This window comes from Prevotella corporis DSM 18810 = JCM 8529, assembly GCF_000430525.1.
GTDB lineage: Bacteria > Bacteroidota > Bacteroidia > Bacteroidales > Bacteroidaceae > Prevotella > Prevotella corporis.
The window spans coordinates 1-57,671 of sequence record NZ_AUME01000014.1 but is presented as its reverse complement, the minus strand read 5'-3'; the positions used below and the strand labels follow the sequence as shown (position 1 = coordinate 57,671).

Genomic DNA, 57,671 nt, shown 5'->3' with positions numbered 1-57,671 from the left:
AAGTAGCCCGCTCGCTGAAGGCTCGCCAGATTGTCGTCGTCGAGTCCGAGTTGGTCGGCCATTTGCTCGACGATGTCCTTGGTGAGCCGCTCCTTGTAGTCAGCCCCGAACTCGTCGGAGAGACGTGTCTGCCTGCCCGTCTCTGGGTCGAAGTTGTGCGCCAGCTGGTATCTGGAGGCCGCGTCTCCAGTCTTTATGTAGATGTCTGACAAGTAAACGAGCCGCTTTCCCCTACCGGGAATGATGCGGGTCTTGATGTTCAGCTCCCAATCAAGCTGACTTCTGGCCTTCTCACGGTCGTGAAGCCACTGCGCAAGCTCCGAGTACTCACGGGCATAGCGCTCCATTATCGTCCTGACGGCTGACTGCGGAACGAGTCGTTCGTAGCTGATGGCGAGGTAATTGGGCTGCAGCGTGCCCATTCGGAGCAGCGAATCGTTGACCGCAGCGTACTTCTTGCCCTTCAAATAGGCAAAATCGATGTGGATACGGCACTGTGCGTCGCGGCGGAAGCTCACGACCGAGTCAGCCACCACATGACCGACAGGCACCGACAGGACCTTGGTCTTGCCGTGTCTGCTCCCGCATCCCACCACGATGAGCGACAGGAGGGCAAGCGACAAACCAGTGAAAAATTTCTTAAGCATATTATATTGGTGGCAAAGTTACGAAAAACTTTCGTAACTTTGCACGCTAATGAACAACAATTAGTAAAATGACAAGAGCTTGTTTATTTGATCTCGACGGCGTAATATTCGACACCGAACCGCAATACACGGTGTTCTGGCGACAGGTGGGTAGGAAATACCACCCTGAGATACCCGATTTCGAGTACCGAATCAAGGGGCAAACGCTGGCGCAAATCTACGAACGCTACTTCCACGGGCAACCGGAGAGGCAGGCGGAGATTACGAAAATGCTCGACGACTATGAGATGTCGATGGACTACCGCTATGTTCCCGGAGCACGGGAATACATCGAGCGGCTACAGAAAAGGGGCATCAAGACCGCCGTTGTCACCAGTTCGAACCTCCCGAAGATGAACAACGTCTATCGGCACCACCCCGATTTCACGCAGTTGTTCGACAAAGTGTTCACGTCAGAGGACCTCACAGAAAGCAAACCGTCGCCCCACTGCTACCTGAAGGCCGCCGCCTACTTCAATCTCGACCCGAAAGAGTGTGTCGTCTTTGAGGATAGCTACAACGGTCTCAAAGCGGGCACGGCTGCAGGGGCACGGGTCATAGCTCTGGCAACCACCAATCCTCTGGAGAAACTGAAGGAATACACATCGGAAATAATAAACGATTTCACTGAAATGATATAGAACAATGGGATATCTAACAACCGACAAGAAGAAAATCACTGCCAAAACGTTCATCGAAATGAAAGCCGCCGGGCAGAAAATAGCGCAGATGACAGCCTACGACTACACCACAGCGGCCATCCTCGACGCAGCAGGCATCGACAGCATACTCATCGGCGACTCCGCCTCGAACATCGTATGCGGAAACGACGACACACTGCCCATCACCCTTGAACAGATGATTTACCACGCAAGGGCCGTGGCAAAGGCATGCCAACACTGCCTGACCGTCTGCGACATGCCATTCGGGAGCTACCAAGTGAGCAGCGAGGAAGGCATACGCAACGCCATAAGAATAGCCAAAGAGAGCGGAGTAGATGCCGTGAAGCTGGAGGGAGGCGAGGAGATTGCCGACACAGTGCGAGGCATCGTCAACGCAGGAATACCCGTAGTCGGACATCTCGGACTCACACCGCAGAGCATCCACAAGCTCGGAGGCTACGGACTGCAGGCCAAGGAGGAAACAGAGGCACTGAAACTCATGGCCGACGCAAGGGCACTCGACAAGGCTGGCGCATTCTGCATCGTGCTTGAGAAAGTGCCGGCAGAGCTGGCGGCACAGGTTACCAAAGTGGTCAAGGCGGCAACAATAGGCATCGGAGCAGGAAACGGCACCGACGGACAAGTGCTCGTCTATGCCGACGCACTCGGAATGAGCCACCGTTTCAGACCGAAGTTCCTACGCTATTTCGCCGACATGGAGAAATGTATGACCGAAGGCGTACAGGCCTACGTAGGAAGCGTCAGGGAAGGAACTTTCCCCAGTGACGAAGAATCATACTGAATCACAGCAAACCCAACACGGAAATGAGGAGAATCATCATCGTCCTGATGCTCGTCGCAAGCCTAACGGCCAGCGCTCAGCACAACGAACTGCGCGACTCGCTCAACCACACCACAGCTGAGCTCGACCAACACCCCGATAGCATAGGTCTGTTGCTCAAGTGCGCTGGATGGAAAGTCATGCTTGAGCAATGGCAGAGTGCCAAAAACGACTACGACCGTGTGCTGCGGCTCGAACCCGACAACCCATCGGCACTCTATTACAGGGCATACGTCAACGAAAGGCTCGGCAGATACAACTTTGCACGGCTCGACTACAACAATCTGCTCCGCATCGTGCCGGGAAACTTTGAGGCACAACTCGGCCTTGCACTACTCAACGAGAAGGACAAGCACTACACCGAGGCACTCGACGGCATCAACAGACTCATCGAACAATATCCCGACAACCCCATCGGCTATGCCGCACGAGGGGGAATAGAGGCCGAACGCAAGATGTTCATGCTCGCAGAGTACGACTTTACCGAAGCCATCGTGCGCAGTCCGGACAACCAAGACTACATACTGCAAAGAATCGAAGTGTACATACAGCAGCGAAAATTCAGCCAAGCCAAACGCGACCTCGACCTACTCGTCAAGCGGGGTGTCAGCAGACCCGCCCTAAAGGATTTCTATGACCGACTGAAATGAGCCGCACCGCTCACCCCTCCCCACCCCAAAACCGCACCACGACAAGGGCGGCAAGCAGCAGAAAAGGAAAGGAGGACGAGGCATAGCGAGACAAAAGGAAAGCAAACGAAGGGCAGTTTGCAACCCACTGACAATCAGCACAAAAGAAAACAGAAAACGAAAGGTCAGCTATGACGTGCCAATAGCTGACCTTTTGCATGGCAAAAGCTCACCTTTCGCAACGTCATAGCTCAACCAACGGAGGACACGACGGCAGAAGCACAACACGAAAACTGAACCACCACCACCCGATAGGCCTAAACAAAATAGATGATGCATTACCCGACAGCGTCCGATGACATCCCCATTATTAGGTATTTTTTCAACAAGTTCGCACCAAAATCCACCATCTGCGCCTTTTTCTTCGTATCTTTGCAGAAAAAGAACAGCGTATGAGATTGTCTGAACTGAAAACAGGTGAGGCTGGTGTCATAACCAAGATTTCAGGACACGGAGGATTTAGAAAACGAATCATCGAGATGGGATTCATCAACGGCAAGGAGGTGAAGGTGCTACTCAATGCCCCCTTGCAAGACCCCGTGAAGTATCAGATCATGGGCTACGAGGTGAGTTTGCGCCGAAGCGAGGCCGACCTCATCGAAGTCATCGCCCTCAATGACAAGTCGCTGACCGAACGAAAACCAACGGAGCACAATCCCGCCATCGAACCCGACGCATCCGACCCCTACGAGCAACCGTTCTTGCCCAGTGAGCTCACCGACGCCGTCAACAGGCAACGCCATATCATCAACGTCGCTCTGGTGGGGAATCCCAACTGTGGCAAAACATCGCTCTTCAACTTCGCATCGGGCGCCCATGAGCGAGTGGGCAACTACTCAGGCGTGACCGTCGATGCCAAATACGGCCATACCGAGTTCGAGGGATATCACATAGAACTGGTCGATCTGCCAGGCACCTACAGCCTGTCGGCCTACAGTCCCGAAGAACTCTACGTCAGAAGGCAGCTCGTAGAAAAGACACCAGACATCGTCATCAACGTCATCGACACGTCGAACTTGGAGCGCAACCTCTATCTGACTACCCAACTCATCGACATGCACATACCCATGGTCTGCGCCTTCAACATGTACGACGAGACGGAGAAGCGCGGCGACCACATCGACTATAAGAAAATAGGACAATTACTCGGAGTGCCCATCATACCAACCGTATTCAGAGACGGAAGAGGACTTGACGATCTCCTCCGCGCCGTCATACAAAACTACGAGGGAAAAGAGGGCGACTACCCGAAATACAGACACATACACATCAACCACGGACACGAAATAGAGAACGGAATAGCCAGCATTCAGGAACACTTGAAGAAGGAACTCGACATCCGACAGAAATACTCCACACGATACCTCGCCATCAAACTGCTTGAAAACGACCATCAGGTAGAGCAGCTTGTGGCACAATTCCCCGACGCAAAAGAAATCATGCGACACCGCGACGATGCTGCACGGCGCGTAAAAGAAGAAACAGGACAGGACAGCGAGACTGCCATCATGGACGCCAAGTACGGATTCATCAACGGAGCACTGGCCGAAGCCGGATACACAACGGGCAAAAAGAAGGACACTTACCAGACAACGCACAAGATTGACAGCCTACTGACGAACAGGTACTTGGGTTTCCCCATCTTCTTCCTCATCCTCTACATCATGTTCACCACCACCTTCACGCTCGGAGAGTACCCAAAGAGCTGGATTGAAACAGGAGTGGCGTGGCTTGGCACAGCCGTGACGACCTATATCCCCGAAGGGCCGGTGAAATCGATGCTCAACGAGGGCGTCATCGGTGGCGTAGGAGCCGTCATTGTCTTCCTTCCGCAAATACTGATACTCTACTTCTTCATATCGTTCATGGAGGACAGTGGCTACATGGCACGCGCAGCGTTCATCATGGACAAACTGATGCACAAGATAGGGCTCCACGGCAAGTCGTTCATACCACTCATCATGGGCTTCGGATGCAACGTCCCGGCCGTCATGTCCACACGGACCATCGAGAGTAAGCGCAGCCGAATCATCACCATGCTCATCCTTCCGATGATGAGTTGCTCGGCAAGACTGCCCATCTACATCATGATCATCGGCTCGTTCTTCGCCGCCCAGTACCGCACCCCTGTCATGCTGTCGCTCTATGTCATAGGCATCATGACGGGAATGGCCATCAGCTGGGTGTTCTCACGGTTCGTCATCAAGGGCGAAGACACACCCTTCGTCATGGAACTGCCACCCTACCGGTTCCCCACGGCAAAGGCCATCGCACGCCATACGTGGGAGAAGGGAAAGCAATACCTGCGCAAAATGGGAGGCATCATCCTCGTGGCATCGATCATTGTCTGGGCACTGGGCTACTTTCCGCTTCCCGACGATCCACAGGCAACCACCTGCGAGCGACAGGAACAAAGCTACATCGGACGCATAGGCAAGGCCATGGAACCCGTCTTTGAGCCACAGGGATTCAATTGGAAACTCGACGTGGGACTGCTGGCTGGCATCGGGGCGAAGGAAATTGTGGCATCGACGCTGGGAGTGCTCTACTCAAACGACGAAACGGTAGCCGAAGTGACGGAAGACGAAAACTACGACAACGCAAAATACGAACTGTTGAGACGGCAGATGACACTCGACGTGGCTCGGCAGCACAACATCAGCATGGCCGAAGCAAGACCCGTGGCCACGCTCACGGCCTACGCATTCCTCATTTTCGTGCTCTTCTACTTCCCATGCGTGGCGGTAATAGCGGCCATCAAGGGCGAGACGGGAAGCTGGAAGTGGGCCATCTTCGCCGCCTGCTACACAACGGCACTGGCATGGCTGGCAAGTGCGGTCATCTTCCAAGTGGGAATGCTCCTCATAGGCTGACCGACTGACGGAAACCGGCAAACGGAGACACACTGAAGAATCGCTCACCGACAACAATATGACCATCTTCACAACCATCAGACGACTGCTCAAACGACACCGCCGACCGACATCGAGGAACGTGGCGCTCGTGCTTTCGGGCGGCGGAGCGAGGGGATATGCCCACATCGGCGCCATAGAGGTGCTGCAAGAGCGGGGCTACAACATCACGTCGGTGGCCGGAACATCGATGGGAGCGCTGGTGGGAGGCGCCTTCGCAAACGGAAAGCTCGGCGAGTTCAAAGTTATGGCGCTCGGACTGAACCGCAAGAAAATCATCAACATGATGGACATATCGATGGGACTCGACCATGTGGCCAACGGCGAGAAACTGCTGGCGGTCATGGGGCAGATGATTGGCAACGTCAGGATTGAGCAACTGCCCATCCCTTTCGCCTGCTGCGCCTCCGACATCGTCAGCGGACGCGAGCGGGTGTTCACCAGCGGACCGCTGCAAACGGCCATACGGGCCTCCATCTCTATCCCCTGCTTCTTCAAGCCAGTGCGTGAGAACGGGCATATCGATGTCGATGGGAGCGTACACAACACCCTCCCACTCGACCGGGTTCACCGACGGCCGGGCGACTTGCTCGTGGCCGTGAACGTCAACGGGCCCGACAGCTGCCCTTACGATGCCTACCAGAAGAAAAAGCAAAGCAGCGACGGCGTGTTCGGCACCATCCGCGCCAAGTTGCCTTTCCACAAGGTACAGTTCTCCGAGAACTACATGAGCATGGCGCTGCGGGTGACCAACCTTACCATACAGGCCAACACGCAACTGGCCATCCGACTGACGCCGCCTGACATCTGCGCCGAGATTCCGATGGACCTTTACGGTCTGTTCGACTTCGAGAAGGCACAAGAGCTCATTGAGGTCGGACGACAGGAAATGACCCGTCAACTCGACTTATACGAGGCAAGCGAAAAATAATCTGCCGACTTCCGAGACACATTTGTAACCATCTGCTGTTCAGCATGATAGCCATCTACTGGCAATAGGTAAGCTTTTATCGTGCAATAGGTGAGCTTTTATCGTGCGAAAGATGAGCTTTCAGCCAACCATCGGTGAGCTTCTGCCGACGGAGGATGGCATTCGCACCCATCATGCCACAGACAACAGAGGCACCCACTCGATGAACGGAAAACAAAAACGCACCAAAGCCATCAGCTTGGGTGCGTTTTTTGTATGTTGTATCATTTCGTCCGCCTCGCCGTGCTTGCGCCACGGGAGGGCGAACGGCGAGCATCAGCCGTTCATTGAGAGCAGGAACTCGTCGTTGTCCTTGGTGTGCAGCATGCGGTCGTGGATGGAATTCATGGCCTCCATTGAGTTCATGTCGGCAATGTACTTGCGCAGTATCCACATGCGGTCGAGCGTTGTCTTGTCTTGCAACAAGTCGTCGCGTCGCGTGCTCGAAGCCACGAGGTTGACAGACGGGAAGATGCGCTTGTTGCTCAGTGAGCGGTCGAGCTGCAGTTCCATGTTTCCCGTACCCTTGAACTCCTCGAAGATGACCTCGTCCATCTTCGACCCGGTGTCGATGAGTGCGGTGGCGATGATGGTGAGCGAGCCTCCGCCCTCGATGTTGCGTGCCGCTCCGAAGAAACGCTTGGGCTTCTGCAGTGCGTTGGCATCGACACCACCCGTCAACACCTTTCCCGATGCTGGCGCTACCGTATTGTAGGCGCGTGCCAGACGGGTTATCGAGTCGAGGAAGATGACTACATCGTGGCCGCATTCCACCATTCGCTTTGCCTTCTCAAGCACAATGCCCGCAATTTTGACATGTCGCTCAGCGGGTTCGTCGAAGGTCGATGCGATGACCTCTGCGTTGACGGTGCGTGCCATGTCGGTGACTTCCTCCGGTCGCTCGTCGATGAGCAGCATCATGAGGTATGCTTCCGGGTTGTTGGCTGCTATGGCGTTGGCAATATCCTTCATCAAAATGGTCTTACCGGTCTTTGGCTGTGCCACGATGAGTGCTCGCTGTCCCTTTCCTATCGGCGAGAAGAGATCGACGATGCGTGTCGATAGGTTGGTCGTCTTTGGATCGCCGCAGAGTGTGAACTTCTCTTCGGGGAAGAGAGGGGTGAGGTGTTCAAACGCCACTCTGTCGCGCACTTCGGCCGGCATGCGACCGTTGATTTTGTCGATGCTGGTCAGTGGGAAGTATTTCTCTCCCTCGTGTGGCGGTCTGACGTGGCATTCCACCACGTCGCCAGTCTTGAGTCCGAAGAGCTTCACTTGGCTGGCGGCCACATAGACGTCGTCGGGCGATGACAGATAGTTGTAGTCGCTGGAGCGGAGGAATCCGTATCCGTCGGGCATTACCTCCAGTACGCCGTTGGCTGTGACGATGTCCGCGAAGTCGAACTTGGCGGTCTCTGGCTGCGTTCCCTGATAGAACGTCGGCTGGTTCTGAGCTGCGGGCCCTGTTGGGCGGTCGAACATATCGTAGCTGGGCACTGCTCCTTGGTCCTCGATGGGGATATCGACGACGGTAATGAAGTCAGTGCCGTCGCCTGGGTCACCTTCCCACACGCCATCGATGGCTGGAACGTTGGCCTCTTCTTTGTTCTGCTCGTTGTGAGCACTGACTTTGGCTTGCAACTGTGCAATGAGTTCGCTGTTTTCGGTCTGCTCCACTGGTGCGTTGGACTGTGCAAACTCTGCCTCTGGTATGATGTCGTCTTTCTTTGTCTCCTTTTTCTTCTCCTCTTCGCTGGGTGTTTCGGGCTTCTTTGCCACCTTCTCAGCCTTCTTTGCCGCCGTTTCAGTCTTCTTTGCCGCCGTTTCAGCCTTCTTTGGCTCATCGGTGGTTTCTTTAGCGGGCTGTTTTTCAGGCATATCTTTGAACAATGCCGGCTGGGTGGTTCCTGTTGGCTTGTTCTTCTGTACGTCGAAGTTCTCGCCTTCCTTACCGCGCACGGAATAGACTCTGTCGGTTTCCTTGCGTGCGATACGCGTTCTCTTGCGTTTGGTTGTTCCAAGTGGGTGTGATGCACCGGCATCTACGGCCTGTCTGTCCAATATCGCATAGATGATAGACTCCTTGTCATCGCTTTTTTTGTATTCAGCGCCAAGTTCATTTGCGATATTCTCCAACTCGGAAATATCCTTGTTTAATAGTTCTTCTTTACTTAACATAAACTAATATGTATGCGAAATTTTTAATTGTGAGAGATAAAGTTTCCAGAACAGAAACCTTACGTGTTTTTAAATCTTGTGCAAAGGTAACTGTTTTTTTTGTTTCTGCAAATCTTTCTTGTTCTTTTTTTAAGCGAGTTCTGCCAATTCGAGCCACCGCATTTCCTTTTCGTCGAGTTCTTGCTTGATTTTCGGCAGTAGTTTGCTCATCTCCGTCAGCTCGTCGATGGCGAGTTGTCCTGAGCATAGTGCCTCCTCGATGGCCTTCACCTTAGCCTCTGTCTGCTGTATGTCGGCTGTGAGCTGCTCATACTCTCGTTTTTCCTTGTAGCTCATGCGCCTTCGGGTGTCGTTGTGGTAGTCCTTGTTGGCGGCTGGTTTCTTCTCCTTCGGCTTTGGGGCAGCTTCCTCGTCCTTGCTCCTGAGCGTCTGGTAGTCGCGGAACTGCGTATAGTTGCCGGGGAAGTCCTTTATCTGTCCGTCGCCTTTGAAAACGAGCAGGTGATCGACCACTTTGTCCATGAAATAGCGGTCGTGCGATACGACGATGACGCAGCCGGGGAAGTCTTGCAGGTATTCTTCGAGAATCTGCAGCGTCTGAATGTCGAGGTCGTTGGTGGGCTCGTCGAGTATGAGGAAGTTGGGATTTCTCATGAGCACTGTGCACAGGTAGAGCTTGCGCTTTTCTCCGCCTGAGAGTTTGCTGACGTAATTGTGCTGTTCGCTGGGCGAGAAGAGGAAGTGGTTGAGGAATTGCGACGCGCTCATGTGCCTGCCGCCTCCGAGGTCGATATAGTCGGCGATGTCGGTGATGATGTCTATCACCTTCTGGTCGTCGCGGAAGCGGAGTCCTTCCTGTGAGAAGTAGCCGAAGTTGACGGTCTCTCCGATGTCGAATTTTCCGCTGTCGGGTGGCACGAGCCCAAGGAGCATCTTGACGAAGGTTGACTTTCCTGTGCCGTTGTTGCCCACAATGCCCATCTTCTCGAAGCGCGCGAAGTTATAGTAGAAGTCTTTGAGGATGACTTTGTCGTCGAATGCCTTTGACACATACTGGCACTCGAATATCTTACTTCCGATATAGACGTTCGATGCCTTGAGTCTGATTTGGCGGTCCTCGATGCGCTGGTGTGCCTTTGCCTGCAACTCGTAGAAGGCTTCCTCACGGTAGCGTGCCTTGTGGCTTCGTGCCTGCGGCATTCTCCTCATCCACTCCAGTTCGGTACGGTAGAGATTGTTGGCCCTTGCTATCTCTGCCCTTGTGTTGTTGATGCGCTCCTGCCGTTTCTCAAGGTAGTAGGCGTAGTTGCCCCGGTAGGTATAGATGGTGTGGTCGTCGAGTTCGAGGATGAGATTGCACACGTTGTCGAGGAAATAGCGGTCGTGTGTCACCATGAGCAGTGTCTTGTTGCCGCGCGAGAGGAATCCCTCCAGCCATTCTATCATCTCCAAATCGAGGTGGTTGGTGGGCTCGTCGAGTATGAGCAGGTCGGGTTCGAGGATGAGCACGTTAGCCAGTGCCACCCGTTTCTGCTGTCCTCCGCTGAGCTGGCTCATGGGTTGTTCGAGATCGGCTATCTTGAGGGTGGTCAGTATCTGCTTGGCCTTCAGCACTCGCTCAGGGTCGCCCTCATGATTGAAGCACGCATCGAGCACGGAGTCTTCAGGATTGAACTTCGGACTCTGCTCAAGGCATGCCACCCGCAGGTCGTTGCGGTAGATAATGGTGCCCGACTCGTAGCCTTCCTTTCCTGTCAGGATGGACAGAAGGGTCGATTTTCCGGTTCCGTTCTGTGCGATGAGCCCCACGCGCTGGCCTTCGGCTATGGAGAACGATATATCTTCGAAGAGCACTTGTGAGCCGAAGCGTTTGGAAAGTTTCTGAACGTCTAAATAAGGTATCTGGGCCATGTGATTAATCAGGGTGATTCCGCCCTCCTGTGACGGGTCGGCGGAATGTTGTTGGGTTGACTTGATGTGTGGTTTGCCGTGCGGCGCTATTATATAAGGTGACGAAGGGGGTTACTCGGCCTCTTGATTCTCGATGCCTTGGATGATTTCTTCGATGTAGTCGAGCACCTCCTCGCGGCCTGTCTTGTCCTCCGACGACGTGATGAAGTAAGGAGGCAGCTCCGCCCACCTGTCCTCCAGCTTCTTCATCCACTGCAGGGCATTGCTCTTGGCACGACCTCCCGACAGCTTGTCGGCCTTGGTGAAGATGATGGAGAAAGGCACGTTGCTCTCGCCCAGCCAGTCGATGAACTCGCGATCGATGAGCTGCTGATCGTGACGGATGTCGATAAGCACAAAGAGGTTGGCCAGCTGCCGGCGCTGCAACACGTATTGCGCTATCATCTGCTCAAGTTTGTTGCGCATGGTCTTGGAAGTCGTCGCATAGCCGTAGCCGGGAAGGTCAACCAGATACCACTCGTTGTTGATGATGAAGTGGTTGATGAGCAACGTCTTGCCGGGCTTGGCCGACGTCTTGGCCAGTCCCTTGTGGTTGCAGAGCATATTGATGAGACTCGACTTGCCAACGTTGGAGCGACCGATGAAGGCAAACTCTAACTTATTGTCCTCTGGACAACGGACCACGCTCGGCGACGAGATACTGAACTCTGATTTCTTGATGATCATATTTCGGAATTTTGGAGTGTCTGACGGCGACGGCCACATTATATTAATGTATTGCAAAACGGACGGCCGCTTGCAAATCAGCTGCAAACTTACACAAAATAATCGACTTTCGGCCACGTTGCAGAAAGTTTTTTCAGATGGGTCCGATAAATTTCCCTCCCGAATTTCGTGCTTCCGACAGAGCTGAAAGCGCATGGAAAGCAAGACACGGGCTACTTCGCCAAAGTCACCCGCTGCCCGTAGCTCACCTTTCACTCAACAATAGGTGAGGTTTCACCTGCCAATAGGTGAGCTTTCGCACGGCGAAAGATGACCTTTCGGAACTGGGCCTCAGAGGAACGATGGGAAAAGCACGACAACAACCCTACTCCATCGCAAATCCGACAGCAGCTGCGGATGGCGAAAAACCGTTCGGAAACAAATCGGAAGGAAATCGGAAGGAAATCGACAAAAAAAATCGGCATTTACTTGCACGTATAAAAAATTATCATTACTTTTGCACCCGCTTACGAAAAAAGTAAGGGCGTTTAGCTCAGCTGGTTTAGAGCATCTGCCTTACAAGCAGAGGGTCGGCGGTTCGAATCCGTCAACGCCCACCAAAGGGTAGTTTCCAGAGTGGCCAAATGGGGCAGACTGTAAATCTGCTGCTTCTAGCTTCGGTGGTTCGAATCCATCACTACCCACTCTCCCAAAGCCGAATCACAACCGTGGTGCGGCTTTTTTTTGTCCCCCATCAGCCATCAGCTCATTCCCCATGCCGGAAACGGCTGACACCACACCGCCACAACTCAAAAAATCGGGCAAAAACAAACGCAAACAGAAAACTTATCCTTATCTTTGCACGTGATATGAAAGTCGTCATCACACTCGGTTCAAACACCTGTCAGCAGGCCAACATCAACAAAGCCAAGGATTTGCTGCGCCAACGGTTCGACGGAATCCGCTTCTCCGACGAGGAATGGACCGACCCCGTGGGCATCGTCTCCGACCGATATCTCAACTGCATCGGACACCTCGACACACAACTCTCACTCGACGCACTGAAAACCACGCTCAAAGAAGTGGAGAGACTCATGGGCGACTCACACGAGAACCACCAAAGGGGAACCGTCATCATCGACATCGACATCATCCGATACGGCGAACGCAAAATAAAGGACATCATCTGGCGCACCATCGCCACGCTCCTCATCGCCACGGCATCGCTCCTGCCGGCACAGGCACAGCCGTCGGACCCCGACCCCGTACAGCTCGACAAGGCAATAGCGTACTTCACATCGGCCAAATACCACGAGGCACTGCTCATCTTCCAACGGCTCGACAAGCGATACAAGCTCAACGACCGCTTCAGGGCCTACATCGGACTGTGCTACTACTACGAATGGGACTTCAAAAGCGCCGCACAATACCTCGATGAAGTCATCCCGCGACTCGGAATGCTCGCCCCCCACGAACGCTCGGTCTATTACTTCGCCGCCGCCGAGAGCCATTTCAACCTGAAACGCTATCCTGCCGCCATCACCCACTACGAGAAGGCACTCGAAGTGTGCTACGACAACGAGAAAGGCGACATCTACTACCGACTCGGACTCTGCCACATGTTCGCCGAAAACTGGCAGAAGGCCATCGACAACTACGCTCTCGCCGAACAATTCTACCGCCGTCACCGCAACACCGACGACCTCAAGGCGAGGCTCGCTCAGCTACAGCGCATGAAAGCTGGCTGCCAGGCCCGAATCGACGAGCAGACACGCGCCGACAGCAGCACGACGGCCAAGGCAAAGACCGACAGCACCGTCACCGTGGCAAGTCCGACAACACCCCAAAACACCCCCAAACAGGTGCTACCCGTCGATGACAACCCACAGAAAGAGAAGCAAAAACAGAAAGACGCAGCACCCATCAACCTTGAAGATCTCTACCGCAACAAGATTGATGTGGAACAATAGTCCGTCCACAGCACAACGACGCCAAAGCCACGGCAAGGGAAAGAAAACCCGACAATCAGGAACGAATGTGAAAAAAGTTGACAATAAATTTCAATATATGAGAGAAATTAAGTAATTTTGCCACGCTGAAGCAACTGTCAACAAAGCCACGGCAAGACCGGCACAAAGCCATCGGCCCGCAAATCCCCACACGACGCTACCAGACAGCAGACGGGAAACGGCGCAGAAAGACAGACACGTTCAACCGCAAATAATAAAACAAAAGACATAAAAATGGCAAAGAAAAAAGCAGAGGGCACTTACGAAGAGACCCTTAACAGTTCAGAGGCCTTCTTCATGAAGTACAAGAAGCCCATTCTCATCGCACTCGCAGCGATTATCCTCATCATCGCAGGCATCATCATCTACAAAAACTTCATCTCAGGCCCACGGGAGGAAAAAGCAAGCACAGAACTGGCAAAGAGCCAGACACTCTTCAACACACAGAAGTACAGCGAGGCACTCAAGGGATTCCAGAAAATACAAGCCGACTACAGCGGAACCGATGCGGGAAACCTCGCCAATCTCTACGTGGGACTTTGCTATGCACACCAGCAAAAGCCAGACTGGGCAAAGGCGTTGGAGAACATACAGAAATACAGCACGTCGGACGACCAGATCATCAGCCCGGCATCGCAGATGGCTCTCGGAGACATCTACGCCAACAACAACCAGTATGACAAGGCGGTAGAATCGTTCAAGAAAGCCGCTGAGATGGCAAACGCACAGGCATTCGACAAGACCAGCATGAGCATTGCCCCACTCGCACTCAAGAAAGCAGGCATATTGCTCGAAAGCCAAGGCAAGAAGGAAGAGGCACTCGCCATCTACAAGGACATCAAGAAAACCTATGTCAACTCCCCTGCTTATCAGGAAATGGACAAGTACATAGAAAGGGCGAGCAACTAAGCACAATGGCAACAGCACTTCACAACCTATCAGAATACGACTCGAACAGCATTCCCGACGCAAGCAACATGTGTTTCGGGATTGTTGTTTCGGAATGGAACCCCGAAGTAACGGGAGCGCTGCTCGACGGGGCAGTAAAAACACTCGAAAAGCACGGCGCAATTCCTGAAAACATCCACGTCAAGACAGTGCCGGGGAGCTTTGAGCTCGTCTATGGCGCCCATCAGATGACCCTCAACGGAGGCTACGACGCCATTATCATACTCGGAAGCGTCATCAGAGGAGAGACCCCACACTTCGACTACATCTGTCAGGGAGTCACCTACGGCATCTCACGCATCAACGCAACGAGCGAAATTCCAATCATCTACGGCCTGCTGACCACCAACGACCTGCAACAGGCCAAGGACAGAAGCGGAGGCAGACTCGGAAACAAAGGCGACGAATGCGCCATCGTAGCCATAAAAATGGCCAAATTCTAAACCAAAGGACAGGCTGGCAAAAGCCAAGAGCCTGACAACCAAGGACTACCGCACAAAACAAGGACGGCTATCGCCACCCCGACCGACCGCCAACCGACTGGCGACCACAAGCCACGAACTGACGGAACTGGCACGACGAAAGGGCGGCAAACAGCAAAACAGACAGCAAGACGAGATTTATGAAACTGCAACAATACTTCCAGGCATACGACTTCGAGGAGATTTACCCACACATCGGACTGATGTTCCCGAAGGCACGCCACTTGCGCGCCCAATTCCAACATGCTTACGAGCTCCTGCTCGACATCAAACCCACCCCATCGAAGAAGTATATACTGTACCAACTCATGGAAGATCCCGACACAAACGAGATGTTCTACGGATCAGACGACAGCAATTTCAAGGGCCCTTGGGACGTACTACTGGGCAAAGAACTGCGAAAAGGCCCATCGGTCGATCTCACCGATGCGGAGATGGTGGCAAACTGCCTGCTCAACACCGTGCTCATAGGCCGGCATCCCAAAGACTTCAACAAGGACTTCGAAGACATCACAAGGTAGAACATCCCCCCACACACCTCTCATCACAACCCTCATTCTCACCACTCATCAGGCACAAGGACATGCCTGACCACCGTCGTTCTGCCAACGCACGAGCAACCGCATCGGCATAGCTGACCTTTCACCTTCCGAAACCTCACCTTTCACCTTCTGAAACCTCACCTTTCATCTTCAGAAAGGTAACATGCTTGTACACAATTAATTACAACGCAACATAAAATTCGTCAGATTGTAAGGATTTTTCTTGGAATATAGCGGATGGCGAAGGCCAGATAAGCCTCCCCTGATGGCGAGGGAGAACAAGGGCGCATTGGCGGCATTGGACTGTCGTTCTAAAAATCAGCGGAATTTTTCGACGAAAGAGAATATGCGCAACCGCCTGCACAGGGACATTCGCCTTGCACAGCTCAAGGGGGCTACACCCTACTGATATTGACGGAGTGAAGAGGAAACTCGCAAAGAGAGGATAATTTATAGAGGGTATCGTTTATAAAATATCAAACCGACGGGGATCATACCACATGTGCTCCTTCGGTTGTTTTACAACGGTTACGGCCTGTTCGGGACGGGAGAAGAAGTCCACAGGCATCGTGACCGGCGGGAAGGATGGTCGTGCACGTTCCGACTGAGACGGCAAACGAAACAAAAATGATTGGGGCTTGCCATGTTTTGGGTGAGGATGGGCAAGCATCCAAATAACAAAAAGCCTACCTTTCCATTGGCAACCACCATGGTCGCTGTCTGGAAAGGCAGGCGTTGTGTTTCTTTGTCTGATGCGCAGTTAACGTTCTGGCATCAGACTTCAGCCGTCAGGCTTTTGATTTAGTGAATATCCTTGAAGGCAGGGAAAACTTCATTCGGTTCTTTTTTGCTCGTTGGATCCCATACTGGGCGGATCGCCTGAGCTTGGAATGTCCTGCTCGCGCCTGGGTAGTTCCACTCAGTTGGGCCAAAGTGGAAAGCATGAACTGTTGTGCTCACTGTTGTTTCCGATGTCATGTACTGTCCATATGCCCCACCAAAGTAGGTCATGTCCCTCATAAGCATTAGATTACCACCACTTTTCCGCATTCCTGTGATAGGTAAGAACAACCCCTTGTTGGCACGTACCAATGCCGTCACATTAGTATATTTGTGCAAGGCATTGACGCGCGTGGGGAATGTCTTCTTGCGTTGCCCGCCAGTGTTGGTGTAGAAGAAAGCACCATATATCCGCTGACCGTAGTTAGAGTAGCAGTAGGCAGGTATCACGTTGGCATCGTTGTAGAGCGAGCTCATGTCGGCATCAGTCGGCATGCGATACTTTTGGTTGTTATTCCGGGTATAATACCATACAATATCACCCCAAGCTGCAAGTTCAGGATGGTTTTTAAATTCATCTTCCGTCATCTCTACCTGTTTATTGCCTAAAAGTCCATCACGCTTATAAAACTTTTTAAGAATATTCTGCGCTCCTACTTTATTATTATCAACTCCCAGATCGAGAGCTTTGTCTATATCTCCGTACCTAAATAGGTCAAGGTCGTCTGCTGTGGCTTCAGGGTTAGATTCAAACTGTGAGGTTATCCAGTTATTAGTATTTATGTCCTGAATATGGTATTGCGATATCCACCATTGTGTGGGTGCGACGCCCCAATATTCGTCACCAGTACTGCTCTGAACATAGTGGATAAAGTTACCCGTGGCCCATTTCACACCTTGCACGTCAACGTATGGATTAGCCACGACCTGTGGCAGGTTGATTACATCGGTGCGGTACACCTTGTCGGCCTCTAATTTGATGTTGTTATATTCGCGCGCATAACATTTGTCGCCTACAAAGACTGTAATCAGCACTCTTGGGTAAGTGCCTGGCAGTATGGCAGCGTAGGTATATTTACCATTAGCAGAGGTGAACTTACCTTTATTGGCTGGTGTAAGTACAATGTTGTCGCTCTCGTCGTTAACATTGTCTTCTATGAACTTGCCTGTACCAAGGTCGAACACGTCGAGCGACTTCACACCTGAGATATAAATCGAGTCGATGTCGGTCAATATCTTACCTTTATCGTTTGCAAATCGAAGTCCCCAAATAGCAATCTGCCGTTGCATTTTGACTGCTTTAACCTTGATATCATTACCGTTGACTTCGGAAGGTTTAGCTTTCGCCCATTGATAGTCGAACTTCTCACCAATGGTTTTGGCCGTACCGTCCTGTTCTGTGAGGTCCAACTCTACCGTTTGCTTAATCGTTGGTTGTTGTTCGTAGTAAACCAAAGGAGCTTTCTTTCCATCGCCAGTCAACCTCATAGTCGAGTTAATAGTGGCGTCTTTGCCTTGCGATGCAGCTCCAGGATAGAATAAACATATCTCATCACTGGTGGTGATAGTGTTCACGGATTTGAACGTACCATCGAACTTGCTTCCTTGTCCTGCAGTAGCGTTGGTCAGCAAGTTGTACTGTTTTTCTTTGCTTTGGTCTTTGTCATTGAGACAATAGGCTATCATTTTGTCGCTCTGCTCCCAAGCCGAGTGAAGGACGTTGGATGCATCTTCCGTCAATGCACGTGTGCCTTTAGGTGCGGCATTAGGGGTGCCTTCTCCATTAGGTGCGGCATCCACATCAGCCACGAGGCGATAAGTGTGCATGCCAGTGGCAAGGTCTGTTGATTGTTGGTTCATGTCCTCATCTTGACATGCTGTACATAGAACCAGCGCTGCGACTGCGCAACTGGCTGCCGTAAGCCATATAAATTTTCTATTCATTTTTATTAGTTTTTACGGGTTCATTACTTGGTGTGGTCATCCCACACATTAAAATCTTTTTGGTCTAGCTGCACAGCCTTGGCGCCAAATGGATTAGGAGCAGATCCATTACCACCTGTTGGGTCGCCACCATCTTTTGGGTCCGTGGTCGTTACATTACTAACTCCGAGCAGTTGGCTCTCCAACCTAAAGGAGAACATGTCTGTACTTGGACTTTGATAAGTTTTTTTCATACGTACTCTCTTTTTAATGTTCTTTTATTTTTTATATAACTCTATGTATTTAAGACCTACTGAGGTTTGAATTGTAAGGCATACGTGTTAAAAAACAGGCATGCGAAAGCAGAAAGGGTAATGTGTGGCAATCCCTCTCTGAATAGATGTGTGGCAACGCATCACGCATGCGCACAATAAAGGAAAATTAAGTTTAAGTGACAGACGGCTGTTGCGTCTATTGTGTGTGTGTAAGCAAATTGTTTGAATACACCAAATCGTCCACGTTAGAGAGGTCGGAGAAAGATGAATCTCTTCGGGCAGCCCAACAACCTGAAAATTCATTACCAAGCTGTTGTGAGTGGGCTATGGTTTCAAATTTGCTCATTTCCTGATAGTTATATCGTATTGCAAAGTTAAATGATTTTTTGATATCCTACAAGAAAAAATAAGAAAATTTTTGGATCATCGAGTAGAAAACGAGGAAACAAGCGAATTTCTTTCCCCGTTCGTTATTCTGCATTGCTTCAAAGAACACTTGATGCGATGCTACAAAGTTACGCTTCTCTTAGCGTAAAACGATGGCAACAGACGCTCACTCCGTAATCTGCAGACAGTAAGGCAAAGGCTGCTGCAACTCCATGAAAGTGAGGGTCGGCTGTTTGTCTTTCGTGCAGATGAGCGTACCCGCCGACGACTTCAGCGCCTTTCCCATGTCGTAGCCCATCGCCCTGACCTGGCTCTGAAGCCCGTTGTAAGCGCTTCGGTTGAACACATATATATATAAGGTGGCGCCATTCTGAGCCAGCATCAGCATGCTCGAATTGCCCTTTTTGAAGGCTGTCGGCAGAAATTCCTTGCTCAAGTCCATGTTTTTCACCCAGTTATAGTCCCTGCCATAACTGTCGGACGAGATGCCTTTATAGATGTAGCCTTGTTTCTCAAGCACTTTCTTCCCATGCTCCAGTGTCTTTTTCTGAAAAATCGAAATGGCATCCTTCACCGAAACGATATCGCTCTGCGCCTGAACGCCTACGGCAGCAAGGAGGACAACCATAAGCAGTAAAATCTTCTTCATCGTCAGCTAATTTGAATGAGTATTACAAAGATATGAAATATATTTAAAATTCATGTTCTGGCAATGCCATATTTTAGAAATTTTAGGAAGTTGTCGGACCTTCGGGCGCACAAAGTGCCACCACAAAACAGTAGAACGAGAGCGTAAAACAAGGGGAAAGGAGACAAAAACAAGAAGAACAAGAGGAGAAGAACAAGAGGAAAAGCCAACAAAAACAAGATGAATAGGACGAGAAGAATTTGCATTTGAACCGAAATTGTTCATCTGCGCAGTCCTATTCATTCATCCATCATCAACCGATTAGAAAAAGACGATATTGTGATGCGGTTAAATTTCTGTAATTATATAATGTGGCATAACCATAATCACAGAAAATAATGTAAATTTGTAAGCAAGAAGGATATAAGAACAAGACCCGATAGCTTGACGAATCAGAGGCTACCGGGAATCAACGTTACAAAGATAGTGCTTTTTCTTGTTGCAATCAAGTAAATGAACGATTTTTTATGGAATATTTAGAATTTGAAAGAATCTTGTCTGCCAAACGAATGCGGAGATATAAAGAAGCAGCGAATGGCGATACTCGCAAGGCTATGGCTTTGTATCGCTACAACTTGCGCTTGTCACAGGAGATGTTCACAATCGTGAGTTGCTTTGAGGTGGCATTGCGTAATGCTATAGATGGTCTTTTGGTAACAACCTTGGGAAACGACTGGTTGAGAGATTCCGTTCAAGACGGTGGTATATTCTCCAACGGTCGCATGAACGAGACAAGAAAAATCATAGAAAAGGCATACAACCGTTTGAATAGACAAGGCATATTTTCTCACTCAAAGCTGATTGCCGAAATGGAATTTGGTGTTTGGAAATATATGTACTCTTCTCTACAGTATCGTGCAACAGGACAATGTTTGTTAAGAGCTTTTCCTAACAAGCCTCGCTCATCTGCTGCTATTCAATACAACAACACATACATTTTCAATGAACTTGATAAGGTAAATAGTTTGAGAAATAGGATTGCCCATCATGAACCAATCTGTTTTAGACTTCATGCATCGAAAATAGACACTAGCTACATTGTCAATGAATATCAGAAAATACAAACTTTATTCTCTTGGATGGGAATCGATTCTCGTTCGATGTTGTATGGACTTGACCATGTACAAAGTGTCTGCACTAAAATAAATGCTTTAAAGTAAGGAGTTTTACGTTCTTTTTTACAAGAAGATTGCCCCACCCATGAGTTATTAGCATACATTTTTTGATTAACTTTTTAAGATTTTTGATAATTACAAGTAAACATTTTCTCAATCAACAGTAAGCTAAACTCAAAAGTGCACGAAGACGTGAGTCCACCAGTGCACTTTTTTCATTTTCATTTGCCACATCCAGCTTTATCCCTACACTTGCTTTCCGAAACCATTTCGGCAACATTTCCACCCACCGCACCACACTGAAGGCGCACCCCACAGACCACAACCTCTACGGGGGAAGAGCCGAAAGGCATCGGCACGTTCGAGGAAATTAAGTGGAGTTAGTACAGCTTGTTTTTCAATTTATCGAGATTACTCTTTACGAAGTCGAGTATTTTTTCCCCAAGAAGATGCACCTCCGTTGAGAATAAGGCGGGCTTTCCATCGTCCAAACTAAAGTTTTTGTTTGAATTGTCGATGGCTCTTTCCAGGTGGACGGTGTCCCTATTCAAATCAAATCCGCCAGAAATCCGCTCATTCAGATAGTCTTTGAATCGCTTATATCTCGTGATGTCATAGTCTGAAGGTTTTGATTCGTAGATATGATAATACAGCCAGATTTCAAAACACGGATTACTCTGTGCCACATTCCACGCCGAATAAGGCTTCAGCTCACTAAATTCAGCTTTCACTTTCTCATTCTTTTTCTGACAGAAACTGCGCAAGGGATCTATTTTTCCCTCATCGTCCCAAGTGTCCGTGTCGATAACAAACCACACCATATCACCTTTTTGATAATCGAGGATGTATTTGGGGCTATCACCCTCGAATATCTCAATAGCACGTTCTTTTAGTTTCAGCGGATCGGTTCCAGCGGTTGGCAATATGGGGATAATCTCCAAATTGGAAGTCATTCCTTTGAAGAACGAAAAATAGGCTGGTTCTGTCCCCACTCCCTCACAGACGACATACACCTTACGGGCGTCACGTGAAGGCGCATGCTTAAAATAATTCTTGGATCGTTTGAGCATGGCTACCAGTGAAGTGCTTCGAGATTCGACATAAACGGTATTCCGCCGTATCTTCCATTGAGGTAACCATTTTCAATATTTGCCGTTCGGTGGATATTGAAATCGCTCAGCGAATAAAGCTGCGTTGCCTGCTCCACGTCTTTCTGCGCAAACCATATCTCATCGGGCCTGAATATATCTTGGTCAAGCAATCCCGATTCGTGTGTCGTAAAAATCAGCTGCCCCTTTGCCTTGTCGCTCGCAGAGAGGTCTTTCATCAACTGTTTTATCATAACAGGGTGCATGCTCCGCTCTATCTCATCGACGATATACACGCTGTTTTCGTAAGTCGTAGAATAGAGTAACGGCATATACTCGATGAGCCTTTTGGTACCGTCAGACTCCAAAACAAGCGGCAGTTCCATCTCTTTTCCCGTACTGCATTTGTGTATCGGGATTAACGTCTTCTTAACGGCAACGTCGTTCTCAAAAACAACATTGGCGACTTCACCTAACACAGACCTTATCGGGAATGGCATGCCTGGAAATTCCTTTGCTTTTAATATCAATCGCGAAAGCTCAGAATCAGGCTTGACACCGTCCTCCTGAATCGTCTCCTTTTTAACTTCCAAGCGGGTGATACCAGTATTCATCTTAGGCAATAACTGGCTCGCCATGTGCTGAAAATCAGGCTTTGTGTCCAAGAGATGGGGAATATACTTTGCAAATGCGTTGGGCAAAAGTATCTGAAGCTCATTGACAAACCAATTATAAGCTGAAGTTATTTTCGCAAATTCTTCTGGATAGCTTTCGCCAAAAAATGAAAGAAGCGACATTTCAGGACGAACAAGACGGCTGAGGGCATCAATAAATTCGGGTGTGACCTTCTTGCCGACCTCAGCTTCGTTGATTTCTATCTTGTTGTCAATGCGCTTGAAAATCCATATATCCGTTGTTTTCTTACTCAATAGCAACTCCTCAAAAAGAATCTTAGCGGACTCGAACTCAATATGATAGTAATAGACGACGCCGTCTTTATAAAACTCAACAGCAATTGCAGTTGGCTGAGCCTGGCAATCAACGTCAAATTGAAATTTCAGACCGTCTCTCGGCAGACCGTTCAGGTTGCCGTCCTTCACTAAAGTTTTCAAAAAATGAATACTTTCTATCAGTGCACTTTTGCCGGCGCCATTAGCCCCATAGATCGCACTCAGACGCAAGGCGGTTGCAAACCCACAGGCTACCTTGTGGCTCTCATGATTATGGCTCTTGCTTGACGGGAAGGTGTTAAATTCAACCTCTTCCTTAAACGAATGAAAATTCTGAACCGAAAGTCTTAATAGCATCGCAATTCCGTTAAAAGTTCACTGCAAATATACGTAAACAAACGTAAAATGTCAAAAAATCAACACTATTTCGATAATTTCTAACATTATTAAATAACTGTTCACAATTAATTTTTCACCCACTCGATGGTCAGATAGCAGAAGTTTAGCCTTCTGTGCCTTTGAAAGAAAGACAGATCACGTATCAGACTATCAAACTAAATCAGTACTGCCGAAATAATCGGCGACGCATCATGCAGGACAATGAAAGACTGAAACAGATCATTCTTTTCAACTTAATCATGATAATATAATTACTTATCTATTTATATAAAAATATAAACTGCGACAAAAAAGTGTAAAGTTTAATTATTTTTCAATAAACTACTTTTCTGTCGCAGTTGGAAGGAAAATTAGCGCAAGACAAAACTACAAATTTGTCGCAACTAATATAATGCACTGACATATAGCTATTTGAAGGTTTAAATAAATATGACTGACCAACGGAATCTGTAGGAAAGCGGAAAGCGAAACAGAAGAAAAACAACGAGGAATCGCTTGTTTTGTAAAGAAAAATGACAATCAAAGCTATCATTTTCCCTTTCCGTCGCTATCTTTTTCCCTTTCTGTCGCCTCGGTCGGAAAAAACTTACTAATTTGTCGCCGAGAGCTTACCTTTCAGTCGGCAGCATCTTCCCCTACAGTCGGGAACAAACTACCTTCGTGTCGCCATACATCAGCACAACACAATCATTATCAACACCTTACAACTCCCTACTAAATCTATAACCAATGAATGGTAACGATATCAAAGTTCATAGAAAAGTCTCTGTCGGACTGTAGGGCCTTCACTGATTTCAGTTTTTGGTCGAACGGCCGACGGGGGCAAAGGTCGGAGCGTCAACAAACGATGCCTACATGCACGAAGTCACGCCCAAGGTAGTGCCGATGGCCGTCAGAATGGTCACCAGCATTTGAATCAACATTTTCCACGTATCTCTTTTCATCTTCATTTAAATTATTTATCGGGTGAAACACATCGCCTACCGCTAAGGTTTAAGGATTGGCAGGGTCGTTGCTGCCTGTGCCACCGGTTTTGCCATCGTCGCCAGCGCCGGCATACTTGTCGTCCTCTTCCATCTTCACACCTTCGAGGAAAGTCTTGATGTAGTGCTTGTCGGCACCCTTATGACTGTCGGGGCGGAAGATGATGTGTGGGTCGTAGATGTTCTTCGCCACGCTGAAATCCTTGCTGTTGCTGACACCACGCGAACGGATGCCCACCTTGAAGCTGCCTAAGCCGTCGAGTTTCACACGATGTCCGTTCTTCAGATCGTAGGCCATCTCCTTCACCAGTGCGCACAGCACGGCCACGATGTCCGACTCGGTCACGGTGCAACGCTCGCTGATGCGCTCCGAAAGTTCCTTCACTCCTACAGTTCCTTTCATCACCGCACGCGCATACCAGTTTCCCTTGGTTTTACTTTTCTTACGCTTGTCCTGATACATTCTGTACTTAATTGCCATAATGCTATAAAAATTTTAAGTTGTCCTCCCTCCATTGCCGTCATCCTGAACAGTGTTTCTCATGCGGAGGGAAAACGGGTTAATAAATAAGCCACCGTCATGGCGGCCGTTGTCTATATTATTAAGGTACCTTCAGTTATGGTGGACTCCGCCAATCGGCCCTTCCTGATAGTGGCGTGCCTTGCGAATGGGCAGCATACACTTCGTTTTCGGGCCGCTGACACCAACCGAGCCCCTACCCTTTGGGCGGTAGCTGACATGAATCCATCGCTTCTGCGGCAAGCCTGCTGACTCAAGGATGAGCTGGTCGAAAGGCGTCAGTTGCCTGATGATGCGCGCATACTTGCGACACATCTCATTGCCCGTCACATGAATGTCGGCCGCCTGACCGCAAAGGTGCTGCGATGTCGCCACTCCGCCCACCGCACGGTTGAGAACCCGGCAACGGTAGCCACTCGTCACAATCACCCGTCCGACCCTCTGGCGCAACGGTTCGAGCACCTTCACCGCCAGTTGTCTGAGATTTTCGACCACCTCCTCGTTCGTCAGTCCGTCTTCCGGATGCTCCTCCGGCACATTCTTGATGCCCAGTCTGATGGCCGTTCCCGACCTGAGCATCTCGCCCACGGTGAAATGGGGCGACAGTTTCTCGTCAAAATCTATTTTCATGGTATCACATTATTATATAGTAGCACGACGCTCTTCGTCGTTATCCTCTTGCGATTGCAAAGGTACGACATCAGCAGCCCCATATCAAGAAAACGTGGACTACTAAAGTGTATAGTCTTTCAGATACCATAGCCAACCCATTCATTATCAGGAGCATAGGAAACATTGCACTCTTCCGCCACCACCGCCCCGCAACTATCCTCCCCCACCCTCGCCCTGTCAAGGCTTCTCTGCCTGCGGTCTCCAAGCCCACCCAGCGATAGAAAAGCAACGAGCAAGCGAAAAGTAAGCTTTTGTCCGACAAAAGGTCATCTTTTACTCGATGATACCTGATGTTTGAAAAATTATGAGTAACTTTATCGCGCAATCGGACGACTTTCACGCCAAACGCATGGAAAAGGACCGGCACGCAAGCAGAGACAGTCTTTTCTGTGTATGCTCCGAAAAACGATCGTCCGTAGCAACTTATTAAAATAAAAACATTTAAAAAGGAGAAAAATATGAGAATTTTCGGCAATATCATCTGGCTCATCTTTGGTGGCATAGAATCGGCCTTGGCCTATTTCACTTCAGGTCTTGCTATGATGCTCACCATCATCGGCATTCCCTTCGGCCTGCAGTCGTTCAAAATCGGAATCTACGTGCTGTGGCCATTCGGGCAGAAAGTGGTGCTCGACAAAGAGCAACACGGTTGTCTCCACACGGCGATGAACATCCTGTGGTTCTTCCTCGGAGGCTTCTGGATATGTTGCATCCACATCCTTTTCGGTGCGTTGCTCTACATCACCATCATCGGAATCCCATTCGGAAACAAGCAATTCGAACTGGCGGGTCTGGCTCTGCACCCCTTCGGACGAAAGGTGGTGCCGACAGACCTAAGCCTGTGAGCCGCCCAACACCGCCTCGGCAACAGATCGACGAGCAAACAGTGTGCAATGACATGAATTTGGCACGGTCGCAGACGTCTGATAAGGTTAAAATAGTATAAAAAATGTAAATATAACGATTTATAGCAAAAAAATGTTATTTGTTTCACGGGAAAGTATTACCTTTGCAGGGAAAAATAGAATTTTTGCTTAAAATATAGTCATTAATAATTAACAATTTATGAAAAAATTTTTTATCGCACTTTCGTTGCTCGCAATGGGTGTCACAGGTATGCAGGCTCAAGTAGCTCTTGAAAAGCAGAAACCATTTGACAACGTCTATCTCGGCATTCAAGGCGGTGTAATGGGTCCACTTAACTTCAAGCATTTCTGTCCAATCAATCCGTCAGCAGGACTCAAACTGGGCAAGAACTTCAGCCCGGTATGGGGCGCCAACATCGAAGGAGTCGCATGGTTTGGCGACAATCGCTGGGATTCAGGATCTATTGGCTTTGCTGACAGCCACACATTTGTAAAAGCAATCAATCTCGGTCTAAACGGTACACTCAATCTCACTAATCTCTTTTCTGAATACAAAGCCGACCGCACTTTCGAACTCGGCATTGAAGCTGGTATCGGCTATTACATCTGCTTCGGCGATGACAACCTCATTCGCACCGACAACATGGGTGACGACACAGAGTTGACAGCCAAGACAGGCCTTACCTTCGCATGGAACCTCGGCAGCAAAAAGGCATGGCAGATTTATGCAGAGCCAGCTGTCATCTGGAACCTGACACACGGCCCTGGCGATGCCGTTCGTTTTAGCAAGCAAGCCGCACAACTCGGTCTGTTCATCGGTGTGAACTACAAGTTCTTGACTTCCAACGGAACACACAATTTCAAGGTTTGGAATGTCGGCGAGTTGAACAACGAGATCAACTCTCTTCGTGAACAGCTGAACGCTAAGCCAAAAGAAGTTGTAAAGGAAGTGGTAAGAGAAGTAATAAAGGAAGTTCCAACTACCACTACACAGACTGTCAAGGTTGAGAACTTGGTATTCGTTACCTTCGCACAGGCTAAATACAACTTGACAAACGCTGCCAAGAATGCGCTCAACGAGATCAAGGAAGGCAGACACGTACAGGTTGTCGGCACCGCTTCACCAGAAGGAAATCCACAGTTCAACCAGAGATTGTCAGAAAACCGTGCTAAGGTTGTTGCTGACTACCTCAGAAGCCGTGGCGTCATTGTTGACGAAGCTACTGGTAAGGGTGTACAGGGCGTGACATCTAACCGTCTGGCAGTTGTTTACGTACAGTAAATCTTACCCGACCAGCCCACACGACTGGCCTGTAAAGACAAAAACAAGTGGGGATGAACCATAACGGTTCATCCCCACTTTTACTTTTGATGTGGGTGCAATGTCTCGCCCACAACCAACAAACTCAAAGCGGTCAACTGCAAAATCCGCTTTCCTTTTTGTAGTTAGGCAGAATGAAAAACACGTAAGGTGTTAGCTTTCAGACACCATAATGCCGGCTATAAGCTGCGCGTTGCTTTCTTTTGCATGAGAAAAAGCCCCAATGAGCAATTTGGATTAAAGCCGAACTGTAAGCCGTATCCGCGTCATCAAAATGTAAACCTCTGTCGAATGCCCCGATCAATGACTTGCAGCCAATATTTGATTCACAGGGTTCGCAACGGCACACCGCCACAATGAAACGCATTTTTCTTACGATAGACATCGACTATTCAGCAAAAAATACCTATCTTTGCAACACAAGTACCCCACGTGCCCTCTGGGAGCATCGCAAAAGAAAGGACGAACAGAAAATATGTTCGCCACCGACCGGAAGGCGAAGTGTCGCCGTCAGCACACAAACAGCTGACCGACAAGCACCGGAAAAACTTTCGACACAACAACGTCGCATCAGGAAACGGCACGCAGCAACGATGCGACACAGACAAAAACAACAGAGATATGAAACTGGCAGAAGCATTGTCGATCCGCAAGGACCTGACCAAGAAAATTGAAATCATCAAGTCGCGCCTGATAAGCAACGTACGACTGCAGGAGGGCGACGAGCCATCGGAGCAGCCCGCTGAGCTTTTCAAGGAACTCGACAGTTGTTTAGTGCAGCTCGAATCGCTCATCGCACGCATCAACAAGACCAACATGCACACCAAAGCCGACGGACGCACACTCACCGAGATGATGGCTGAGAAGGAAGTGCTGACCAAGCGCATCGCCATCATCGCAGACGTGGCAGACAAGGCCAACGAGACGCAAGACCGCTACTCACGCTCCGAAATCAAGATGGTGACCACCATCGACGTCAAGGCACTCAACAAACAGATGGACAAGCTGTCGGAACGACTCCGTAAGCTCGACATCAGCATACAGGGGCTCAACTTCCTCACCGATCTGGAGGACTGACCCCTACCCCATTCGGAAACCAATTTGGTGTAGCCACTTGCAGAGGGCGAATTGAAAAAAAACAATCAGTAGCCGAAGGAGCACGGCATTTCCCAGTGTGGACTCACGGACGATGCTCAGCACGCTATCACGGCGCAAGCTTCATTGTGCACATTTCACTACCATCAATTGACTCTACAAATGGTGAGGGCCGGGCTGAGGGAGATTGGTTTCCCACAAATGCCAACCCGTTCTGCCAGCCACCTGACGGGCAGCGTCAACTCCTCCCCTATTGCACAGGGAGACTTTGAAAAGCGATGGCATGAACAAGAAAGGCGGGGGCGACGGAAACGGGATGAGAACAGCGACGGGCATGGCGGCAAAACGATGGCGCCCATGCCCGTCAGCTTGTCAACAGTAACGGATGTCGAGCCACATGGGAGCGGCGATCGACTGGCGGGAGAGCAGGTAGAGATAGCGTTCGAGCACGGGACAGACACGAATGTTCTTGCGAGTGCGAATCCGCCCAATGACGGTCGATGGGTTTCTGGGCACAACACAGTGGAGCGTCGTGCAGATGCGCTCCACGATGGTGCGGAATCCCATGGGCAATCCACGCTTGTCGCGCAGGCTTCCGGTCTCCCATACGATATGCGCCAGCTCAATAAGGTCGCACTGTGTGCCAGTCCAACAGAGCCTTTCGTCGGGGCCACGGGCAATGAGTTCCCTGAAGTTTTCCACGATAGTCGTTTTAATCCTGATTACATCGTCCGGCGAGCACTTCGTCTCGGCGGTGCTTGTGTTTCTTGTTTCCATCATACTTCTTTTTCCAATTATATAAGGTTTCTCTTCCGTCGCCGTCTGGTCCAGGTGTTTTTGATGGGCGGCGGACAATCTTTCAGACACGGCAAGTGGCTTTTCTACCGTTGTCTGGTTGCAAAATTAGCACACGCTTGTGCAATATCTGTTCACTAAGAAAAAATTTTTAGTTAAACTTCCCTATTTCTTTTACTTTTCATCGCAATGGTTATCAGCACCAGTACGAATGATCTCAAGGGAATTTCGGTGCAGAAACTTTCCAGCAGAAAGGAGCTGCACCCATCCCAAAAAGCTGCAGCGGACAGGTCAAGGCCATCCGCCGTCATAGCTTTCCCCATGTCTTCCTTCCTTCACAGGCAGGCAGGGGCGCGTCTTACAACAGGCTCTCGCCGAAGATGGCATCCTTGATGTCCTTCTCGTGGTCGAACACGAAGCGGGCAACGATGGAGCTGAGCAGGGCCGTGGATGGCATTTTGATGCTGGAGGCTGACTTCAGGCGGTCGAGAACGCTTTTGAGGTCGGCGTCGATATAGACGGTGGCGAGTTTCGAGTCGCGCATTTTGTAGTCCTTGGCCAGGTCGAGGAAGAGTTGCCAACTGTCCTCTCCGCTGTCCTTGGCTATGGTGTATTCGCGCGCTAACGCCTTTCCCTCGGCTTTCGGCAGTTTCTTGGCTGCCGGTGCGGTGCGGTCTTTCTCATCGTTAGATGCCTCCGTCTTGACGGCTGGCTGCGGTTTCACCGGTTCGGTCGTTTGAGTTTCTACTGCCGGCTTTGGCGTTTCGCCCTTTGCCGGTGTCACTGGGGTTTCCGTTCCCTGCGCTTTGTGTACCAGACTCGCAATTCCGCCTGGCAACACTACACTGGTTTTCTTCTTTACCATAGTCTTATTCTTTTAATATTGTATTCCTTTTCGTTGTTGATTCGGTGTCCACCCTCGGACACCCGTACACCTGTCGGGCCTCGCTGGTGCGCTCCCCCACCCCGTCGCCACACTCTGGCTGACAGACGGCGGAGCTGTCGCAGCGGCTATTTCATCCGTTTGAGCATGAAGTCGAACGCTCCCTTGACCGCCTCACGCTGGGTGGCCAGTAGTTCGTAGGTGTTGATGCGCTTCAGTGTTGCGCGACTGTTCACCATCGGCGTCACTTTTCCGATCTGTTGGAAGATGTCGTTGGTGGCGGTCCACATGCGTTGTTCCTCGGTCGTTCCGATACGTGGGTCGATGCGGTTGGGAACGAAAAACAGTTGGGCATGCATCTCCGGATTGTGTTCCTTGAGTGCGTTGATGACCTGTACGAAAACACCCGTGGAGTCGAGCGTCTTGTCCTCGTACTCGTAAGGGCAGACGATGTAGTCGGCATCTGCAAAGAGTGGCACAAGACCGTCTTCGCTGACGTTACCCGGCGAGTCGAAGAGCACATAGCCCTCCACCTGTGAGGCCGAGTCCATGAGCTGCTGCATCAGTTCGGGCTCACTGACGTCGAAACCCTGAACAATGTAAGGCTCTTCCATGCCCTCATACACTTGGGCATCCTTCTGCCGTTGCATCATGATGGTCTTTTGCAGGTCGGTGTCGATGATACAAACCGGCTTGCGCTTGTAGGCCAGATAATTGGCGAAGAGGATGCACAGCGTGCTCTTCCCCACTCCACCTTTCTGATTGGCAAAAACCACTTTTATATTTTTCATTTTTTATATATTTATATTATTACTTATTTCAATAGAATCATGTCACACTGTCAGTTATAAGCTCACGTTACTCATCGTCTTGCGGATGTCCCATAAGTTCGATGTGTCGGTGACGCTGCTCCAACATGGCATAGAGGCAGAAGAAACCCACCAACACCGACACGAGACTGGCACAGACCAGAAGGGTGAAAATCCAGTCGGGAACGGGCAATACCGCAAGGAAAAAGAAGGCCACGCTGAGCAAAATCACCGCAAACACAGAATAAACGACGTAAAGGACCAGCCGATGCAGTCTTCCTCTGACCGACCGCAGGAGCAGTTGTAGAAAGGTAGTGCCAAACATAGCGATGAAAATCTGAGACGTGACGGAGAGGAAATCGATGACGAACGACCCGCCAGCTGCCCAGTCGGCAAGAACAAAGAGCTTGCCAACAACGATAAAAACGCAGAGTGAGACGACGAGCGACACGACCGACTTCAAATGAAACGACTTGTATGGGTAATCTCCCACCCTCCGCAGCGCACGGCGGAAAAGCAGCAACAGACCCGCCAATGAGAACAGGGCCAGGCTCTCAGAGAGAAGTGACACGAAATCGCTCACCGAAATCTGTTCGGGCGTCAGTACCGCATCGACAACGAACTCGTTCTCATTGAGGAAGGCCAGCAGCAAACCGACAATGCTCATGACAAACAGTGTAAGACTGACATTGGCGAGGGCTTTCTCACTGGGTGTTATGGGTAGGGTTTTTATCTTCGAATAATTCATAATGCTTGATTATTTCTTGATGATTGATAACTGATTGTGCAGTTTTTATATTGCAACTACTTCAGCATCAATATTCTATATATTTATATTCTTATATTTTTATAATAATACATTTATCATCATTTATCTGCTAAACGTCAGCTATTGATAAGGATTGATGTCGGAGTCATCGCCGTTCGTTTCACTCGCATCAGACGACATGGTGAATCGGAGCAGACAGAACGAGCCGAGGGTAAGCCCAAATTGTGCCACCTGCAGCACACTGTTCCAAGTGGAGAGGTCGTTAACGGTCAGCCCGCCCACCTGCGTATATAGATAATAGTAGCCGAATTGGAAAAGATTGTCGAGGACGGGGAACGTAATCAGCGCCCACCCGTAGAAGCGGAGGTTGCCTAAATAATTGCGAATCAGCCCTACCCCAACGAAAACACCGGCCAGATAGATGGCGATGTGGTTGAAAAACGGAAAGGTTGACTTAAAAGTGCCAAAGGAGGTGTGGCGGACGACACCCGTATCGGTGAGCACATCGCCCGACGGAATGGTGGCAATGACCACGCCCAGCAGCACCAACACCATCATGACCACCAACGAAAGCTGCAGGGCAAAGTGGCTTCGACGGTAGAGAGACCGACGAAGGACCTCCCACATCGACAAGGTGCACACACACATGACCACCTCTTTCACCACCGCAACCATGTTCGACATGTCTATGGGTGAAATGGCATCGACAAAAAGCCCATAAACACGGTCGGAGGTGTTGACGAACGAGTCGATGAATCCCAGCAACAAAATCGCCACTCCTATGCCGAACGACCAGTTCAGCACTTCTTGCTGGCGATGGTTGACTAAAAATTGTTTTGTCATATCTATTTATATTTTTCGTTATTTCTACAAATCCGTTTTTATATATTTATATTATTATTCCTTTATATTTAAACATTTAAAACGTTGTACATATTTATTTGTTTATATTTTTATTGTTTATTGAAAAGACACTGACCAAAAGTCATTAAACATTTCTTTATATTTTTATATATTTACATTTATGTTTAGATAAAAATCTATATAGATAATTACCCGAAAACAAAAATACAATAAAATAAAATAATGTGCAAATATTTTAATGTTTTTATGGTTAAATATTTTCCCGTCTTTATATATTTATATATTTACGTGTTTAAATACAAATATATTTGGAGGCGATTTGGCGTGCGATGTATCATTACTTTCAGAATGATTTGGGGTAAATATGTGTTTCGATTTGTAGCAGACTCATAATAACGGCTGCTCTAACGGTTGGTAGCTTGAAAATAGCGACTACTTTTTATACCGTCTATCAACTATCCGAATGTAACGTTCGGCAGATGACATCAGACTGAATGCGATAGGAATAGCTGACAACTACTGGAAGTGAGCTAAACGAAGTAGATAAATTGAATGATTAGGACAATAGGGGCAGACAGGGCTGTAATGATCTAAAGCCCTGAAAGCGAAAGGAAATGATGAACAAATGAACAGTCTATTTTAATATATTTGTATTTTTATATATTTATAGGTTTAAACATTTACACATCATTACTTTGTCGTGTCATAGCTTCGGGGTTTGACTGACGAGCATTCGATAGGCTGAGAAAAGAAAACTGAAAACAGTGGGCGACAAATATGGAATATTTTTTTATTTATTAATATGTCTTGTGTAGTTGTTCATTTTGCGACAAAAATGATTTTTTAAAGCAGCAGTGGATGATTCTCAAAGCTATAAGTTCGACAGAAAATGGCGAAATTTGGTAAAAAGGGAGCGATGGTTATACCAATGAGCGACAAAAAGGGAAGAAATTCCGCTAAAAGCTAAGCTACGACAAATAGGGAATGTATTTTAGAGCGGTCTTTTTTAAGGTTTAACTTACTGTGTATCAGTTATATTAAGGTAGGTGTTAAAGGTGAACGGCGACAAAAAAGTGAAATGTTTTGATAATTATTCAATTTTTTGTTGAACAAAAATGGTTTAAAGCTTTATCATTCAGAGGAATGAAATGTAAAATATTTGAGAAAAACAAGGGCAACAATTTCCTAATTTGTCGCCGTTAATATACCTTTTATAATGTCATAGCTATGCTATTACAAGCCAAAAGTTATGGTTTTGGCGACAAAAAGGTAAGGTTTTACAAAACAGGCACAAAACAATGGTGCGACAAATTAGTAAGATTATATAAATAGGAGAAGATTGGCGAAGTGCGACGGATGGGGAATAAAAACTCTATAGTTAATGATTTGGGAAAAAAGGTAGAAAAAAGAAGCAGAACAGGATAAAACAGTAAAGTTAAATGGGCTGGTGATGGGAGGTTGAAAAGGCAACGAGGAGAAGTTGAAGGGGTAGGGGATGAGAGGAATTTAGAATGTGATAAAGTTTCTAATAGGTTGATAATGAGAGCCGATAAGGGGCAAAGAGGTGGTATAAAAGGACTGTGTAGGAATGACTTTGATGAGCCAGATTGTACAAGAACAAAAGAAAAAGAGGGTAGGGGGATAGCTGACGAAATGGGGAAACCGATCAAGCGTTGGCTGAATGAGAGCGAAGGTTAGAAGAACTTCACGCACGATGACGTACAGAGGTTCGTATTGACGACGGGATCAACTGTAATGACAAGGAAGAATTGCCCGAAGTAACAACAAAGCAAGAGTATTGAGGAAGAAGAATTACCCGAAGGGACGAGGAAAAAGGAGCGAAGGGACAGGGAATAATTGGTTGTTGGGACGGGGTGGAGTAGGGGAACGGGGCTGTTAGGCAAATGATGCATGGACAGTGGATGGGCGAGGGGTAGCGGTGGCAGCTGTGGTGAAATGTGACAGTTCGGTGAACGACAAAAGAACGACAAAGCATTGGAAACCAAATGGATAGAAAAGGAATAGTAAAGGGTGGCGACAAAAAGGGAGGTTCGCCGGAAAAGACTTAGTAAAATCATCAGCACGGAAAATCAAAAAAATAGACTTTATTATAAAAAGCAAAACTCTCTTTCGATTAGAAGTCATTAATATATCTTTATAAGATATTAGTTAAGATGCGACAAAGTATTGAAAAACAGAAAGATACACGATTTATCGGCGACAATTTAGTAAGTTAGCGCCGACAGTTTAGGAAGTCAGCACTGACAGAATAGTAAGGTAGGTGCGACAATTTAGTAGGTGGTCAATGGGCTGTTGCGACACATTGGGAGAGTAGCGCCGACGCTAAGGGAAGATGTTTGCTCGGCAAGTAAATAATCACGACAAAAGGATGTCATTCTCATCGTTTTGCCTCTTTAGTTGTATAAACTGACATTGATTTTTCGTTGATTATTCTTCGTTTTGCCCGTTGACAGTTTACAAATGTTGTTTTATAATCAACTAAAAATCAGTCGTTTGTCGAAGACATAGCGTTGTGGGCGACAAATGGGGAGATAATTTGAGAATGTGAATATCGTTGAAGACCGACAAAATAGTAAGTTGCTGAAAAATCATTACAAAATGTTCCGCATTATTTCTGCCGTCTATTGCCTTTCGCCAGACAATCCCTTGCTTTTGTGATGGTTGAAGTTTTCGTTTGCCAGCTTCATCAGCCGCTATCGGTCGATATTGGTATGTCATCAGGCGGCTGAAGTCGGGGCTATCGCTTTTTTTCGGTCACGTTTCGCCCGCCCGTTGCTTGTGGATGGGCGACTGCCGTCTTGCCTTTTTCCATTTGTTTGCGGCTTCCTTTGCTGTCTTTCCCACGATTGTGGCACTTCGCCTTAGAACGAGCGACAGGCGAGGGATAAATGAGTTTCGGCGGACGATGTGGCGCCACGCTCCGTTGGTGTGGCTATTGCATACGTTTAGTGGCCCAACGAGAACCGTCGAGCCACTATGGATGGTGTTGGAAGAGAGGAGCGGAGCGCTGGGACAGTCGTTTTGCGCTATTTTTGTCCGTCTATGGCGCATCAGACAATGCCAAACCGTCGATTTTTCTTTCCCCGTCATGTCGTTTTGGTTGGTTGGATGAATGTGAAAATGCAAATGTTTGTTTGGTTGAAAATATTTAAATATAAATATATAAACAAATAAACAGGTTGACTTTTCTCGGTTGTGAACGTTGAATGCGATGTGATATTTAAAAATATAAATATATAAATTAGTTTTTCAACCAATGTATTTCAGCATCGTTCATCCAGAAATTTCTTCACTGTCGTATAGACTTGCTGTCGTATATCGATATATGTATGTCATATGATAAAATGTTTTACAAGGATAGAGTAGAAAGAAACCTGCATCTCTTTCTACTCTTTTTCCTATGAACCTTTATTGGCATTTTACCAAGTGATAACCTTATCTACGATTTCTTGTTGTTCCATGCTGCTTCTTCGCAGATAAATACGTGTCGTTTCAATGCTTTCATGCCCCATGAGGTCAGCAAGCAAGGCTATGTCGTTGAACTTCTCCAAGAAATTCTTGGCATAACGATGGCGGAACGAGTGAGGGTACACCACTTTTTCGTTCAAGCCATACTTCACGGCATGATTTTTCAATTGTTGTGATATGCCTCTTGTAGTGATACGCTCGCCAAAGCGATTGAGAAAGAGATAGCCACTTGTGCGATTGACTGTTTGCAACCACTTTTCTGTTTCCACGCGCAGCGTCTTGGGGATGTAGATACGCCGTATCTTGCCACCCTTGGTGTAGATGTCGTAATAGCCTACTTGCACGTGCTCAACCTTGATTTGCACAAGTTCGCTCACTCTGGCACCAGTCGCAGCCAAGAATCGCACCACAAAGTACCACTCCAAGTTGTCTTCCTTTTTCAACTTGTTCTTCAAGAAGGTGTAGTCGGCATTGCTGATGACATTCTCCAAATAAGAACGTTGCTGCACCTTGACCGATTTCAAGCGGAACTTCGCCTTGCCCACGAACACAAGATACTTGTTCATCGCCTGGATACGCAGGTTCACTGTCTTTGGTTTGTAAGTCTCAATCAAGTAGGTCTTGTAAACCAACAAGTTTCTCTTGTTCAACTCTTTGTGTCGAGAGCCAAACTCCTTCACGGCATACAGATATGCCGAAATCGTGTTCTTAGCCATATTGCCTTGGCTTAGGAACTCTTCAAATTTGTCTAATTCCATTTCTATTTGTTTATTTATTAGTGAAACATAAGTTGTCCTAAAAAATAAGCATATTTTGTGTTCTATGAGTTCCTATTATGAGAAGATACTCGCCACGGGCGAGGTAAAGTGCATTGACGAGGAGATTCCGTTTGAGATACCAAAGGGATGGGAATGGACTCGTATAGGCAACATTTTTAACCATGCAAGTGGAAAACAACAGAGCAGTAGCAACAAAGGCGGTGGAACTCCACAAAAGTTCATAACGACCTCTAATCTATATTGGGGATACTTTTTCCTTGACAATGTAAAAATTATGAATTTCACTGACGAAGAAATCAAGACTTGCTCGGCTACGAAAGGAGATTTGCTCGTTTGTGAAGGTGGTGCTGGTTATGGACGTTCTGCAATATGGAACGAAGCCTATGACATTTGTCTTCAAAATCATGTTCACAGACTGCGTCCGTGTATTAGCGGTATATGTGAGTATGTCTATCATTTCATTTACTTGTTAAAAGAAAGTAACAATTTGGCGTCAGTAGGGACTGCTATGCCTGGACTTTCAGCAAGTCGTTTGAAAGGTTTGCTGTTGCCATTTCCACCCCTGTTAGAACAAAAAAGAATCGTAGCAGAATTAGAAGAACTATTGCCATGGATAGATAAATATAGTCGAGTTCAGAGCTATCTGGATGAGTTGAACACCACAATAAAAAACAGTCTTAAAAAGAGTATTTTGCAAGAAGCAATACAGGGAAAACTCGTTCCACAGATTGATAGCGAGGGCACAGCCCAAGAATTGCTTCAACAAATAAAAGCGGAGAAGCAGATACTTGTAAAAGAGAACAAGCTAAAGAAGTCTGCCCTCAATGATTCTGTCATCTTCCGTGGTGACGATAACAAGTATTATGAGCAGGTAGCTGACTGCCCTATTTGCATTGACGAGTTTTTGCCGTTCCAAATACCTGAAACATGGGTTTGGTGCAAGATAAAGGATCTGTTGGACATTCAAACAGGTGCATCTTTCAAAAAAGAACAAGCAAATGCAAATAAAAAAGGCATTAGAATATTGCGTGGTGGAAATATTCTGCCTAATAAGTATATATTCAAAGATGATGATGTATTTGTCGCAAAGGAGTTTGTGAATGAGAATACACTTCTCAAAAGAAATTACATCATTACTCCAGCTGTTACAAGTTTGGAGAATATAGGCAAGATGACAGTTGTGGAAAAGGATTACAATGATGTTAGTGCTGGCGGTTTCGTGTTTATCATAAGACCATATTTACAGGAATTTACACATTCTTTGTTGATTGCTTTTTTCCTTCAAAGTCCGTTTCTAATAGAGATGATGCGAGGAATAACGAAGAAATCCGGTGCTGCATTTTACAACCTTGGCAAAGAAAGATTAAAAGAGTTGTATATTCCTCTGCCGCCATTTAAAGAGCAGCAACGCATTATTCAAAAGATAGAGCAATTAATGCAGTTGCTCAAATAGTTTTTCTATTTGAGCAACAATGCGTTGTTGCTCTTTTAATGGGGGTAGAGGTATAAGAATGTTATCTAAGGCTTTAGAAGAAAGCCCTTGTATTCCAATACCTTTACCACCTATTCGTCTTGTTGCTTTATAGAAATAAAATACCCAAAAGAAGAACTTTGTACAAAGTTGCTTGTAAGCACGAAGTTTGTGTATATGATTTTGGATTCTTATATCATACGGATAGTTCCATATTGCGGCACGCCCAATGTCTCCACCTTCACAGACAAGTAAATCTCCAAATGTAGCTGTGCATTTTTCTATTTCTTCATCTGTAAAACGCATCTGCTTAAGATTGTCGAGTTCAAATCTATTCCAATATAGATTTGAAGTGGTAATGTAAGTCATTAATGACCCTTTTAGATTTGAAGCATTTAATGCTTTCCCTGTGCAATGTGAGAACAGTGTTCCCAAACAACACCATTCCCATGTGCCAGGAATATCAAATGGTATTTCATCATCAATACATATTTTCTCTTTTTTATTAATGGTATAATACTTGTTATCGTCACCGCGGAAGATAACAGAGTCGTTGAGAGCTGACTTCTTTAGCTTGCCCTCTTTTACAAGTTTCTGCGTCTCCACTTTTATTTGTTGAAGCAATTCTTGGGCTGTCCCTTCGCTATCAATCTGCGGAACGAGCTTTCCTTGAATAGCATCCTGAAGAATACTCTTTTGGAGAACATCTTTTAAAATAATATTCATATTATCTAATTTCTCTTGTGCTATATTATATCTCTCGATTTGAGGTAATAGCTCTGCTATTTTTTGAACAATTCTCTTTTGTTCTTGCAATGGTGGTAATGGAATAAAATACTTCTGTAAGCGAACCATTGTTAATGTTGCAACTGTCGTTCCTTGCGATTCTTGTCTGTATTGTCCCTTAAAGAAAGGTGATTCTATCACCATTTTTAGATACTCTGCGTAAAGTCCATACTTGTTAGCCAAGCAAAGTACACTTCCATCTTTATAATAAAACCTATCGCTTTCTTTGACGATATACACTTTACCTAAAGTCCCCACAGCTGTAATCATAAGGTCATTTGGCAAAGGAACTCCACTAGAGGAAAAGTCTTCATACAAAGAGTGGTCTATGTATAGTTCATTATCCACAAAGCCATAATCAGCTAATTTGCCAATTTCTCTCGCTCGATAGAATGGTATTCCCGCTTGTCTCCAGTCTTTTGCATGAACTCTACGAGCAGAACCTGTATTAAGGATTGCTTCCAAACGTACCCATTCCCACCCCTTTGGAATCTCAAACGGCACTTCATCATCAATGCACTTTACCTCGCCCGTGGCGAGTATCTTCTCATAATAGGAATTGTCGTCACCACGGTAGATAATGGATGCGTTCTTGTCACGCTTGATTTTCTTCTCTTTGATCAAGCGTTCTTTCTCTTTGCGAATCCTTTTAAGCAATACGCTTGCTGGCTCAAAGTTTTCAGGTTTATCAACAACCTCCTTTTTGAACCATTCTCTGCCGGCACCAGACTTTAAGTATTTTTCCCTTTGCAATGCGGCTTCTTTAGAATAATGCATTTCCCAATAATATAATTGTTTGGGCTTATGCGTTTTTGTGTAATCTGCACCAGTTCCATTGCAATGTTGTTGGTAGCGTCTCAGAAGATTATCCGTTAATCCTTTATAAAAACTGCCATCTTCACACTCAATTACATATGTAAACCAACACTCCTTACCTTTATCTCTTGGTTCAGGGTTCGTCATTAGAGTCTTGCCTGCTTGTCGGCAGACAGGCGGTACAAGTTTTCCCTGTATCGCCCATTGTAATATGCTATTCTTTAATTGTTTTCCGTTCATTGTTCTTTGCTTTGCGAATAGGGTAACCGGTGGTTAGCCAATTCATAAATTATTCATAGTCTTCACCTCTGACACCTAACTCCCCTTTGCTCATCGCATTGGCAATGTCTATCTTTAATTCCTCATCGTAATCCTCACCATTCATGAAACAAGTCATTATGCGGAGAAGCAAGTTTTGGTCGATGTAGGATGCAGCAACATGATAAACGATTGACTCCATCTGACGCATAAACGTTGTCGCTTGCCAAAAGTAGGAGTTTTTGTATAGAAAATATGCTCCAAGTGTCAAGGCAATACGTTTGTTACCGTCATTAAAATAATGACCAGAACAGAACTTGAATACCAAATAACAGAGTTTATCGGCAAAGTCGGGATAATACATATCATTCTGCACGAAATCGAGAGAGGCAAGAATGCCGCCCTCGTCTCTCACCCCAACTAAGCCACCATCACTGGCATCTATCATTTTCGCATAGATACTTAATGACTCTTCGTAACTTATATATTTCACTTCCTTATTCATTGTCTGCTTGCTTCAATCGTTTCAATACATCCTTGTTCTCTGCAAGGATATTGTCAAAATCAATTGATTTTTCACCGATAAAACGCTCATACTCCTCTGGCGTTACTGCTTTCAAGTATTCAGCAATATTTCCATGATAAGCGTCACGGAAGCAGAAATCGCGAGAGGACATTTTTGTACGAGCATCATTGAGATATGGTTTCTGAATAGGATTCTCTGAAAGCTCGTTTACAATGCGCTCCACTTCAGCCATAGATAGCCTCATGCCTCCATTCTCTTTGAATCTTTGTTGAATTGCTGCACCTACACCATTTTCAAATGATGAGATAACAAGCAACACCTCTGCATAAAGTGTGTGTCGAACATTGTCTTTGGAGTCAAGGCTAAGAACTCTACGATACTCTTTCGCATTTTCTTTAAACACAGCTTTGTATATATAGTCGGTTACTTGGGAATACTTGTAGGTATTGTGTCCTGCTACACACTGGTTCATAGCCGAAGTAAGATTCTTACGGTAGTTTTCTTCTGTAATGGCGGCTGGTATGTAGTTCACATCCCGTCGATTGATATACTTTGTTCCACCGCCTGTCTTTGCATTGATTGTTGCTATTACTATGTCCAAGATGGCACTGCGCAAAGCCTTTGCCTTTTCACTCTCAGCCAACAGCATTCCGATATTAAGGAACGAGCGAAAATTGAACAGACCCAGTTGCGTAGTCTTGCTCCCGACATTTATGACGGGAGCAAACTGTAACTTTAAGTTTTTCAGCCGTTTCCCCTTACATAAAAAGTATCCATTGGCAGATAATTCTGAACTATAATTTTCGATATATCGTTCTATTGTTCGTTCTTCAACTTCATAGAAATCTGCTACCATTTTCTTTGTGAAACGATATTCGCCATCGAACATCATTCCTGTAATGTCCAATGTATTTTGTATGTGTTCAATCGCAAAACTGTTGTTCAATACATTTTGGCGTTCTATACTTGATATTGTCAAATCTTTCATCTCTATAATTTATTTTGAATTTGTGAGACGTGTCTCACATTTTATAGTTCCTCCACATTCACATCAATCCCCAAGATACGCTGTATCTCTGCCAAGGTCTTGTCTATTTCATGGTCGAGAGCCTTGCGCTTCTTGAAATAATTGGCAAGCAATTCGGCTGGAGGCAAGATTTCTTCATCCTCTTTCGGGAACTTACATAAGTCGAAGTTACAATCAGAATCTATCAACTCCTGTACAGGATAGCAGCGTGCCTTCTCGTCACCGTCGGCAATAATCATCTCCTTGCGGTCGTTCCACCATTCACGAATAGGATCGCAATGCTCCGACTTCATGGATTTTGTCTTGGAGAAATGCTTATAACCTTCTGGCATGTCGAGACGATAGAACCAAGTGCCTTTTGTGGAGAAACCTTCGGGCGCACCGTCTGCGCAGGTGTTGTCGAAGAACAGTATGTTTGTGGCAATAGAAGTATAAGGAGCGAAGATGCTGCCTGGCAAACGGATGATGGTGTGCAGGTTGAAATCTCGAAGCAACTTTGTCTTGATGGCAATCTTTGTGTTGTCAGCACCAAAGAGGAAACCGTCTGGCACAATGACCGCCGCACGCCCATTCTTCTTCAGTCGGTACATGATGAGTACCATAAACAAGTCGGCAGTCTCGCTGCTGCGCATGTCGGAGGGGAAGTGTGACTTGACATCAGACTTCTCGTTTCCACCGTATGGTGGGTTCATCAACACAACATCAAACTTGTCTTCGTCTGTATAGTTGAGTACATCTTTTGTAAGCGAGTTGTCGTGAAACACCAATGGTGTGTCGATACCATGCAGCAACAGGTTTGTCACGCACAGCATATATGGGAATTGTTTTTTCTCGATACCAAATACAGATTGATTGTACTCCTTACGGTCTTCCGCTGTCTTTACCTTTTTATCCAGTTCGCCCAGCCAACTCGTAATAAATCCACCTGTACCACAGGCGAAGTCTGCCATCTTTTCGCCAATCTGCGGATTGATGATTTCTGCCATAAACTCGGTTAAGGCTCTGGGAGTGTAGAACTCACCAGACGAACCAGCCGACTGCATTTCTTTCAAGATGGTTTCGTATATCTCACCGAAAGCGTGGCTCTCTTCATAGTCGCCAAGGTTTAATCCGTCAATCACATTGAGCACTTGGCGGAGCTGAACGCCATCCTTCATATACTGGTTGGCATCCTCAAAAGTAGTCTTGACAATCGCTTGACGAATTGGGGTGTCCGGCGTTATCTCTATTCTTTTTAGTTCGACAAACAAGGTGTTGTTGACAAACGATAGTAAATCATCACCTGTCAAGGTATTGCCGCTACCATCGTCATGCGCCCAGTTGCGCCAACGGCATTCCTCGGGAATGATAGACTTGTAATCGTCATCGTCCAATTCCCAGTCGTTCTCTTTCTCGTCATAGACTTTCAAAAACAGCATCCATGCCATTTGCTCTATACGCTGCGCATCACCGTTGATACCAGCGTCATTGCGCATGATATTGCGAACTCGTTTTACGAAATTTGATAAACTCATCTGTTGTTTCTCTTTGTGCGTCTTTTCTTGCCACGACATCGCCCAAGCGAGCTTGGCTCTGTTCGTTTGACTTATCGAAAAGATTCTATTTATGCTATATTATATATGTGTTGTTCCAGTTCCTTCACGGCATCAAGATAGCCTTGCTTGCCACCGAAGAATTTCACGATGTTTGCCTTGGAGCCCAATTTGCGGAAAGGGTCATTCTCAAGCACGGTAAGACTTTCCAATTCCGAAATACCTTCTTTGATATACTTATCCAATAAGGCTTCAAGCACACCTCGTGCCTGTTCGCCATACTTGCTGAAGATGTCTCGCTTCTTCACCTGCTCGGCACGCTCGTGCCGTGTAAGTGTTTTCTTGCCGTAGGCTATATGGCAGATGAAATCGAAATCATCCACATCATCCATATTTTCCGCATGCTTCAACGCCGCAAGGTCAATACCACTTTCTTTGAGCATTTCAGCAATGTCAGACTTTTTCTTGGTTTCTTGCCACTTCGTCGTGAACGTGTCAATGGTAGCGTATGTGTCAATGATACTTTTCTTGGTATAGTCTGTAATGCTCTCCGTACGAAGCAGCTTGCCGTCTGTATCATAGACAGAAACAACCTTGTTGATAATCATCACTTGGCAACCATCCTTGGCAACTATTGGCTTCGGTTGTGGTGCTGGGTCTGGTTCTTTCACGCCTGTAGGCTCATCCTCCTTTGGAGGTAGATACGGCGTAGGTTCTTTTTCTTTGGGCGGATAGTTGGGGTCTATCTCTATCGGTCCGTCCCAATCTGGGTCTGCGAACAATCGGGTCACGTTGCGGAAGTCCATTACAGTGAAGTAAGTCTTTCCTTCTTTCTCACGAAGACGGGTGCCACGACCGATAATCTGCTTGAACTCTGTCATAGAGCCGATTTGTTGGTCCAGGACAATGAGCTTTGTCATCTTGCAGTCAACTCCTGTTGAAAGCAACTTACTGGTTGTCGCTATGACAGGATATTTCTCCGCAACGGAGATAAAGTAGTCCAACTTGCTTTTTCCGTATTCGTCACTACCAGTTATACGCACCACATAATCGGGATTCTTCTTGCACATGTCAGCGTTGGCATTCGTCAAAGCCATGCGCATACGTTCCGCATGTGTCTCGTCCGCACAGAACACGATGGTCTTTGCCATGCGGTCTGTACTTTTCAGATAGTTAGTTATCTCCTGCGCCACTTCCCTTGTGCGGTCTTCTATGACAATGTTGTAATCATAGTCACTATTGTTATAAATGCGGTCTTCTATCTCGTTGCCGTATATGTCCTTTTGTCCTTTTGTGGGTCTCCACTCATCGCCAATGTTGGTTGTTATGTTGATTACCTTGAACGGAGCAAGGAAGCCATCCTCTATTCCATTTTTAAGACTGTAAGTATAGACAGGCTCGCCAAAGTAGCCAATACTTGACTGATATTTCGTTTCTTTCGGGGTGGCAGTCATGCCAATATGAGTAGCCGAAGAGAAGTAATCCAAAATGTTTCGCCAGTTGCTGTCATCCTTCGCGCTTCCTCTATGACACTCGTCAACGATAACGAGGTCAAAGTAATCGGGGTTTGGAAACAACTCTTGGTAATTCTTGGCATCGTTCTGCCCAATTAACTGTTGATAGAGTGCAAAAAACACTTGATACGAACTTAATTCCTCCAAGTGGTTCTTGTCTTTTGAGTAGTCTATCTTGTGGGTTACCTTTTTCAGTGGGTTAAAGTCCTGCTGTATGGATTGGTCTACCAATATGTTGCGGTCGGCAAGATACAACACTTTCTTCTTCAAACCACTTTTAAGTAAACGCCATACAATCTGAAATGCAGTATATGTCTTGCCAGTGCCGGTTGCCATGACAAGGAGCACACGGTTTTGCCCTTTGGCAATGGCGCCAACTGTGCGGTTTACTGCATTGCGCTGATAATATCGTGGCGGAAAGATGTTCTGACCTGTACAGAAAGGCTGCTCAATGACAGACAACTCTTGCTCTTTAAGTCCGTTTCCATCGTTAGCTTCATTTTTATATCTTTCGATAAGTTCTTCTTTTGTTGGAAACTCGTCCATAGCAAAAGTGCGTTCCTTGCCTGTCAAGAAGTCATGTTCGGCAAAGCCTTCACCATTTGAGCTGTATGCAAACTTCACATCAAGCATCTGGGCATAGATATTGGCTTGTTGCAATCCATGAGAAACAGAGTGATTGGCATCCTTCGCTTCTACAATGGCAATGGGCGTTGCCTTGTTCGCATAAAGCACATAGTCGGCAAACTTCGGTCTCTCTCTATGCACAAGATTACCATGAAGGCTAATTTTACCATCTGTAAATTTAACCTTCTGTTCCATGAATATACTATCCTTCGACCATCCCTTGCTTGTGATGGCTTCATTGATATAGCGGAACTTGACATCCTCTTCTGTTAAATCTTTGCTTAAGCCCATCTTCTTGTAAATTTTATTATCGGAAGTTCTACAACATACTTGCTAAGACAGAGAACTACGAGTTTATCACACTCTTTCGTTTTCGTCCGTAATTAAATCCTTGAGGTTAACTTCTAAAATCTTTGAGATTTCAAGAAGCGTCTCTAAATCGGGTTGGTATTTATTCCGAGCATAGCAATTAACAGTACTAAAGCTCTTACCTAACTGTTTTGCCAGCCAAGTTTGTGAAACACCTTTGCTATCTAAGACTTCTTTAATCTTGTTTAGTTTCATAAATTCACCGAATTTTGCTGTAAATATACATTATATTTTGCGATAAACGTTATAAATTAAGCTATTTTTGTAAATTATTCCAATAGAGCGATTGTTATTTTGTGTAGTTATTGTCCCTTAGCTGCAGAGTAGAGTTGTTTGACGGCAAACATATGCATTGCAACAATTAGAACCGTTGCCAAATCATTGCCTCTATTGAGGTGAGAAACTCATAAAATGCTCATTTTTTAGCTATTCATAAGTTTTAGCAGAATTTTCGACAAAATGAGGGATTGTGGCACGGAAAAAACCTGTCAATCTTGTTGCGATGCCTCAGACTTTCATACCATATATATAAGGTGTTCGGGACGAGAAGTGAGGCTTATCGGATGAGAAATTTGAGCTATTCCGATGAAATGTTGGTGATGTTGCAACGCGAAGGTGGTCCTTTTCGTGCGGTGCGCTGGGTAGGGCAGGCGTCAGTTTAATTAGGAGTCTCTAATTGGTAGTTTACGAGTTTTGAAGTTGCCGAGTGGACTTGTTATTTGTAGCGATAAGCAATAGCTAATTTAATAGATAATGATTTGAAAAATCATTACATACTTTCAGATAATTCCTCTACAAATAATGATAAAAATACGTTTTAAAAGCAAGTTTGCAATCAACAGAGAATCAATTAGTTACCAAACAGTAAGATAAAAGGTGCTTAATTGGGCTTCAAAAGGGCGTTAGTTAGGCCTCAAAAGGGCACCTATTGCAAGTTAATTAGGCATCTTTTAGAAGCTAAAAGAGCATGTATTGGTTTTGAGTTGTCGGAAAATTATTTACAAGTATCGGTAGTGTGCGAGTAAACTGTTTGTAGAAAATGCTGATGTTATTACAATCTCAGCTGTATGCGGAGTAGTAATTCACGTCCACGTAAAGGTAGGAATGTGTTGAAAGTATTGATACCTGTATTCTGCGTAATACTGTAAGATTTGCTGTTTAATAGGTTTGTCCCAGATACTCCCAGCTCCCACACATTATTAATTTTGTAGTTGAAGTCTCCATCTAATAGGCTACATGTATGGTAATGTCCATCCATAACTTCGTTTGTCAGATTATAAAACTTCATTTTTAGTTCCAACTTCTTTGTAGGGAAGAGGTAAAGAGCTGCATTGGTTGTATAGGACGAAAGAACATCCAACTTCATGATACTACTCTGTTCCCAGTAATATTTAGCTGTAAAAGCGGCTGATAGGCGCAGCCAAGATATCTTTTGGAAACTTGTGGTGAGCGTTCCTGAAGCGTGATGAGAATGGTTATTGACCATAACACCTGATTGTGAAACAAGATAAGAATCTCTGTTATATGTCGCATCAAACTTTAAGGAAACGCCTATGGGGATGAAAGTCTTATCCAACATAGCATTTATAGCAATGTTATGCCGGTGGTTACTGCCTCTTACCCACTTCATAATCGTCATTGAATCGTTGTACTCATAGTTGCAATAAGCCTCGCTTCTTGTATCAGAGTAGGTAAGTGAAAGGTTTGCAAAGAGCATCGTTGCGAGATTACGATAGCGGAAATGGAGCGAAGTGTATAGGTGAGTGGACTTATAAACGTCATTTCCTGTAACCTGTATGTTTCTGTATCCCTCTCTTAAAGGCTTCAAAGCATAGAAATCAAGAGAGTTGTCATCTGTAGAGATTGAGGAAGATAGGTTTACTGTCAGTTTGCTCGTCAGTACTTGTTGTAATGTCAAGTAGGGTTTAAATGCTATGAAGTTGCGTGCAGACAGTTTGTTGTTCTTCTCTGAAAGGCTGATTCTTGTCCATTCAATAGGAAGTCCAAAGCTAACATAGCTTTGCTTTGTATATTTCCATGTGTAGCCTGGTTCACCTTGTAGTTTGAATGTACGATGATAGATATCACCTTGATAATTGTACGAGTTTTTCCTGTAATAAGCTCGTAAGGATATGTCCAAATCATTTCCGAGTGTAGGGATTGAAGTTGTGATACTGTTTCTGGTCATAGTTGACCGTGTTGCAAAGCATTCTGTAACATTATAGAGTGGTATGGAATCAGAGGCTGTTGATAGTTCTTCCCTACGGTCAGTGTATCTAAGGAGCGAGTGGATTTGCAGCATACTTTTCCCTAATTTGAAGGAAGAATACAGATAGTTCTTGATATAAGACGGTTTTATACGTATCTGTTCAGTAATTCCAATACCATTCGTGACTACTTGATTTTCGGTTGTCTGTCGTCCAAAGGAGTATTTAAGTTCGTCAGAAAAGAATCTATGCGTGCTATTTTCTTCGTATTTCAGTGTTGGTACGATGCGAAATATGCGTTGCTTCATCCATTCTGACGTCTCCAACGTAATAGGAGTAAGTCCTCCATAATAGTTTGTAGTCGACTGATTATATCCAGCATGATCCTCATAAAGAAGAATGTTACTGCGTAGTGTTATGTCTTTCGATAGTGTAATGATATTATTAAAACCTGCGCTATAAGACTTGTTCTGTAAGTATCGCTCTTGTGGGAGAGCCTCTTGGCTTATATCTTCTTGCAGAACACCCTGTGGAAGTGGCTCGTATGCATCGAGATTATAGACATCAATGTGCTCTTTAGTTTCTTTAGAAAGGTCTTTTCCCGTGTTACTCATCTTGGCAGAAACAAGTGTTTGCGAATGTTTCATCACCTGTGTGAGAAACAACTGATTGTCCCAGATAGTGGGTTTGACGCCTAAGCTACCAGTAATCTCCCCAAAAGGACGAGCCTTGTGGTTCTTGTCAAGGCGGATATTTAATGCTGCTGATTCTGATGGTTTGCGTCCTTGCATCATCTTTATTGGTTGATGATTCTCCAAAACTTCGACATTACGCACCGCATTAATAGGCATATTGCGGGTTGCTTGAGTATAGTTGTTGCCCATCATGTCCTGTCCTTCAATATAAAACCGGTTGATTGCACGACCTTGATAAGACACTGAACCGTTTTCAGAAACCTTGATTCCCGGTAGTTTTTTGAGTACATCTTCTAAATGACGGTCACCCTTCTGCAGAAAAGAACCAACGTTGTAGACCAGTGTGTCACCTTGTTTTCTTATAGGAGAGAGTTTTACGACGACTTCTTTTAGTTCCACCTGCTTGCAAGAGAGTAGGATAATAGCTGGCTGATTTGTAGTCTGATGGATGTCAGCTACGTTTATTTTCCGTTTACTGTAACCAATGAGTGTGAACATTAGTACATCCTCTTGGTGTGCTGTGAGGCTGAGGTTGCCCCTTCCGTCAGCAATTTTATAGCTTAGCATCTTGCCCTTTGGAGTTACTATGCGGCACATTACATCTGCTAACGGTTGGAGGCTGGCAGAGTCCCTGACCTCAATCGTCAGCTTTACCAGCGCTTCATCCTGCTGTGCAAAAAGGGTGAAAGAGGTGGTAAGGAGGTAGAATAAAAGAAGTATCCGTCGCAAGATGTTATTCTAATTCTATCGGATTGTAAGGCTTTGCTTTCACTGTTGCTGCAACATCAGCCGATACGGTAATGCTTCCATCTCCTGTTAAGGCTTTTATAGGGTCGGCACAATAGTTCTTATACATTTGTCTGACAGTCTTTCGAGTGCTCTTCGTCACAGCACTTTTGTCGTACATGTAGATCGGAGTATAGCTCTTTACCTTCTGTAATCCTGTCAAGGTGAAAACGAAGTTGTCTTGTGTGTCCTGTACTTTAAAGATGAGTCCAGGTAATCCATTGAACTTATAGGGTCCGTAAGGCAGTTCTACTTCAGGTGCATACCAAGCTATGTAATCTCGCCCAAAGAGCCTTGTCTTAGCCTTTTGACACTGATATCCGGCAATAGTACTGTCTCCTTGCAGTAATTCCCACTTCAGTTGAGGAGCTTCTTCTTCATATTGATACCTTTGACTTATTCCTGGCTTGCGTTGAATAAACTCTTTTTTAGTCTCTCTATTCAGCAGGATGAGTTCGCGTAAGCCTATGCTTTTCAATGCTCCGAAAAGTTTAGGACACGATGAAGTTGCCTGAGATTCCCCTCTTGCAATTGAGGCGGAGATAGAGTCGAAGGTAAGTTGTCCATAGTCAATGAACATATTGTGTTGCGTACCGATTCTTAGAATTGTTACTGCCGTACGTTTTGCATCAGGAAACTTTGCGTCTTTTGCATACTTGTATTCATAGGTTATCTGATATTGTGCAGATTCATATTGCACCGTTTTTGTCGTATCCCATCGCCCTTCTAATTTCGAGAAGTCCAGTGTTTGGGCAGATAGACAAGTCGTGCTGACGAGAAGAATAAGTAAGATTATGTTTTTCTTCATACTTTTAAATGTTTAGAGTTAATAAATTGTTGTTTAGATTTATGTGATTTATTCACTGTATTACAGCTGCAATGTGTTTAATCTTTATAATTTACTTGATTATTTGCTTACAAATATATATATTGAGAATGAATATTGCATATTATTTTTCATTTTTTAATATTGTTTGGTAATCGTTTGCGTAAAAGGTGGCTATTCAGTGGTAGTGACCTATTACTAATTTTAAGCGGGTAATTGTCAAGTCTATTTCTATTTTTCACACTTTAATGATTAATATTATCGTTTGCTAAAACTTAAACAACATATTCCTTATACTGAATCTCTTTTCAATAGATAGTATTGTGTTGTCTTTGTAAAAGTAAGCTTCCTAACCAAATAAGATTTGTTTTCTTATGGTAGTATAGTTCTTTTTAAACCATAAATTACCCGTACACCAGTAATATATTACAAGGGTGTTAGCCCTCCGCACCATTGGTGCTTACCGCTAACACCACACGTGCTGGGTAACAACACATCGGTATAAGTTGGAAAATAAAATCCTGATTGTACTTAAAGATAATATATAAGGGACAAATGATAAACTTGTATATGGGAAGTATTCGCTGATAAGACTAATTTATTAATTACAGTGGTATTTCTTTATTTCAGGACGATGTTGGAGCGTTTGCGAAGGAAAATCTTGCCCACCTCATAATAAGTTTGTACATTTGCAGTATAATTTCAGGAATTTATGAAAGGGAAAAAGATTATTCAGGAAGAACAGATTTTGATTCGTATCAACGGACAAGACCGTCCGGGACTCACGGCAAGCATCATGTCGATACTGGCACGCTACGATGCGCAGATTCTCGACATGGGCCAGGCCGACATCCACTCAACGCTATCGTTGGGCATCCTCATACGTACCACCGACGACAATTCAGGAAAGGTGATGAAAGAATTGCTTTTCAAGGCCACGGAACTGAATGTGAACATCGGCTTCTCGCCCATTCCCGATGACGAGTATGAGGAATGGGTCGATCAGCAGGGTAAGAACCGCTACATTCTCACCATCATCGGGCGGTCGTTGACGGCACAGAACATAGGCGCCGCCACACATGCCGTATCCGAGCAAGGTATGAACATCGACTCCATCCGCCGTCTGACGGGTCGCCAGAGCATCCGCCGTCAAGACAGCAACGTGCGTGCCTGTATCGAGTTGTCGCTTCGAGGCACCCCCCACGACTACGACGAGATGCAGGCGTCGCTCATGGCAATGAGTCACGAGCAGGGCATCGACTTCTCATTGCAGAAGGACAACATGTACAGGCGTATGCGGCGGCTCATTTGTTTCGATATGGACTCCACGCTCATCCAGACCGAGTGTATCGACGAGCTGGCCAAATGTGCCGGAGTGGGGCAGCAGGTAGCCGACATCACAGAGCGTGCCATGCGTGGAGAGATTGACTTTCGTGAGAGTTTCACCGAGCGTGTGAAGCTCCTCAAGGGCCTCGATGCAAACGTGATGCAAGGCATTGCCGAGCGGTTGCCCATCACCGAGGGAGTTGACCGTCTGATGCGCGTGCTGAAGAAGTGCGGCTACAAGATTGCCATCCTCAGCGGTGGCTTCACCTATTTTGGCGAATATCTTCAACGGAAATACGGCATCGACTACGTTTATGCCAACGAGCTGGAAATCGACGAAAACAACAAGCTCACCGGCCGCTACCTCGGCGAGATTGTAGATGGGCGCCGCAAGGCCGAGTTGCTCAAGCTCATCGCACAGGTGGAGAAGGTGAATCTGGCCCAGACCATTGCTGTGGGCGACGGTGCCAACGACTTGCCGATGATTTCGGAGGCCGGACTGGGCATCGCCTTCCATGCCAAGCCCCGTGTTCAGGCCACGGCCGAGCAGAGCATCAACACCATCGGACTCGACGGCGTGCTCTATTTCCTCGGATTCAAGGACAGTTATCTCGGCGATGAGTGATGTTTCCGATTCGCATCGGTATGATTCCATCTCGTCGTTGCCCACTGAGGGAATGACGATTCATATATCAAGCCTATGACACTACAAGACATTCTGTTACACAGGCGTGCCATCCGCCACTACGATTCCTCGCAACCCATCGACGAGTTGCGGGTCAGAGATTGTATCAAGCTGGCCGCCCTTGCGCCCACCAGTTCCAATATGCAACTGTGGGAGTGCTACCACGTCACCGACAAGGCGGTGCTCTCGAAGCTCGCCGATGCCTGTCTCGGTCAGCTGACGGCTACTTCGGCCAGTCAGATGGTGGTGTTCGTCACCCGGCAGGACAAGTATCGCCAGCGTGCCCGCGACGTGCGGGAGTTTGAAATCGCCAACATCCGCCGCAACAGTCCGCCCGAAAAGCAAGAGAAGCGCATCAAGAAGTGGAAAGCCTACTACGGTTTTCTCATGCCTTTCCTCTATTCGCGCTGTTTCGGTCTGGCCGGACTGGGTCGCAAGATGCTGGCGCAGGTAGTCGGTCTGTTCCGTCCCATCGTGCGTCAGGTGTCCGAGGGCGATGTCAGGGTGGTGGTCAACAAGAGTTGTGCGCTTGCCGTGCAGACGTTCATGCTGGCCATGAGCGAGGCAGGCTACGACACCTGTCCGCTTGAGGGCTTCGACAGTGTCTTGGTGAAGCGTGCGCTCGGTTTGCCGTACGACTGCGAAATCAACATGTTGATCACGTGTGGCATCCGCCTTCCCGACGGTGTGTGGGGCGACCGCTTCCGCATACCTTTCTCAGAAATCTATCACCGCCTCTGATGGCCCGTCTCCAACGAGACCTTTCCCAACGGCAATCGCCCTCCGCACTGGTGTAAAGCACTGCGGAGGGCGATTGTTGTTGTTATTCTTGCCGTATGATTTCGGGGCTTTTGAGCACTGTCAGAGGTCGCCGACGGTGCTTTCCACGCTGTTCTCCACGTCGTCGGGGAGTGCTGCGAAGAAGTCGATGCCAGTGATTCGTTCAATCTCATCGACGGTTCTCGCCCTTTTGTTGTCGTCTTTGTGGCCCTTGCTGTTGCTGCACAGGAATCCGACGGCCTTGGGGTGTTTTCCTCCGACGAGCACTACCTTGAAGAACGCTTCTGGCACGGTTATTCGGTTTTGCCCAATGGTGGGGTAGTCGGTGTGCGGGTCGATGACGGGTCCGCAGACGATGAATATCTCGCCGTATTTCCTTGCCCATTTTCGGCATTTCATTTCTACGTCGTTCCAATCGCCGCTGTTGACGCTTTGGTCTTGTGGGCACATGTTGGTGAGCAGGAACGACTCGTACATGGCTTGTCTGTCCCATTTGTTGTCGCCGGCGGGGCACATGTGTCCGCGGCTCCACTGGCTGCCTTTGTAGTCGGCGAGTGTGGCACGTGGTTGTGGCACTTCGTCGTCCTCGTGGAATGCGTTGCGTGGTCGCTTGACGTCGCCTTGTGCGTGGTCGGCGGTGAGCCTCCATGCCACCCAGTTGGGCAGGCGTGTCTGTCGGTTGTATGATGTGGTATAGGCCCGTCGCTGCAGCATCTGCTCTTCTGTGTTGGTCATCGGGGCTGGTATCTCCAGTCGGTTGGGGTCCAGTCGTTTGTTGGCGTTTGTGTTTTCGGTGGTTTGTCGTTGCTCGCCATCGGTGCCCTTGGTGGTGAGGTCGTGGGATTGTTCGTCGTCGGCTGGCAGCTCGGTCGGCTGTTGTTGGTGGTCGTCGCGCGGTACAATTTTGTAGTGTCGGTTGAAGACGAGTGCTGTGGCGATAGCCAGTAGTGCCATCCCCCATCTGTAGTTGCTCGTTTTTCTGCGGCGTCTTGTCATTTTGTTGTCGTCGTGTGGTTTCTTTTTCGGTTTTTTGTCGTTGTCGTTTGCCGTCTGTTTTGCGGTCGGCGGTCGTCTGGTCGCCTTGCCACGGCTGTGCGGCGAGGGTGCCGGTGGTCGGTTGTGTCGGCAATCGTGCATGGTCAAGGTAATTCTTGGCAATCAGCACATCAGATTTCATCGTCAGACCATGCCTATCTCTTTTTGGGATTCACGTTGAATCTGTAGGACAGGGTGAGCATCACATATCTTGGAATGCTGTTGCGCCATGTTTCGGTTCTTCCTTGTGCATTCATAAGATACTGGGTGTTCGACAGCTGATGAAGCAGGTCGAAGCCTTGGAGCTTGGCGAGCAGCCTTCCCCTTATTATTTCTCGTGTCAGCTGGGCATTCCATATCCAGTCGGTGGTGTTCATCTCCGATTGCTGGTATCCGGTGCGGGCAAACATCGTTATGTCTGTTGTGAGCTGGAACTCGAAGGGGAGCTGCACTTGTGCGTTCATTCCCACATTATAGTCGCCAGCGTGGATATTGTCGAATCCCTCTCGTTTGCTGCTGATGAGGTAGTAGTTTCCTCCTCCGTGAAGCGTCAGCTCATATCTGTCGTTGGGTCGGTAGTTTATTTTTAGGTTGTCTCCTATCTTCCAGTTGTTCACGATGCTGCGCCGGCTCTCTGCCAATCCGCCAACGCTGGCCATATCAACGTTATGGTTGTAGTCAGCAATGAGTTGGTTGCCGATGGTGAACTTCTGCTTTTTGTCGAGCGTCCTGCTGAAGTCCACTCCGAAATTGTATCTCCAGTTGCCATTCACGCTGACGGGCTGAATGGTGGTGACACCTGTCTGCTTGTTGAAGGCCAGTGCATAGGCCGTGGCATTGTCTGTCTTATGATAGCCCATTCTTATGCTAAGGTTCAGTTGCTTTGCCCCTCTGAAGGTTTTGCTGGCATTCACATCGTAGTGATGGATGTCCTTCAGTTCTGGGTTGCCGAGTACGATGCGCAGCGGATTGCTGTCGTCGCGATAGCCCACCATTGCCGTCAGGTCGGGCATTTCCGAATAGATTTTTGCCGTCAGCTCCCAGTCTTTTTCTCCTCTGAGCCACAAGTCTGGCTCGAAGAACCATTTTTTGCGGGTAACGTCATGGCGTCCCATTCTGTCGTAGTAGAGATGTGCGTTTGCGAGGCGCAGTGGCAGGTTGATGAGCACTTCGGCATCGATGAGCTTTGAGTGTAGGTTCATGTAGTGGAAATTGAGTCTGTGCTCGTTTCTGTACTCACGGTATTGATAGGTGTTGCGTTCATCTGCGACTGTTTTCAGGGCGTCGATTGCTGACGGTAGGAGGTCGTAGCGGCTGTTGTCCCTGCCTGATAGCTTGTCGAGCCGGTAGAGCATGTTTTCCGCTTTGTTATAATTGTAGGTGTATGTATAGCCGGGTTGCAAGTGAATGTTGCCGGTGCCATAATCATAGCTGATATTGGATGACAGGGTCAGGTTCTGGTTGAGTGCGTCAAGATAGTTGTTCCGGTAATCCCGCGGCTGTTGGCCTGTCATGCTCCGCAGGTCGTCCATCGTGAATTTCTCCTGTGTGTTCCTGTTCAGCTTCAGGCTTACCCCCCATCTGACCATGTCTGCAATTATCCTGTAGTTGCTTGAGTGCTCCAGGCTGAAGTCGAAGTTATCCGATTTCAGGCTGTTTGCAGAGAGCATGCGATTGATGGGCGATGTTTCATCCGACGTCTCGGTCTCGTCGCTCCCCAGTCCATTCCTGCGCAGATACGAGAGTATCAGGAAGTTGGTGGTTGAATAGACGTCTCCTTTTATCAGCAGGCTGTTGTTGGTTTGCCAGTTGTCGGAGCTGCTCATGAAACAATTCCTGCTTTTCTGATAGGCATCGCCTCCTGTGAGGAATGTCTGGCTGTTTGTGGCTGACTGTATGTCTGCGTTGGTGTGCGTCCAGGTGTTGTCGGTGCTGAACCATGAGAACATATTGCCTAAGAAGCGGATATAGCTCACTCCGGCGGTTTTCGTCGTGAGCAGTCCGTTGCCTACGTCTTGTGGCGACCATTCTCCCGAAAGTGCCGCGCGTTGATTGTCATTCAGGTTATTTATGTTGACGAATGCGCCGAGTCGTTCCTTCTCTGAGAACTTCATGCCGAAGAGGCGTGCCTGATAGCGTTTCTTCGTTCCGGCTCCGGCCTCAATGTTGCCCATATAGCCTACGGCGTATTCCTTTTTGAGCCTAACGTCCATGACGTATGACTTGTCGCCCATGTCTTGCCCCATCATTCTTGAGGCTGTTCCTTCCTGATCATAGACCTTCACCTTGTTGACTGTGTAGGAGGGCAGGTTCTCCAGTGCGAGTTTGGGATTTCCCGCAAAGAATTCCTGTCCGTTCACGAGCAGGCTCTGAACGTACTTTCCGTTGACGTATATTTCCCCGTCTTTTGTCAGCGTGGTGTTTGGAAGCTTACTGATCAGCGCATCCAGCATGCTTCCCTCCGCAAGGTTGAATGCGTCTGCGTTATAGACTATCGTGTCTCCTTTCATCACCATCTTCACTTTTGTGGCCGTCACCACCACTTCGTCGAGCTCCTTGTGCTGCATCTTGGCCATTCTGATGGGCTTAACGCTGATGGAGGCCTCGCGGCTGCTTCTGATTTCGCAGTTCACGAATGTATCGTAGTAACCCTCGTAGGTGGCTTTTAAAATATACTTGCCTGTCGGCAAGACTTTTCTGAATACATAGAAGGCCACCGTTCCACCCATATACGGATCTTCCTCAACTGATGCTGTAATGGTGTCAACGACCACGCTGTCGGCCGTCATCAGCGTAACGAAGGCGGGGATGGCCTCCCCGGATATGTTCTCAACAACCCTTCCTTGAATGGAGTGCTCCCTGTCTTTGGCGTTTGTTGGCAGCGTGAAGAGCACTAAGCAAAGAAACATACCAAATGTTTTTCGAGGGAAATAATTTTTCATATATCAAGCTTTTATGTAGATTTTAAGGATTTACATTTTAAGATTATAATGTAAATCCTAATTATATTGGTTCGTTATGTCCAGGTTTGACAATTTCAACAGTGAGATATATTTCCTGAATATTATCCGCAGATACATTAATCGGAATAGCTAAAAACAATGCAATTACTATAATGATTTTATTCATAGTTGTTTGGTTCTGATTATTTAAAAACAAAATTAATCTTTTCGTACGAATTTAACAAAAAAAACGATTACAAATTTTACACTTTCTTAAAGAAAAAGTGTAAAATGCAGATTATCAAAGACTTGTATCTTGACAAAAATGGTTTATTGATCACATTTCCCTAATATTTTTATCAATTCCCTTAGCTCCATCTATGCCAAATAGCTTCTTATTAATAGCGGATCGGATGTTTGTTATACGCTGATTTTTCAAATTTAATAAGGTTGCGATTTCCGAAGGACTAAAGTAAAG

General features: G+C 46.9%; 53 protein-coding genes and 2 tRNA genes (1 of these 55 running past the window's edge). 23 read left to right on the top strand and 32 right to left on the bottom strand.

All coding sequences use genetic code 11. The features are described from left to right. Nucleotides 1-647 carry the 5' portion of an RsiV family protein gene (locus H515_RS0104745; protein ID WP_028901650.1) on the bottom strand. It extends 118 nt beyond the left edge of the window, so 647 of the gene's 765 nt are visible here — the first part of the coding sequence; its start codon is at nt 645-647; its stop codon lies beyond the left edge, outside the window. A gap of 68 nt (nt 648-715) precedes the next feature. Between H515_RS0104745 and H515_RS0104740 the strand changes: the two genes are divergently transcribed. The 6 genes from H515_RS0104740 to H515_RS0104720 all read left to right on the top strand — a co-directional run bounded on the left by H515_RS0104740 (nt 716) and on the right by H515_RS0104720 (nt 6,721). After that, nucleotides 716-1,327 carry an HAD family hydrolase gene (locus H515_RS0104740; protein ID WP_025876538.1) on the top strand — a complete coding sequence of 204 codons (612 nt, stop codon included), beginning with the start codon at nt 716-718 and terminating at the stop codon, nt 1,325-1,327. A gap of 4 nt (nt 1,328-1,331) precedes the next feature. Beyond that, nucleotides 1,332-2,150 carry a 3-methyl-2-oxobutanoate hydroxymethyltransferase gene (panB, locus tag H515_RS0104735; protein ID WP_025876540.1) on the top strand — a complete coding sequence of 273 codons (819 nt, stop codon included), beginning with the start codon at nt 1,332-1,334 and terminating at the stop codon, nt 2,148-2,150. A gap of 23 nt (nt 2,151-2,173) precedes the next feature. Beyond that, a complete protein-coding gene (locus H515_RS0104730) occupies nt 2,174-2,839 on the top strand; it encodes a tetratricopeptide repeat protein (protein ID WP_025876542.1) in 666 nt (221 codons plus the stop codon). A gap of 197 nt (nt 2,840-3,036) precedes the next feature. Then, entirely contained in the window at nt 3,037-3,177 is a 141-nt protein-coding gene (locus tag H515_RS14460; protein ID WP_154653647.1) for a hypothetical protein, read from the top strand. Nucleotides 3,178-3,270: 93 nt separating this feature from the next. After that, on the top strand, nt 3,271-5,751 hold the full coding sequence (gene feoB, locus H515_RS0104725) for a ferrous iron transport protein B (RefSeq protein WP_025876544.1): 2,481 nt from the start codon (nt 3,271-3,273) through the stop codon (nt 5,749-5,751). Nucleotides 5,752-5,809: 58 nt separating this feature from the next. Continuing rightward, nucleotides 5,810-6,721, top strand: coding sequence for a patatin-like phospholipase family protein (locus H515_RS0104720; protein ID WP_036891502.1), 912 nt, complete (start codon nt 5,810-5,812; stop codon nt 6,719-6,721). Nucleotides 6,722-6,797: 76 nt separating this feature from the next. Here H515_RS0104720 and H515_RS0104715 read toward each other — a convergent pair whose 3' ends face one another. From H515_RS0104715 to yihA, 4 genes are all read right to left on the bottom strand, one after another. Beyond that, nucleotides 6,798-7,037 (bottom strand): hypothetical protein, encoded by a 240-nt coding sequence (locus H515_RS0104715; RefSeq protein WP_025876546.1) that lies wholly within the window; start codon nt 7,035-7,037, stop codon nt 6,798-6,800. Next, nucleotides 7,037-8,938, bottom strand: a complete 1,902-nt coding sequence (gene rho / locus H515_RS0104710; RefSeq protein ID WP_025876548.1) for a transcription termination factor Rho — start codon at nt 8,936-8,938, stop codon at nt 7,037-7,039. The genes H515_RS0104715 and rho overlap by 1 nt, the downstream gene beginning before the upstream one ends. 129 nt (nt 8,939-9,067) lie before the next feature. After that, the gene (locus tag H515_RS0104705) at nt 9,068-10,849 is read right to left on the bottom strand and encodes an ABC-F family ATP-binding cassette domain-containing protein (protein ID WP_028901648.1); all 1,782 of its coding nucleotides are present in this window, start codon (nt 10,847-10,849) and stop codon (nt 9,068-9,070) included. Between the two features lie 111 nt (nt 10,850-10,960). After that, nucleotides 10,961-11,575 (bottom strand): ribosome biogenesis GTP-binding protein YihA/YsxC, encoded by a 615-nt coding sequence (yihA, locus tag H515_RS0104700; RefSeq protein WP_025876550.1) that lies wholly within the window; start codon nt 11,573-11,575, stop codon nt 10,961-10,963. A gap of 521 nt (nt 11,576-12,096) precedes the next feature. On the opposite strand from yihA, the gene H515_RS0104690 reads away from it, so the two are divergent. The 7 genes from H515_RS0104690 (at nt 12,097) to H515_RS14450 (ending at nt 15,944) form a co-directional block, all read left to right on the top strand. Continuing rightward, nucleotides 12,097-12,174 (top strand) — tRNA-Val (locus H515_RS0104690). A gap of 2 nt (nt 12,175-12,176) precedes the next feature. Beyond that, nucleotides 12,177-12,258: transfer RNA gene (locus H515_RS0104685), tRNA-Tyr, on the top strand. A 165-nt stretch (nt 12,259-12,423) separates the two neighbouring features. Then, a complete protein-coding gene (locus H515_RS15235) occupies nt 12,424-13,524 on the top strand; it encodes a 2-amino-4-hydroxy-6-hydroxymethyldihydropteridine diphosphokinase (protein WP_081410120.1) in 1,101 nt (366 codons plus the stop codon). Nucleotides 13,525-13,797: 273 nt separating this feature from the next. Beyond that, a complete protein-coding gene (locus H515_RS0104660) occupies nt 13,798-14,472 on the top strand; it encodes a tetratricopeptide repeat protein (protein ID WP_025876560.1) in 675 nt (224 codons plus the stop codon). Between the two features lie 5 nt (nt 14,473-14,477). After that, nucleotides 14,478-14,954, top strand: a complete 477-nt coding sequence (gene ribH, locus H515_RS0104655; RefSeq protein ID WP_028901647.1) for a 6,7-dimethyl-8-ribityllumazine synthase — start codon at nt 14,478-14,480, stop codon at nt 14,952-14,954. 179 nt (nt 14,955-15,133) lie between these two features. Next, on the top strand, nt 15,134-15,514 hold the full coding sequence (locus tag H515_RS0104650; protein WP_025876562.1) for a hypothetical protein: 381 nt from the start codon (nt 15,134-15,136) through the stop codon (nt 15,512-15,514). A 286-nt stretch (nt 15,515-15,800) separates the two neighbouring features. Then, nucleotides 15,801-15,944, top strand: coding sequence for a hypothetical protein (locus tag H515_RS14450; RefSeq protein ID WP_154653646.1), 144 nt, complete (start codon nt 15,801-15,803; stop codon nt 15,942-15,944). 392 nt (nt 15,945-16,336) lie between these two features. On the opposite strand, the gene H515_RS0104645 is transcribed toward H515_RS14450, so the two are convergent. The 3 genes from H515_RS0104645 to H515_RS0104630 form a co-directional block, all read right to left on the bottom strand. After that, nucleotides 16,337-18,259, bottom strand: a complete 1,923-nt coding sequence (locus H515_RS0104645; RefSeq protein ID WP_028901646.1) for a peptidase associated/transthyretin-like domain-containing protein — start codon at nt 18,257-18,259, stop codon at nt 16,337-16,339. A gap of 23 nt (nt 18,260-18,282) precedes the next feature. Continuing rightward, a complete protein-coding gene (locus tag H515_RS13000) occupies nt 18,283-18,492 on the bottom strand; it encodes a hypothetical protein (protein ID WP_025876567.1) in 210 nt (69 codons plus the stop codon). Between the two features lie 574 nt (nt 18,493-19,066). Then, nucleotides 19,067-19,549, bottom strand: a complete 483-nt coding sequence (locus H515_RS0104630; RefSeq protein WP_025876569.1) for a hypothetical protein — start codon at nt 19,547-19,549, stop codon at nt 19,067-19,069. Nucleotides 19,550-20,055: 506 nt separating this feature from the next. Between H515_RS0104630 and H515_RS0104625 the strand changes: the two genes are divergently transcribed. Continuing rightward, on the top strand, nt 20,056-20,748 hold the full coding sequence (locus H515_RS0104625) for an Abi family protein (RefSeq protein WP_025876570.1): 693 nt from the start codon (nt 20,056-20,058) through the stop codon (nt 20,746-20,748). 335 nt (nt 20,749-21,083) lie between these two features. Here the strand turns inward: H515_RS0104625 and H515_RS0104620 are convergent, their stop codons facing one another. The 5 genes from H515_RS0104620 to H515_RS12990 form a co-directional block, all read right to left on the bottom strand. Then, complete coding sequence (locus H515_RS0104620; protein ID WP_051274663.1) at nt 21,084-21,773, bottom strand: RloB family protein; 690 nt, start codon at nt 21,771-21,773, stop codon at nt 21,084-21,086. Nucleotides 21,774-21,775: 2 nt separating this feature from the next. Continuing rightward, nucleotides 21,776-23,098 (bottom strand): AAA family ATPase, encoded by a 1,323-nt coding sequence (locus H515_RS0104615; RefSeq protein WP_028901645.1) that lies wholly within the window; start codon nt 23,096-23,098, stop codon nt 21,776-21,778. 893 nt (nt 23,099-23,991) lie between these two features. Continuing rightward, the gene (locus H515_RS14445) at nt 23,992-24,084 is read right to left on the bottom strand and encodes a smalltalk protein (RefSeq protein ID WP_154653645.1); all 93 of its coding nucleotides are present in this window, start codon (nt 24,082-24,084) and stop codon (nt 23,992-23,994) included. A 49-nt stretch (nt 24,085-24,133) separates the two neighbouring features. Next, entirely contained in the window at nt 24,134-24,604 is a 471-nt protein-coding gene (locus tag H515_RS12995) for an HU family DNA-binding protein (protein ID WP_025876574.1), read from the bottom strand. 132 nt (nt 24,605-24,736) lie between these two features. Further along, on the bottom strand, nt 24,737-25,273 hold the full coding sequence (locus H515_RS12990) for a D-Ala-D-Ala carboxypeptidase family metallohydrolase (protein WP_081410119.1): 537 nt from the start codon (nt 25,271-25,273) through the stop codon (nt 24,737-24,739). Between the two features lie 107 nt (nt 25,274-25,380). Between H515_RS12990 and H515_RS14440 the strand changes: the two genes are divergently transcribed. The 5 genes from H515_RS14440 (at nt 25,381) to H515_RS0104585 (ending at nt 28,579) form a co-directional block, all read left to right on the top strand. Beyond that, on the top strand, nt 25,381-25,536 hold the full coding sequence (locus tag H515_RS14440; protein ID WP_154653644.1) for a hypothetical protein: 156 nt from the start codon (nt 25,381-25,383) through the stop codon (nt 25,534-25,536). A 237-nt stretch (nt 25,537-25,773) separates the two neighbouring features. Continuing rightward, on the top strand, nt 25,774-26,160 hold the full coding sequence (locus tag H515_RS0104595) for a YccF domain-containing protein (RefSeq protein WP_025876579.1): 387 nt from the start codon (nt 25,774-25,776) through the stop codon (nt 26,158-26,160). A 220-nt stretch (nt 26,161-26,380) separates the two neighbouring features. Next, entirely contained in the window at nt 26,381-27,463 is a 1,083-nt protein-coding gene (locus tag H515_RS0104590; protein ID WP_028901644.1) for an OmpA family protein, read from the top strand. A 395-nt stretch (nt 27,464-27,858) separates the two neighbouring features. After that, nucleotides 27,859-28,176 (top strand): hypothetical protein, encoded by a 318-nt coding sequence (locus tag H515_RS14435; protein ID WP_154653643.1) that lies wholly within the window; start codon nt 27,859-27,861, stop codon nt 28,174-28,176. Then, nucleotides 28,124-28,579, top strand: coding sequence for a DIP1984 family protein (locus H515_RS0104585; RefSeq protein WP_025876583.1), 456 nt, complete (start codon nt 28,124-28,126; stop codon nt 28,577-28,579). Before H515_RS14435 ends, H515_RS0104585 begins: the two co-directional genes overlap by 53 nt. Nucleotides 28,580-28,969: 390 nt before the next feature. On the opposite strand, the gene H515_RS0104580 is transcribed toward H515_RS0104585, so the two are convergent. The 5 genes from H515_RS0104580 to H515_RS0104560 form a co-directional block, all read right to left on the bottom strand. Further along, on the bottom strand, nt 28,970-29,377 hold the full coding sequence (locus H515_RS0104580; RefSeq protein WP_025876585.1) for a hypothetical protein: 408 nt from the start codon (nt 29,375-29,377) through the stop codon (nt 28,970-28,972). Between the two features lie 373 nt (nt 29,378-29,750). Beyond that, nucleotides 29,751-30,257 carry a DUF3408 domain-containing protein gene (locus H515_RS0104575; RefSeq protein ID WP_025876587.1) on the bottom strand — a complete coding sequence of 169 codons (507 nt, stop codon included), beginning with the start codon at nt 30,255-30,257 and terminating at the stop codon, nt 29,751-29,753. Between the two features lie 146 nt (nt 30,258-30,403). After that, nucleotides 30,404-31,066, bottom strand: coding sequence for a ParA family protein (locus tag H515_RS0104570; RefSeq protein WP_025876589.1), 663 nt, complete (start codon nt 31,064-31,066; stop codon nt 30,404-30,406). A 67-nt stretch (nt 31,067-31,133) separates the two neighbouring features. After that, complete coding sequence (locus H515_RS0104565; protein WP_025876591.1) at nt 31,134-31,832, bottom strand: hypothetical protein; 699 nt, start codon at nt 31,830-31,832, stop codon at nt 31,134-31,136. A 141-nt stretch (nt 31,833-31,973) separates the two neighbouring features. Next, nucleotides 31,974-32,696, bottom strand: coding sequence for a hypothetical protein (locus H515_RS0104560; RefSeq protein ID WP_025876593.1), 723 nt, complete (start codon nt 32,694-32,696; stop codon nt 31,974-31,976). A 1,560-nt stretch (nt 32,697-34,256) separates the two neighbouring features. On the opposite strand from H515_RS0104560, the gene H515_RS12980 reads away from it, so the two are divergent. After that, a complete protein-coding gene (locus H515_RS12980) occupies nt 34,257-34,415 on the top strand; it encodes a hypothetical protein (protein WP_154653642.1) in 159 nt (52 codons plus the stop codon). Here H515_RS12980 and H515_RS14430 read toward each other — a convergent pair. From H515_RS14430 to H515_RS0104545, 3 genes are all read right to left on the bottom strand, one after another. Then, nucleotides 34,412-34,795 (bottom strand): hypothetical protein, encoded by a 384-nt coding sequence (locus H515_RS14430; RefSeq protein ID WP_154653641.1) that lies wholly within the window; start codon nt 34,793-34,795, stop codon nt 34,412-34,414. The two genes, H515_RS12980 and H515_RS14430, sit on opposite strands and share 4 nt — an antisense overlap. A 697-nt stretch (nt 34,796-35,492) precedes the next feature. Then, nucleotides 35,493-35,828 carry a hypothetical protein gene (locus H515_RS0104550; RefSeq protein WP_028901643.1) on the bottom strand — a complete coding sequence of 112 codons (336 nt, stop codon included), beginning with the start codon at nt 35,826-35,828 and terminating at the stop codon, nt 35,493-35,495. Between the two features lie 329 nt (nt 35,829-36,157). Next, the gene (locus tag H515_RS0104545) at nt 36,158-36,964 is read right to left on the bottom strand and encodes a tyrosine-type recombinase/integrase (protein ID WP_025876597.1); all 807 of its coding nucleotides are present in this window, start codon (nt 36,962-36,964) and stop codon (nt 36,158-36,160) included. Nucleotides 36,965-37,028: 64 nt separating this feature from the next. On the opposite strand from H515_RS0104545, the gene H515_RS13940 reads away from it, so the two are divergent. Then, a complete protein-coding gene (locus H515_RS13940) occupies nt 37,029-38,438 on the top strand; it encodes a restriction endonuclease subunit S (protein ID WP_081410118.1) in 1,410 nt (469 codons plus the stop codon). Here H515_RS13940 and H515_RS0104535 read toward each other — a convergent pair. The 8 genes from H515_RS0104535 to H515_RS0104500 all read right to left on the bottom strand — a co-directional run bounded on the left by H515_RS0104535 (nt 38,418) and on the right by H515_RS0104500 (nt 50,407). Further along, the gene (locus H515_RS0104535) at nt 38,418-40,298 is read right to left on the bottom strand and encodes a restriction endonuclease subunit S (RefSeq protein WP_051274661.1); all 1,881 of its coding nucleotides are present in this window, start codon (nt 40,296-40,298) and stop codon (nt 38,418-38,420) included. The genes H515_RS13940 and H515_RS0104535 overlap by 21 nt on opposite strands. A 49-nt stretch (nt 40,299-40,347) precedes the next feature. After that, complete coding sequence (locus H515_RS0104530; protein ID WP_025877605.1) at nt 40,348-40,821, bottom strand: Fic family protein; 474 nt, start codon at nt 40,819-40,821, stop codon at nt 40,348-40,350. After that, nucleotides 40,814-41,830 (bottom strand): hypothetical protein, encoded by a 1,017-nt coding sequence (locus H515_RS0104525; RefSeq protein ID WP_028901641.1) that lies wholly within the window; start codon nt 41,828-41,830, stop codon nt 40,814-40,816. Before H515_RS0104525 ends, H515_RS0104530 begins: the two co-directional genes overlap by 8 nt. A 41-nt stretch (nt 41,831-41,871) precedes the next feature. Continuing rightward, nucleotides 41,872-43,383, bottom strand: a complete 1,512-nt coding sequence (locus H515_RS0104520; protein ID WP_028901640.1) for a class I SAM-dependent DNA methyltransferase — start codon at nt 43,381-43,383, stop codon at nt 41,872-41,874. A gap of 89 nt (nt 43,384-43,472) precedes the next feature. Beyond that, nucleotides 43,473-45,833 carry an EcoAI/FtnUII family type I restriction enzme subunit R gene (hsdR, locus tag H515_RS0104515; RefSeq protein WP_028901639.1) on the bottom strand — a complete coding sequence of 787 codons (2,361 nt, stop codon included), beginning with the start codon at nt 45,831-45,833 and terminating at the stop codon, nt 43,473-43,475. A 66-nt stretch (nt 45,834-45,899) separates the two neighbouring features. Beyond that, on the bottom strand, nt 45,900-46,106 hold the full coding sequence (locus tag H515_RS0104510; protein WP_025877604.1) for a helix-turn-helix domain-containing protein: 207 nt from the start codon (nt 46,104-46,106) through the stop codon (nt 45,900-45,902). Between the two features lie 856 nt (nt 46,107-46,962). Further along, on the bottom strand, nt 46,963-49,542 hold the full coding sequence (locus tag H515_RS0104505) for a hypothetical protein (RefSeq protein WP_051274659.1): 2,580 nt from the start codon (nt 49,540-49,542) through the stop codon (nt 46,963-46,965). Nucleotides 49,543-49,546: 4 nt separating this feature from the next. Further along, entirely contained in the window at nt 49,547-50,407 is an 861-nt protein-coding gene (locus tag H515_RS0104500; protein WP_025877599.1) for a GLPGLI family protein, read from the bottom strand. A 730-nt stretch (nt 50,408-51,137) separates the two neighbouring features. Here H515_RS0104500 and serB point away from each other — a divergent pair. Together serB and H515_RS0104490 are read left to right on the top strand one after the other, a co-directional pair. Next, the gene (gene serB, locus H515_RS0104495; RefSeq protein WP_025877597.1) at nt 51,138-52,376 is read left to right on the top strand and encodes a phosphoserine phosphatase SerB; all 1,239 of its coding nucleotides are present in this window, start codon (nt 51,138-51,140) and stop codon (nt 52,374-52,376) included. Between the two features lie 75 nt (nt 52,377-52,451). After that, complete coding sequence (locus tag H515_RS0104490; protein WP_025877595.1) at nt 52,452-53,177, top strand: nitroreductase family protein; 726 nt, start codon at nt 52,452-52,454, stop codon at nt 53,175-53,177. A 120-nt stretch (nt 53,178-53,297) separates the two neighbouring features. Here the strand turns inward: H515_RS0104490 and H515_RS12970 are convergent, their stop codons facing one another. The 3 genes from H515_RS12970 to H515_RS15195 form a co-directional block, all read right to left on the bottom strand. Beyond that, nucleotides 53,298-54,353: a DNA/RNA non-specific endonuclease gene (locus tag H515_RS12970; RefSeq protein ID WP_051274657.1), complete on the bottom strand. Its 1,056-nt coding sequence runs from the start codon at nt 54,351-54,353 to the stop codon at nt 53,298-53,300. 53 nt (nt 54,354-54,406) lie between these two features. Continuing rightward, a complete protein-coding gene (locus H515_RS0104480; protein ID WP_244870061.1) occupies nt 54,407-57,160 on the bottom strand; it encodes a TonB-dependent receptor family protein in 2,754 nt (917 codons plus the stop codon). Nucleotides 57,161-57,254: 94 nt separating this feature from the next. Beyond that, on the bottom strand, nt 57,255-57,380 hold the full coding sequence (locus tag H515_RS15195) for a hypothetical protein (RefSeq protein WP_262499238.1): 126 nt from the start codon (nt 57,378-57,380) through the stop codon (nt 57,255-57,257). Nucleotides 57,381-57,671: the final 291 nt, after the last annotated feature.

Excerpts from the sequence above, each read along its gene's own strand:
- H515_RS0104740 (WP_025876538.1), top strand. The coding sequence starts at position 716 with ATGACAAGAGCTTGTTTATTTGATCTCGACGGCGTAATATTCGACACC.
- panB (WP_025876540.1), top strand. The coding sequence starts at position 1,332 with ATGGGATATCTAACAACCGACAAGAAGAAAATCACTGCCAAAACGTTC.
- H515_RS0104730 (WP_025876542.1), top strand. The coding sequence starts at position 2,174 with ATGAGGAGAATCATCATCGTCCTGATGCTCGTCGCAAGCCTAACGGCC.
- H515_RS14460 (WP_154653647.1), top strand. The coding sequence starts at position 3,037 with ATGGCAAAAGCTCACCTTTCGCAACGTCATAGCTCAACCAACGGAGGA.
- feoB (WP_025876544.1), top strand. The coding sequence starts at position 3,271 with ATGAGATTGTCTGAACTGAAAACAGGTGAGGCTGGTGTCATAACCAAG.
- H515_RS0104720 (WP_036891502.1), top strand. The coding sequence starts at position 5,810 with ATGACCATCTTCACAACCATCAGACGACTGCTCAAACGACACCGCCGA.
- H515_RS0104715 (WP_025876546.1), bottom strand. The coding sequence starts at position 7,037 with ATGCTCGCCGTTCGCCCTCCCGTGGCGCAAGCACGGCGAGGCGGACGA.
- rho (WP_025876548.1), bottom strand. The coding sequence starts at position 8,938 with ATGTTAAGTAAAGAAGAACTATTAAACAAGGATATTTCCGAGTTGGAG.
- H515_RS0104705 (WP_028901648.1), bottom strand. The coding sequence starts at position 10,849 with ATGGCCCAGATACCTTATTTAGACGTTCAGAAACTTTCCAAACGCTTC.
- yihA (WP_025876550.1), bottom strand. The coding sequence starts at position 11,575 with ATGATCATCAAGAAATCAGAGTTCAGTATCTCGTCGCCGAGCGTGGTC.
- H515_RS15235 (WP_081410120.1), top strand. The coding sequence starts at position 12,424 with ATGAAAGTCGTCATCACACTCGGTTCAAACACCTGTCAGCAGGCCAAC.
- H515_RS0104660 (WP_025876560.1), top strand. The coding sequence starts at position 13,798 with ATGGCAAAGAAAAAAGCAGAGGGCACTTACGAAGAGACCCTTAACAGT.
- ribH (WP_028901647.1), top strand. The coding sequence starts at position 14,478 with ATGGCAACAGCACTTCACAACCTATCAGAATACGACTCGAACAGCATT.
- H515_RS0104650 (WP_025876562.1), top strand. The coding sequence starts at position 15,134 with ATGAAACTGCAACAATACTTCCAGGCATACGACTTCGAGGAGATTTAC.
- H515_RS14450 (WP_154653646.1), top strand. The coding sequence starts at position 15,801 with ATGGCGAGGGAGAACAAGGGCGCATTGGCGGCATTGGACTGTCGTTCT.
- H515_RS0104645 (WP_028901646.1), bottom strand. The coding sequence starts at position 18,259 with ATGAATAGAAAATTTATATGGCTTACGGCAGCCAGTTGCGCAGTCGCA.
- H515_RS13000 (WP_025876567.1), bottom strand. The coding sequence starts at position 18,492 with ATGAAAAAAACTTATCAAAGTCCAAGTACAGACATGTTCTCCTTTAGG.
- H515_RS0104630 (WP_025876569.1), bottom strand. The coding sequence starts at position 19,549 with ATGAAGAAGATTTTACTGCTTATGGTTGTCCTCCTTGCTGCCGTAGGC.
- H515_RS0104625 (WP_025876570.1), top strand. The coding sequence starts at position 20,056 with ATGGAATATTTAGAATTTGAAAGAATCTTGTCTGCCAAACGAATGCGG.
- H515_RS0104620 (WP_051274663.1), bottom strand. The coding sequence starts at position 21,773 with ATGCTCAAACGATCCAAGAATTATTTTAAGCATGCGCCTTCACGTGAC.
- H515_RS0104615 (WP_028901645.1), bottom strand. The coding sequence starts at position 23,098 with ATGCTATTAAGACTTTCGGTTCAGAATTTTCATTCGTTTAAGGAAGAG.
- H515_RS14445 (WP_154653645.1), bottom strand. The coding sequence starts at position 24,084 with ATGAAAAGAGATACGTGGAAAATGTTGATTCAAATGCTGGTGACCATT.
- H515_RS12995 (WP_025876574.1), bottom strand. The coding sequence starts at position 24,604 with ATGGCAATTAAGTACAGAATGTATCAGGACAAGCGTAAGAAAAGTAAA.
- H515_RS12990 (WP_081410119.1), bottom strand. The coding sequence starts at position 25,273 with ATGAAAATAGATTTTGACGAGAAACTGTCGCCCCATTTCACCGTGGGC.
- H515_RS0104595 (WP_025876579.1), top strand. The coding sequence starts at position 25,774 with ATGAGAATTTTCGGCAATATCATCTGGCTCATCTTTGGTGGCATAGAA.
- H515_RS0104590 (WP_028901644.1), top strand. The coding sequence starts at position 26,381 with ATGAAAAAATTTTTTATCGCACTTTCGTTGCTCGCAATGGGTGTCACA.
- H515_RS14435 (WP_154653643.1), top strand. The coding sequence starts at position 27,859 with ATGAAACGCATTTTTCTTACGATAGACATCGACTATTCAGCAAAAAAT.
- H515_RS0104585 (WP_025876583.1), top strand. The coding sequence starts at position 28,124 with ATGAAACTGGCAGAAGCATTGTCGATCCGCAAGGACCTGACCAAGAAA.
- H515_RS0104580 (WP_025876585.1), bottom strand. The coding sequence starts at position 29,377 with ATGATGGAAACAAGAAACACAAGCACCGCCGAGACGAAGTGCTCGCCG.
- H515_RS0104575 (WP_025876587.1), bottom strand. The coding sequence starts at position 30,257 with ATGGTAAAGAAGAAAACCAGTGTAGTGTTGCCAGGCGGAATTGCGAGT.
- H515_RS0104570 (WP_025876589.1), bottom strand. The coding sequence starts at position 31,066 with ATGAAAAATATAAAAGTGGTTTTTGCCAATCAGAAAGGTGGAGTGGGG.
- H515_RS0104565 (WP_025876591.1), bottom strand. The coding sequence starts at position 31,832 with ATGAATTATTCGAAGATAAAAACCCTACCCATAACACCCAGTGAGAAA.
- H515_RS0104560 (WP_025876593.1), bottom strand. The coding sequence starts at position 32,696 with ATGACAAAACAATTTTTAGTCAACCATCGCCAGCAAGAAGTGCTGAAC.
- H515_RS12980 (WP_154653642.1), top strand. The coding sequence starts at position 34,257 with ATGAGAGCCGATAAGGGGCAAAGAGGTGGTATAAAAGGACTGTGTAGG.
- H515_RS14430 (WP_154653641.1), bottom strand. The coding sequence starts at position 34,795 with ATGATTTTACTAAGTCTTTTCCGGCGAACCTCCCTTTTTGTCGCCACC.
- H515_RS0104550 (WP_028901643.1), bottom strand. The coding sequence starts at position 35,828 with ATGACGGGGAAAGAAAAATCGACGGTTTGGCATTGTCTGATGCGCCAT.
- H515_RS0104545 (WP_025876597.1), bottom strand. The coding sequence starts at position 36,964 with ATGGAATTAGACAAATTTGAAGAGTTCCTAAGCCAAGGCAATATGGCT.
- H515_RS13940 (WP_081410118.1), top strand. The coding sequence starts at position 37,029 with ATGAGTTCCTATTATGAGAAGATACTCGCCACGGGCGAGGTAAAGTGC.
- H515_RS0104535 (WP_051274661.1), bottom strand. The coding sequence starts at position 40,298 with ATGAACGGAAAACAATTAAAGAATAGCATATTACAATGGGCGATACAG.
- H515_RS0104530 (WP_025877605.1), bottom strand. The coding sequence starts at position 40,821 with ATGAATAAGGAAGTGAAATATATAAGTTACGAAGAGTCATTAAGTATC.
- H515_RS0104525 (WP_028901641.1), bottom strand. The coding sequence starts at position 41,830 with ATGAAAGATTTGACAATATCAAGTATAGAACGCCAAAATGTATTGAAC.
- H515_RS0104520 (WP_028901640.1), bottom strand. The coding sequence starts at position 43,383 with ATGAGTTTATCAAATTTCGTAAAACGAGTTCGCAATATCATGCGCAAT.
- hsdR (WP_028901639.1), bottom strand. The coding sequence starts at position 45,833 with ATGGGCTTAAGCAAAGATTTAACAGAAGAGGATGTCAAGTTCCGCTAT.
- H515_RS0104510 (WP_025877604.1), bottom strand. The coding sequence starts at position 46,106 with ATGAAACTAAACAAGATTAAAGAAGTCTTAGATAGCAAAGGTGTTTCA.
- H515_RS0104500 (WP_025877599.1), bottom strand. The coding sequence starts at position 50,407 with ATGAAGAAAAACATAATCTTACTTATTCTTCTCGTCAGCACGACTTGT.
- serB (WP_025877597.1), top strand. The coding sequence starts at position 51,138 with ATGAAAGGGAAAAAGATTATTCAGGAAGAACAGATTTTGATTCGTATC.
- H515_RS0104490 (WP_025877595.1), top strand. The coding sequence starts at position 52,452 with ATGACACTACAAGACATTCTGTTACACAGGCGTGCCATCCGCCACTAC.
- H515_RS12970 (WP_051274657.1), bottom strand. The coding sequence starts at position 54,353 with ATGCACGATTGCCGACACAACCGACCACCGGCACCCTCGCCGCACAGC.
- H515_RS0104480 (WP_244870061.1), bottom strand. The coding sequence starts at position 57,160 with ATGTTTCTTTGCTTAGTGCTCTTCACGCTGCCAACAAACGCCAAAGAC.
- H515_RS15195 (WP_262499238.1), bottom strand. The coding sequence starts at position 57,380 with ATGAATAAAATCATTATAGTAATTGCATTGTTTTTAGCTATTCCGATT.